Source organism: Evansella clarkii, from assembly GCF_002019695.1.
Lineage (GTDB): Bacteria > Bacillota > Bacilli > Bacillales > Salisediminibacteriaceae > Evansella > Evansella clarkii.
Window position 1 is genome coordinate 3,664,282 of record NZ_KV917376.1, and the last position, 57,671, is coordinate 3,721,952.

Below are 57,671 nucleotides of genomic sequence, written 5' to 3' on the forward strand. Positions count from 1 at the left end.
CAAAGTCCTACTTTTTTCCTCTTGTATACACAATCCCAAACTCTGCGTCTTCTGCATTGTTTGTCTTCCCCGGGATCTTTCCGTTCTGTTTCTTACCCGTCATATGCCCAGTGCTTTTATCCTCCACCTTGCCCCTCTTATCCTTCATCATACTTCCTCCTTTTTCTCTTATTCTTCCGTATCTTCTTCCCTGTTATGTACTCCCCTCTGATTATTCTCGGTTACATTGGAGACAATACTAACTGCTGAATTGCCAGGACATAAATTCTAAACGGAGGAACACAATGAACACGAACGGCCGATACAGGACAGAAAAGGATTCTCTCGGTGAGGTGAAAGTCCCTGCACAAACATATTATGGCGCTGAAACACAGCGAGCACTGGAAAATTTCCAGATCAGCGGCCAGTCGCTCCCCCGTTCATTTATAAGAGCCCAAGGTATTATTAAGGCATCCGCAGCTGCAGCAAATATGCGGACAGGAGAACTTCCACCTGACACAGGAAGCTTTATTTTACAGGCAGCTGAAGAAGTAATCGCTGGCAAATGGGACGACCACTTTAACGTGGATATATACCAGGCGGGAGCCGGCACCTCACAAAATATGAACGCGAATGAAGTTATCGGAAACAGGGCGACACAACTGGCAGGTGGCACTCTCGGATCAAAGCTCATCCACCCACACGATCATGTAAATATGTCCCAGTCTACAAACGATACCTTCCCATCTGCTCTGCATATAGCAGCAGCTGAAAGTATCATTCAGGATTTTCTGCCTGCCCTCTCCACTTTAAATCAGTCACTTCAAAGAAAATCTGAAGAATTAATGGGTGTTAAAAAAAGCGGGCGGACTCATCTCCATGATGCTGTGCCTATCAGGATGGGGCAGGAATTCGCAGGCTACGCCGGCACTATTGAGACTCTGTATAAACAGGCAGAAACTATTCTTCAATCTTTCTATGAAATTGGTCTGGGTGGAAATGCCATAGGAACACCAATTAATACCCATAAAGATTATCAGCACTATGTGCTGGAAGAAATATGCCGTCGTACAAATCTCCCCTTCCGCTCCCCGGCCAGCATGTTCACCTTCATGCAAAACCGGAATGCAGCGATTCAAATGATGGCTTTACTAAAGGAGCTTGCTATACATTTAATAAAAATAACGAGCGATTTAAGGCTGTTAAGTTCCGGCCCGCGAACCGGGTTTGCTGAAATTAACCTGCCAGCTGTTCAGCCAGGCTCAACAATTATGCCAGGAAAAATAAATCCGGCGATTCTTGAAATGGCGTATATGGTCTGCTGCCGGATCATTGGCAATGATACAGTGATGGCAGCCGCTGCAATGGCAGGCCAGCTGGAGATCAATGTAATGATGCCTGTAATCGCCTCTACACTCCTGGAATCGATTGAAATTATGTCAAATGCGATTAAAACATTGGTAACAAAATGTATAAACGGAATTACCGCAAATGAACAGACATGCCGGCAACTGATGGTAGACAGCCTGGCGCTCGTAACCGGCCTCAGCCCAAAGCACGGTTACGACACAGCCGCACAGATTGGCAATGAAGCGGATGAACAAAACAAATCCATTAAACAAATCCTCCAGGAAAAAGGAATGCTCACAGAGGAAAACCTGCGAGCAATAGACCCTGATACTATGGTGTAATGGACACAGGGACTGTAAACTGTCCCCTCCACCTGGGAACTCTCCTGGAGGACAACCCTGTTTCCCTTTGACCTCGTTCGTCAGGTCTGCTTATAGCAGCTATATTATCTCAGCACAAAAAAAGATAAGCCCCCAAAATGAGTTCGCGGCTCATAATAGGGTAACTTATCTTCATATCCAGCCTTAAATCCCTTGTAAGGCATCTAAACTTCTGTGGCTGTTAGTTTTCCAGTACTACTCTGCCGGTGTGTAATGGATTGGAGATCCAGGTCCTAAGTCGATGCCAAAGAACATCCATACAATTAGCATAATCGTCCAGGCGATGGTGAAGACGATCGTGTAAGGGAACATAACAGAAATAAGTGTCCCGATACCCATCTTCTTATCATATTTTTGAGCAAACGCGATAATAATTGCAAAATAGGTCATAAGCGGTGTAATTATATTTGTTGTTGAATCGGCAATCCGGTACGCCATCTGTGTCATTTCCGGAGAATAGCCAAGCTGCATCATAATCGGTACGAATACAGGTGCCATCATCGCCCATTTAGCTGAAGCGCTTCCAATGAACAAGTTGATGAAACCTGCCACAACGATGAACGAGAGAATGAGCGGGATACCTGTTAAATTGGCCGCTTCCAATGCCTCGGCGCCATATACACCAAGGACAAGACCCATGTTAGTTTCCCCGAAATAAGCAACGAACTGACCAGCTGTAAATGCGAGAACGATAAACATCCCCATCGCTGCCATTGTATCGGAAAGCTGATTTGCAACGTCTTTGTCACTCTTTATGTCTTTTGTAGCAATCCCATAGAACAAACCAGGGATAAAGAACAGAATCGCAATGATAGGAACGAGGGAACTCATAAACGGCGACTGGATAATTCCTCCGTCATCCGCACGCAAAGCTCCGTTTTCCGGTACCACCATTAGTGCGAATATAAGTATACCAACTAGTAAGGAAACACCTGCCCAGATAAGACCTTTCTTTTCTTTCGGATCAAGTCCTTTTATGTCTTCACGATAATCTCCTTTGTATTCCCCAAGACGCGGTTCAACAATTTTTTCAGTAACCCAAGCGCCCACAATCGTTAAGAGGAATACAGATACAATGATGAAATAATAATTCATCGCTATGTTCATGCCTTCTGCGTATACCGGATCAATAATCCCTGCAGCCTGAATTGTCAGTTCCCCTAGCAAAGGATCTGTAGCTGATAAAAACAAGTTTGCACTGAAACCAGCTGATACACCTGCAAACGCAGCTGCCAGCCCGGCTAACGGATGCCTTCCAAGAGCCGCAAAAATAACCGCTCCCAATGGAGGAAGAACAACATATCCTGCGTCTGATGCAACACTGGACATAATTCCTGCAAAAACAAGTCCCCCTGTAATAAGTACTTTAGGAACTGAAAGCACAAACCCTCGGAGACATGCACTGATCAGCCCAGTTCTTTCAGCAAGCCCGATACCGAGCATCGTTGCAAGAACAACCCCTAACGGAGCAAATCCAATAAAGTTATCAACCATGCTGGTGAACATGTACTGTATACCTTCTGCTGTCAGAAGATTTGTTACAGTGACCATCTCACCCTCTTCCCCAGGATGTTCCACACTAATTCCCGCCGCAGATACTAATGCGGAGGCAGCGATTACAACCAGAGTTAAAATGGCAAATAAAGTGACAGGGTGCGGCAGTTTGTTCCCCACAGTTTCAACCATATCAAGGAACTTCTGAAACAACCCTTTTCGTTTTTTCGCCAATGGTAAAACTCCCTTCATTTCAATGAAAATAAAAAAACTAATATCTTTTTAAGGAGATTAGTTTTTTGGCTTTCCATCTTAATTATTATTCAAAAATATTATAAAGGGTTTCTCGCAGAATTTGTAGGTTATTTGTAGAATTAAATGAATTATAAAGATTCTCAATGTTCGGTCTACCCTTCTATTAATGGTCACCTCCTGAATGTAAAAATCAACCATAGGGCCGTCCACTTGGTTCCTTTTTCTTTCATTTGTTACAATCAAAGATATACTTTTTAAATCCTTGACTATCAAAGCACCTGCTGCAGCTATGTATTCTTCTGATACAGTGAAATGTTTCTTTGATTATTAACATTTACTGGTTTTAAAACAACTCCTCAAAAATTCTTACAGAAAGAGAGGTTTCATATGTCCAACATCCTTTTGATTTTTTTATTACAGCTTATATTGGTGCCTGTCTTATCTCTTCGAATTATATTTGTCGTTAAAAACATGAGCATACCTGCTTCTATTTTTGGATTTCTGGAAGCGTTGATTTATGTGTTCGGTTTATCTATTGTTCTTAGCGGGGAGCAAAGTATCGCTGAGATGCTTGTATATGCGTTAGGCTTTGCTGCTGGTATTTATTTAGGGAATTATATTGAAAATAAAATGGCTTTAGGTTATACAAACCTTACTGTTAACTTGCTTAATAACAATACTGAACTAATTTCCACTCTTCGGAACGAAGGATTTGGAGTGACCGTCTTCGAAGGAATGGGAAAAGATAGTGTTCGTTATCAGCTTCAAATTTTAACCAAAAGAAACATGGAAGAAAAATTGATGAAGATGATTGAGGAATACGAGCCGCATGCCTTCATTATTTCTTATGAGCCTCGTAAATTTAAAGGAGGCTATCTGTTAAAGGCTATGAAAAAGACTAAAAGAAAAACAGCTGACTAGTGGCACAAGGACAGGTTCACTATCCCCCTTCATGGTCTCCTTATAGCATCCATATTATCTGAGCACAAAAAAAAGATAAGCCCCCAAAATGAGTCTGCGGCTCATTTTGGGGTAACTTATCTCCATACCGAAGTGGCAGTCCTCTGCTGATCACCTCGCTAACTGATTTCTATGTAAAGTTATTGCCTCCCAGATTTTCTGTTTGTGCTTCTTTGCTCCTTTGCCAACTAAGTATTCATCATCCAGTTCCTCGCCTCTGCTCATTGCCACCTTAACATCAACACCTTTGCCCGTTACATGATATGTTGAGCTGCCTGCCCAGTTAGTCTTTTTCACGTGAAGGTTCATAAATAACCACCCTTTCAGAGATTATTAATCAGCCACAGCCTTAATTGCCATAAATCTCTCGCCTAAAGCCTCTGTCATTCCTAAAAGAACAGTTATCTCTTCAAATGTGAGAGGACCCATTTTATAAGAAAACTTTCAAATCCTTCTAATGCTATTGCCTCCCTTCATTAAGATTCAGGCCGTTCCCTCTGATTACCTATAACCGAATAAATATTCTGAAAAACGTACTTTTTTTAAAAAAGTGGAATTCACAAATTAATCTTCTTTGGAACTATATATATGTCTTTTTTTCTTATGAAAGTAAAACTAATGTCATGCCCAGGTTCTCCTCCACCCATTTTTTCTTTATAAGTGTATGATCAGCCTCATTAAGAGAAAAATTGAAACAAGGTAAAGAGCCAGAATCAGTTGCATTAAAGTTAGCTTTATTTTCAGAAGGTGTTACTTCTCGCTCACATAGATTAACAGTAATATAGATATCCGCCCCTCTTTTTACGGCCTCTTCCTTCCACTTCAATTTGTTACAGCTGGGGCCTGCTGCAATTGCTGCTTTTTTAATTTTTTTCTTAGAGCTGCCTGTGGACTCGATAGCCTCTGCCAAAGCTTCCGGTCCCACCCACAGACCATCAGTAGCTATATTATCCAGTTCGCAGAAAAGGAGTGAAATGTTGTCTTTCTTATTGTTAAAAACACACCCTTCTGTCACTTTTCCATTTATTGTTACTGCCATAACAAGACTTACACTTAGAGGGCTAAGAGTTATAAAAGGAATATGACAGGAGTATACAGAGAGCTTTTTCTCCTTTATTTTTTTCACATAAGCGTCCATATCCGGTACAGGCCCATTCCGTTTTACACCGTTTGCAACTCCACCATTCTTTACTGGCAGTTTTTCTATGAACAGGACATCACCCTCATTACTCTCCTCTGTAAACTTTTTCAATGCATTATCACCTGGAAAATCTGTTAAATATACTTTCCTTTGTTTCGGTATCTCACTTTCATTCTCAAAGCAGAATAGCTCTGTGAATTGTGCTGCAAAGGCAGATTTCCCGTTAAATTTTAAAGCAGGATCTGCAATAAACCGGCCAAGAGATGAGACCTTTTTAATAGCTGTACCATCACCGGCATTTGCCTGTTTACTTACAACTTCTTTTACCTGTGCCATGCTTATCACTCTCCTTGTATTAGTCAATTTAATAATGTAAAAATAAAAAACACACCCATCCCTCTGCAAGGGACGAGTGTGTTATAACCCGTGGTTCCACCCAACTTCCCATAAGAAAATCTTCCTTATGGCTCTGATACTCTAACGCGGTATATACGGTATTGGATACTCTAGTTCCCCAATACAGCTCGGAGGCGGTAAATTATTTTCCTAAGTAAGGAAGCTCTCAGCAGCCGCTTCCCTCTCTGGATACCGTAAAAATAACTCATGTCCTCTTCATCGCTTTTATTTATACAAATAAAAAACGCACTCATCCCTGCTAAAGGGACGAGCGCGTTATACTCGTGGTTCCACCCAAATTCCCAATAAACACAATGGTTTATCGGCTCAAGGTTGTGTAACGTCGAATCAACGGCATTGGATACTTAATGTTCCCCAATGCAGCTTAGAGGGGGTAAATTATTTTCCTAAGCAAGGAAGTTCGCAGCATACCTTCCCTCTCTGAATACCGTAAAAATAATTTCTGACCTCATCATTGCTTTTGCTGAATTGTTTAATTATTCTATATATTACAACATTGTTTAACCAAGCGCAATGCTTAATCTGAAGAAATGATATCTTTTCTTGCTCTTGTTAGGTTAGACCTCATTTTCGCACTTGCTAATTCCATCAACCTTTCCGGTAGTTTTCTGGAAGCGTTGTTTTAGAACAACCGTTCGAGTACCTCAACAAAGATGATAATAACAGAGTGATTGTCAGGGAAGCTCATTGGGTGTTGGCACTCATCTTCATCTAAAAGGAGGTGATACCTATGGTTACACGCAGAATCATTAACACTAGAGATTCCGGCAAGTCATTTCGTAAGATGAAAGCAGTTCCAAGTGAACTTCTTCACAAATGTACTTGTTGCTTTTTCCACCTTTTCTAATCCTCCCTATAATAATTAGTACCAGGCTCTGAAATTATTAAGAATGTATCCCAATAGTATTTACCACTGAAATTTTCTACTTTTCTTATTATTTACCTTCTGTACCTCTCCAAAAAGTAGTTGACACAAGAAATAATTTTATGGTATTATTAATAAATTTGTTATAAAACCTTAACCGTGCTATACTTAATAAAGTTACCAAATACGGAGGTGGTTTCTTTGTTTGAAGTTGGCGATAACATTGTTTATCCAATGCACGGAGCAGGTATAATTGAAGCAATAGAAGAAAAGGAAATTTCAGGTGAAAAACAACAGTATTATGTCATCAGCATGTCAGTCAGTAATATGCAGCTCATGATTCCTGAGAGTAAAATTTTGAGGTCAAATATACGCCCGGTTACTGACATAACTGCATTAAAACGCCTCATAAATCACTTTGAACATGGTGTATCAGAATCAGACAGATCATTGTCGTGGAAACAAAGGTATAAAGTAAACACGGACAAAATAAAATCAGGTAAAATACAGGAAGGTGCTGAGGTAGTACGTGATTTGAAGCGTATGAAGAAAGAGAAAGCACTTAATTCGAGCGAAAAAAAAATGTTTGATAATGCATATGAATTGCTGATTAGTGAACTGAAATTAATTAAAGGGATAACTGAAAATCAAATAAAAATATTCTCTTAAGGTTTAAAAATAAAGTATTACATCTCCCGGAAATGACCTGAATTTTTCGGGAATATGTTAATTTTAATTGAATCACTCCACAGCCACTCAACTCCTTCAATTCAACTTTAGAGCATTTTACCTCCCTTGTTTTATTAACAATCTAATCCATAATTAATATTTTAATTTTATCGATCGTCAAATAACTTGATTTGTAATCCTGATTCACACTGGCACGGACAAGGAGCCGTAAGGATGAAAGAGAGGCAGGGCTTTCATTGTTTTAGGTATAAAATTCATCCCTGGTTTAGAAGAATAATATAGAGTCCCCCCAACCATTGCGTGATAAAGAAACCGATAATAGCAATCTCACTTGTTAAACTCTAAAAGAACTAACTGTACGATCTGCCTGCTCGAACGTTGAGCAGGTTTTTTTATTAATAATGAAAGAACTAAAAAAAGCAGGCCCATTTAAGGAGCCTGTTTGTATGAACAAGTTATGGTCACGCTACCATTCCCTGTACACTCTTCTTACAAATAATTTATAATAAAGTATCCAGTAACAAATCAGGAGGAGAAAAAGGTGAGTTTATCTATTCAAACATATTTGGAAGATTTCCCTTTTCTGGACGATGCAGGCGAAAGTAAATATATTAGCTTAAATGATGATTATGTTCATGAGGTATTCGCTCTAATGTATAAGATGAATGGTGGTCATCTTTACGGTGGAATTACTTTTACTTTAAATGGGCAAAACTTATTTAAAAAGATTGTTGATACAGATGATCTCTTTGCAACCTGGTCCTCCCTGCTGTCTTACTATGAAAAAGAAGGTTTTCAACCAGAGCAGCCACATGATCTGTTTTTTGGTCAAATTAATTTTATTGCCAAAAATGGAACTGATATTAAAAATCCACAAGTTCAATTTATCCATCATTACGAACGAACTACCACAGAATGGCTTCCACTTCAGGATGTAAAGGATGCTATTAGAAAAGGGTTTCTGGAGTATATGGAGATCGTAAAAGAAGATGTTATTAATAACCGTATTTATGAAGACGGCGATACATTTGATATGCATCCTTCTTTGCCTGACCTATTAGAAAGTTTTAAAGAATTTAAAAGCAGCTAGTAGATTTTACACTTCTTGTTTGTATATACAATCTTATAATCCGGAAAGGCAAGCCGATTCATAAAGAAGGAATAAAAATTAAAAGAGTTCATATATAACTAATTAGCCCGCTCAAAACTCCTTATTATAAAACCTTGTTTCTTCGCATAATCATTAATTGAGCTAAGTAGTTTACTTTTAGAAATGGCAAATGAATTATGGATTTCTCTTTTTTTATCAATTACGTATTCTTCAAAAACAATAAAGTTTAATAAATCCATTTTTTTAACAACAAATTGGTTACATTCATATTCCCCACATCTGATATTACCAGAATATATAAAACGAATAATTCCATCATAATATTCCTGTTCAGAGATCTCAGTCACCAGGAATTCTTGCAGTGTTTCCTGCATTTAAGCACATTCTCTGCAAAATATTTCTTAATTTATATGGTAAATTCAAACCCCGTTTTCTTTTTGTAAGGTGGTTTGTACTCTTTGAAGACTAATTTATAATTAGAAGTATCGTGAGGCAAAGCTGGTGATACAATCAAGGTATATGATTCGTGTCCGCCAGATCCTCCTTCTGACCCGGAAAATAAAAACGCTATGCAATGCCATATCTTACTACTTGTAATAAGAAAGATAGTATTTCACTCTCCTCCTCGCATTTTTACAAATCTTCGGTTGCTGAATACAGACTGCCAAAACTAGCTGTCGTACCCGTTTGCTAGAGCACACTAATTAAATGCTCATTTTCTTCATTAACTATATTTTTACAACATGAGATCCGCTAGTTAAAGTTAATATTAAACATAAAGAGCCAGACCTAGACCAACATAAAAAGTCCAAGGGTTATCTTCTTTTTTTCTATTAAATGTTCGTATTGTAATTAGTCCGAAAGTCAATGTGCATATTGGAATTACAACAAAAACAGGACCAAAAAGAAATGAAATAAGCCCCATTAACATTGTAGTTACCCCATAAGGATTTTGTTTTTTTGATAAATATCTTTCCTCTTCTTCCGTCAAATCGTCTAATTTATGTGAGGGTTTATTACTCAACCGCCCACCGCCTTTATTAATAGTTTGTGTACATTTTTTATAGTGCCTAAATCATAAAATCACTATGGTTTAAAAGTAACTATTTAGCAAAGGGAAAATGTTTTGCTTATTATTAAAAACTATGTTCTTCAATCAAATCAATATTTCGTTTGTTAGATGTATAGTTTTTTAATTGGTTTTGTATATTTCCATATAGTTCTATTTTCTCTAATTCCCCCAGTGGCATCCAACTAACACCGGTCTGGTTAGGGTCAGGTTTTACAGGTAATTTAGGAAATGAACCCTCCTTAATAGTGCAATCAAACATCATCACTATTGTGTGGGTCTCACCAAATTTGTTGTAATTAAGGTGAGGTACATATTCATAAACAAAGGCTATTGGACCTACTTCTATGTCAACACACGCTTCTTCCCTTGCTTCCCGTTTTACTGCTTCTATAAGTGATTCTTTTGGTTCCACCCCACCAGCAGGTAAATCATAAACAACCCCTCTAATAGGGTCATTATATTCAGTCAATAAAATTAAACTATCTTTTATAATGAGTGCACCTGCTCGTACCCTTATATGTTTTGACAACATTAGCACATCCTCTCGCAAACCAGAATACGAATATATTAAAACTGACGATATAATATCCAATTTACTGCATCAACTAAATCTTCAGCAATGTATTCTATCTCAATGTCTCTTATTTTATGATAGTGTTCGCTCAATGCTGCCTCACCTGCCCCGGTTTTTACAAGTATTTTTTTACAATCAACTTTAGAAGCAGCCAATATATCACTCCATCTGTCACCTATGACAACACAATTTCTCAATTCCAATTTGTGTTTGTTAGCCCCATTAAGCAACATACCTGTTTTAGGCTTTCTGCATCTGCAATCTTCATCATGATTATGCGGGCAGATGAAGATATCATCAAAACCAAATTCCGTTAATTCTTCAATAAAGTCTGCTACTGCAGCTTTTCCTTGTGAAATTCCAGGTTGATTAGTAAATGAAAATACTTTTATTCCATTTTCTTTTAATTTGCCTATTAGTTCATAAGAAAAAGGAAATAAATTAAAATCTCCAGGATAGTGTACTGTATCATCCCCACCTATAGTTCCGTCGCGATCTAAAAAGACTGCCTCAATTTTTAACATTAAAATAAGTCTCCTTTTAAGCTTAAAAGAGTTAATAAAATAGCTTCCTTTGCCATTGCTCTCCCTTAGTTAAGTACACTTTTAACAATCTACTTCCAAACTTTATCTAATTTATCTGAATAGAATTCAATTGCTTTTTTGTAACTGGAAATTTCAGGGTCTTTCGTCGTCTCTATTAAGCATTTTAATAATAACTCCATAGCTTTAGTATGTTCATTGAGATTATATAAAGTCATCGAATAAAACGTTTGCATTGCTCTATTATCAGGAAATAGTTCAATCCCTTTCTGAAGTGTGCTTTTTGACTTTTTATAATCTCCTAATGTTCTGTATGTACTACCCAATCCCAATAAGGCCCCTTCTAAATCCGCAGGAGGCAATCCAATCCTAATAGCATTTTCATAAAAGGATACTGCTTTAGCTTCTTCTCCTAAAATGTCCAGACTCCACGCACATTGGTAATTAATCAAGGCATTATTAGGAGAATCCTCTGCTAATCTCATTAGTAATTCGTTTGATTCTATGTGATGTCCCCTGTTCCGTAAATCGATTGCTTTCTCTAATTCCTTATTCATTACTTTCATCTCCGATACTATATCTGTTTACTCTCCTAAGCTCTTCTTTACTTAGAAGAAGAGATAGGTTGTTTTAAGGTCTCTACATTCTTTAAAATTAAATCATCAAAAATCCCGAGATCATTTTTCATTTTAATAAAACCTTCTTCGTCAAGAGGACCAAATACCTCTCCATTTTTAAACTCTATTATCCAATAATAAAAATCATCATTATTAGGAATTTGATAACCATTACTACTACTTGGGTCGTTCATTAAACCTAGTTGTTTTGCAAGAATATAGTTATCATCCCAGGCCACCTCGGTTACTTTTTTTGGAATTATATCACTTCCCCAATTCGATTCACTGATTTTCGGTGCAATCGTAACTTGGTGAGCAGATGTCCTCACAATAGAGTAATCTCCTGGCAGGTCATAACTATAATCAGCCAAACCAGCACAACCTGTTAACATCATGATGAAAAACACCAGCATTTTCGAATATAGCTTAGACAATTTCCCACCTCATTTTGTGCATAGCGCTTAAAATTGCGCGAGTTGTAAAGGAGTTATTTCATTTTCAGTAAACTAAGCAACTGTAATCCGTCTGAGGGACGCCCTCCTAACGGACCAAACCAACGAGGATAGGTCATAGGAATAGCCGTAAATAAAAAATTTACTAAATTAAAGATTATTATTCCATTTATTACATAACGCAAATTCCCTTGAGGCACGTCCTGCACTATTATCGAAGAAATACAAACAAGCAGTAGAGACATCAAAGGCCCACCGGCTAACGCAGATATCTTTTGTGCTTTATTCAGATTGTGGTCCCAGCTGCAATACCCAAAGTAAGACCAATGTATATGAAAATGCAGCCTTCCTAATCTGAAATTTTGTTTGTTTTTCTCACCCCAATAACCCAAATAGATTCTTGCGTGCGATCTGGAGGATGAAACAACGCCAATGCCATGTCCTATTTCATGCAATAAGATAGATAAAGGAATTATAAAGATGTAAAATAATAAGAAAGATAGTATTATTTCACTCTCCTCCTTCCATTATTCTTTTCTTTTTGTTGCTAAATAAGCGCATATCGCATCCTTTACTTGAATACGGATTGAAGCATTAAAGCAACTTCTTTCGGCTTAACATCAATAGCCGATAATTCATCTAAATCTACCCACATAGGCAGATATGTACCTCGAGCTCTATTCTCAGCTGCATACTCTTCGCTGCGTCCAGTTCCGTATTCTCCACCAATTATTTCAGATAAGAAAAAGTATTGGGTTCCGTTGAATTCAATCCTTGCAATGCAGTCATTTACTTTCACTTCTACTCCTAATTCTTCAAATGCTTCTCTTCTCGCTCCGTCTTCTGGTGTCTCTCCATCTTCTATCCCGCCACCAGGAAAGACATAATATACTTTTCCCTCTCTAATTCTTTTTATTAGTCCAACCTTTTTATTTACTATTATTACAACACTGAAGTTCTGTCCCGCATCCCCTTTCCCCCTTGATCAAATCCTTTTAAAGAATGCTCCTTGTTACTTCAATAAGACTAGCGTCAGTTTCTATTAATCCCTTTCGTTAGTTAAATTAACTCTTTTAATCTCTTCATTGCAGAATATACCGTGAGTCTGTGGAATGAAATCAGTTTATTTTTATAAATTACTGCATAGATTCCATAAGGGGTAGGTGAAAGTTTCAGCAATTCTTCTCTGTCCCTTAAGTCGATAATCTTTGCTTTTATATTTAATTTGTTTGCTCCCTCTATAACATTGTCAGTTGCTATCTCTACAAATGGACACTGCTGCGTTCGCAGGATTGTTAACTCGTTAAATCTTTTCAACCTTTCATCCCAATCTTTTGGAAAATACGGGTCTGGAAAATCACCAAATTTATGTACAAGTAATTGAAAGCCATATGGAGCTTGTTCAATTTCAATAAAGTCATTTTTTAGAAAAACATCTTTACTTGGTGTCCAGGAAGTTTCAGGATTTGTAATGACGATTACTCCATTTTTCTTTTGTTCCTTTGCATCCTGAATACAATTATCAATCAATTTTGAAGCAAACCCTTTTCCTGTAACATTTACCCATAAACAATGAATAACCAAATAATTGTCCCCATGCACAACTCTTGAAGAATATTCTATTGGCGTATATTCAACAAAGCCTGCTGGTTTATTATCATCCATTATTTTTATATATTTTAACCCATTATTAAAACTTTCTTTAAGCCATTTGTTTTTATTTGTATAACCTATTGATTTTGGTTTACTGCGAAGACAGTAACATCCGCCACTTTCCAGATTTTCTTCGTTTAACTCTACCATTTCAATTGTTTGCAATCTAATCTCCTCCTATTTGACTCTTATTAAGAAATTTCCTTGTTACTGTTTTTCTAATAGAGCGTTGTGGAGGTTGCCGTCTAAACTTTTAATATTAAAATAGCTTCACTTTCCTCTAACAACTCGCCTGTGTTTATGAAACCTAGTGACTCGTAGAAACGAATAGCCGAATAATTATCTGGCTCTGTAGAAAGACCAATATAATGACAGTCATCATTCTTTTTGAGCATATCTATCACTTGTTGCATTGCCGCTTTCCCGTATCCCTTTCTTTGAAATGAAAGATCAATCATAAACCTGGGAATCCAATATTTCCTCTCTTCAATCTCGTTTGGATCATTTTCAGTCATCACAAAACCTATAACTTCCTCATCCAAATGTATTGCGTAAGGTGTTAAATTGGGATCTACCTTAGACTCTGCAATGGAATAAACATTAGGAGCAATTCGATCAACTTGATCCTCCGCTAATTTTAGTTCCAGGCATTTATACAAGTTTTTCACCGTTAATTCCTGAATGGATATTTGAGCCATAAGCATTCTCCTTTAAATAACATGTAGTAGTATGATTCTATGAAATCCATCATTTAAATAACATCTCACCATATATTTCATACCAAACGTTCTCCATAATAGTTAATAATATTATAGCTGCCATAAAAGCTATTGTTGAGAGTATAACTTTGTTGCGTGATCGGATATTGAAACGTCTATATAACTTAACAAGCAGACTGATTAGCAGAAAATAGACAGGAAATACTATAAATGTTGCTATTAAATCAACAATAGAAAACGGTTTGCTAATGAAAGGATCAGAATAGATGTTTAAAAGAAGGAGTGCAATTAATAAGAGAAATTGATAAATAAAAAATTTAACAGGACTCATTAGGATTAGGACCCCTTCTCTGTGGTGTTAAGCTTCCCATTTTAAAAAAATTTAAGGACGTAGAGTAATAACTTCTTCAAATTCAGTCTCGCCATCGATCCAAAGCAAGATAAGCTCTAATATATCTTTTTCGCCTGGTTGTTCTCCGAATGCTGCAAACTCAATATCTCCTTCTACTCTTTCAGACCTTGGTTGTTTTTCTGCACCTGGCTCACCATCTCCAGTACTTTGGACACCATTTATTTTGAATTCTCTATAAGTTATTATTGGTTCTCCTTCAGCTTTCCACTGTAATGTTCCAAACCACCTTTCCTTTATCCCTTCTTGTTCATAAATTGCAATCCATTTCCCATCTTCACTCTCACCAACCCACGCATTTGGTTGTAAACTAGAATAAATGAACCAACTTAAACCAATAAGTAATACAATAACTAGACTAATAAGTTTCTTTTTCATATAAGGACTCCTTATTAAATATCCTCTTTATTAGAATGCTCATTAACTTATTGCACTATCGCTCCGTTAGTTCCCTATCAATATATTTTTTTCTCTTATTTCACCTAATTATCTTTTGTAATTATTTTCCTGATAAAAATATTATACCACTTAATCACATAAAATTCTGACGTTTTTATAAGTTAAGATTCTGCAGTTAATTTATACATGAAAAGAGACTTCCATAATAATGGAAGTCCTGAATATATCTATTCATTTTTAACTATTACTATCCAATCAAGTAAGAAGACTTGGATATTTTATTATTGGAATTTATATTCTTCAATGTCTCTGAAGATTGAATTAATTATAAATAGGTGAGAGGCACAGCTATTGTAACTCTCGTCCCATACACGAATAATATCTATTAATTATCTATTAAGGTTAACTCCCATTTTTCTTCGATAAGTTCTTTACTGGAAAGCATTTGAGTTTGAGTCTTCTTTAATTTAAATCCAACTCTTTCGTAGATTCTCCTTGCTGATTTAAGTTCACTATTAGTCCATAGAATAATGGTCTCAAATCCACTATCTTTGCTAAAGCTAATAGCTTTCTCTATTAACTTCTGTCCGTACCCAGTGCCTCGAACATTAGGTTCAACAAGAAATAAACCAAGTTGTGCAGTAGTGTCATTAACTTTTTTAATACTTACAGAACCACTTTGTTTTTCATTTAATTCTAAAATGAAGATGATTTCCTCTGGGTCTGATCGCTTAATAAACCCGTTAACACTTTCTTCTATGAAATCTCGAAAAGTTAAATCGTATCCAAATTCTTTTTTATATAGATTGTAGTGAGAATTTACTATGTAATCTTTATCGTCTGCTCTATATTCTCTTATCATTTAATCACCTTTATTATCTTATTTCTCCTTCCCATTAACCGACATAAAAACAGCATATCTAAAAAGGGATAATAGCTTCTGACACCTTCATCGATAAGTACCCGCGGCAAGACAACACCACTCTCTTTCGAAAAAACTCGTTATTTATAAACCTAACATTTATTGGTAAATGTTTAAAGGGAAAATAAATACTCATTATGCTGCTTTCTGGACTTTCATATAGACAGTTTAATATTATTTTCCAATACACGGGTACAAAAAAAGAGCTGCAGCTTTGCAACTCACAATTTTCTTAACGCTGCCATTTTAAGTGCAACCCATCATATTGTATTTTTAATCCATGTCAATCAATTTTTTTATTGCTTGGATTACCGCGTCTGGTTCTTCTCTTTGTATATAATGGTTACTATTTTCTACAATTTTAAATTCACCATTATATGATATTTCCAGAATCTCTCTCTGCATTTCATTCCATAATTCTTGTGATTCTTTCGTATAATGTGCTTTTTTACCAGCTGAAAGAACAATAAGTGGGACTTCTATTTTTTTTCTGGTTTCTTTTAACTGATTAAGGCTTTCCATAAATTCATCATAATTACATTCATAGACGAATTGCTTATTGTACGCTTGTTGGAAATCTTGTGACATCGTCGGGAGAAATCTTTCCCTGTAATCTTCAGGCGTAGAGTCAACCAATACAAGTCCTCTAACTTCATTCTCATTTTCAGTCGCAAAAATTCGCATATTAACTCCACCGAATGAATGACCTACTAATATGTAGGGAGGTTGAATCCCGGATTCAATCAGAAGTGTTTTTAATTCTTTTACCATCTCACGACTAGTTCTGGGGTTAGAACTAGGTGCACTTTTCCCTAGTCCAGCTCTGTCATAAATAAGAACATTAGTGAACATTGAAATGTCCTCGATCACTGAATCCCAAGTCTCGGAATTATCTCCATATCCAGCGTCCATTATAACTGTCGGCTTCCCGTAATTTTCACAGTAAAATTTCGCATATAGTTTAAAATCATTTATTTGAAGAAACATTTCCTTAGACATTTATTGTATTCCTCTCATAAAAATCATTAAAAATTAATTAACACTCCTTCTCCAGCCAGCTATTCAGCTAACTGGTATGGTCCTAGTAAACGTAAATCCATGAGTAATGCGAGTTTTTTAGTTAACTGCTTTAATTAAACAAGTTTTGGTTCAGAGATATGGATTTTTATGAGATCTCCCTGCCACAGGAATCTCATCTTTGACAACATAAAGACAGTAAAAGCTTATTTAACCTTCACTCTCAGTTTGTGCAGCAACCTCACTTATTTACCCTGGTGCTTTTCGAGCATTTCCTTTAAATAATCTTCAGATTTCCCTATTGGAATGCTGAGACTTTTCCAATCTTTATCTTTAATTTGCTTTCCAATATAAACAATTTGTCCCACATGATATGCGTAATGCGCCATTTGCCTTTCAATAGCTTCCAAGACTAAATGACTTTCTCCCCGAATGTTTATACTTTTTAATAAATCCTGCTCTGTTAGATCAGTCAGCGTATCAATTAGAACTTTCCAGCCTCTTTCCCAAACAGTGATTAACTCGGCTTTTGTGGTTATATCATCGATAAATTCTCCGTCTCGATTTCTATAATCTTTTTCACCATCAGAAGTTAGAAAGTCGCTCCACCTTGAAACCATATTTCCGCTTAAATGCTTAACTATTACAGCTACGCTATTTGATTCATTATTATAATTCCAATGTATTTCCTCTTCTGTTAGTTGGTTTAAAGTTTTATCTCCAAGGGTTTTTACACTATTAAATCTTTCTTTTACAATCCTCAAATACTCTTTTCCAATATCCATCTTAATCCCCATTTCTTTCACGCTCTGATAGAAACGTTTATTTCAAATACACTTGTAATACCACTTCATCCAGGCTTCAGACTCCTTTTTTTAAGAACCACCCAGAACTTTACCTTCTTCCGGATCCTTAAATTCGTAATTTCTAAGAGATTTTTGCTTGAATGCTATTAAAGACGCAGCAAAATATACTATGCCTGCCAGAAGATAGATTGTCTGAACGCTGAATATGTCCGCTGCAAAACCGACTACTAAAACCATTATGCCATTCCATGGCGTCAGAAACGCATTTCTTGCAGCCATTATTCCCGCCCGGCGGTCTTCAGGTATAGCGTCCTGCATAAGTGCTACCTGACAGATATCCCTTGCCTGATACATCGGTCCCATTAACACACAGAGAAGCACAGCGAATAGAGGCGTGGTGGTAAATGATAATAAAATGGTTAACAGACCCATAGAAATCCCGCTGAGTCCAATCATGACCCCAATTTTATGCTGCAGAATTTTCCCATTAAAAGTAACAATAATACTACCCAGAATAGCACCAACGAAATACCCTGCATTGATGAAACCCCACCACTCTTCACCAGCATTTAAAACAACAGTGGTAAATGCAAGAAGCAGCGCCGAAGTCCATATGGCATTTGATACGCCCTCAAACGTTTCCATAATTGTAATCCCTCTTACAACCGGAATACGCCATACTTCTTTCCAGGCCGGTGTTCTGTTTTTCATTTTCTTAACAGAAATATCTTCCTCTACAATATTTATTAAATAAACTAATGTGCCAGAAATAGTAAATGCAATAGCAATTACAACAATGATTACCGGAAACGGAACAAGAGCGGCCAAAACTCCACCCATTCCCCACCCTGCAACCATGAATAATTGCTGGATCATTACAAGTGTTCCGTTTGCTTTAATATATTGATCTCTCGGAATAAGTAAAGGTAAAATTGCAAATCTTGCTGGCTGGTACCAAGCCCCGACAAAAGAATATAATGAGAGTAACAGAAATAATAAGATTAGTCCTGCCGTATTTTCTATAGACAGGAACACGCCGATCGCAATAACTAATATACCCCGCAGCCATCCAACAAGCTGCATGATCCTTTTCATCTGGTAGTTATCAATTATTCTGGAGACTATCAGACTGCTGACAAACGATGATAATGACATAAAGGCAAAAACAGAAGCAGCGCCAGCTACCGATTCAGTCAGTCGGTAAACCTCCAGCATGACAACTACACTCAGTAAAATTTGAGCGAACGAATTCAATGTCTGGGAAGCCCAAAGTTTTAAAAAATTTGGCTGCTTCCATAATTGATAACTACCTGAAGCCAAACAGCATCCCTCTTTATTGATAAAAATATCATTATTTTATAATTATTCTAACAATTATTGGTAAATTTTTAAAGTGATATGAAAAAACAGCATATTTGTGGCTTCCTGGACCTTTAAATGCTCTCCCTTTTAGTATAAATTTACTCCCAGTACACTGATACAAAAAAAGAGCTGCAATATCGCAACTCATAATTTAAATAACCCCCTCCCCTATTACCTATACTATGATAGACTGCTCAAGTGTTCATGAATTAACTTCCATTCATTATTGTCCATCTTGATAAATATGTTTGTTGCCCTTCCAGTACCTGACACAAATTTACCGTTATGGTATCCCTCATAATGGTATAAGTAAATACATGTTGCAGAATTTTCGTCAGTTGAAACCCAACGAATGTCATCAGCTGTATAAACCTCATCTTTAATAAGTTCCCAGGTATTTTCAAAGTATTTCTGAATTTCACTTATATTGTTACAGGTTTTATTAGTAAACCAATAAATCGCTTTCTCATGAAGCAACTTCTTTACGTTATTAAAGTCATGTGTATTAGTAGCTTCTATATATTTTTCAAATGCTTCCTCATAATTCATTGTAAATACTCCTTCGCCCTTTAACTTTTATTATCATCCTGCTTAATTAACCACCCTGTAACTGCCAGGTTCCATAATTAGCTAAGCTGCTATATATTTTTTAAAAAGAAGTCTTTAGTATCTTGGTGACTAAGTATTTCGAGTACCTTTTCTTTTTCAATGAATTTAATATCACTTATTTCATTATCAATTGGGGTAAGCATCTCAGTGTTACCTAAGAATTCTACAAGGTACATGGTTGTTTCTTGTTTCTCATATGAGGTTTCTGTCTTAATTGCCGCAGGAAAACTAAAGCAGATTTTTTCTTCAAATTGTTTTATTATTCTATATTCATTGGATCCTGTTTCTTCTTGTAATTCACGTAATATTGAAGATTTTAAATCTTTGTCTCCTTCCTCCACACCACCTTTGATAAAATCCCATTCTCCTTTTATACTTTGTTTACCTTTTTTGGTGTTGATCATTGTTTTATGTACTATTAAAAATTTATTATTCTTTATAACAATTGCACCAACGGCTTTTCTAATCATCCTTACCCCTGCTCCTTTTGACTCACCAGTTCCACTACGTTTTATGAGTATAATCACTGTACCGAGAGGATATTCAACTCTCTATCTCCGTTATTTTAAAAATTAGTTTCATTAGTCAGAAATAATGAATACATTTTCTGCCACCTGACTCTGGTCATTAGTATTTAGATTTTCGACCAATTCAAAGGATAATACGGCCATACCCCTTTTCTTCTTTATACCAATTGACGATTCCTTGTCGTCACATATTTATTCAATCACCTGATAATATTATCGACATCCTCCGAGTTCTTACATCTACAAGATACTCGTTACACGAACTTAATATGAAAAAAGATTAACAGTTATTTTACTTCTAAATCTGCTTCTCCTTTATCATTATCGCACTCTCGATAAAATCTTGCTTTATTGGGTTTTAATATAGAAATTGAAAAAATAATAGATGATAGCAGCATGATTATGGCCAAAGTCACTATTGTAAGTCGCAGGGAAACAATGTCTGCTATTACTCCAATACCTAAAATAAATACTACCTGGACAGCACTTTGGATTAGCTGGTAAATGCTTGTAACTCTCCCCATTACAGCAAGAGGAACATTGTTTTGATAGAAAGTCATAATTCCTGCATTTAAAAAAACATTAAAGAACCCTAATATGATAAAACCAACAACTATGGAGGCAAATGACCAGGAAAACGCATAGATAACATAGCCAATTGTCATCATGATTAAACCGATAGTGATCATATATCTTAATGAAAGCCTATTTGAATAAAAAGACAATAATAAAGCTCCAACTACTGAACCAATGCCAGTTATACTAATTAATAAACTATAATCGAATTCGGATAAACCGATCACTTGTTGTGTAAATACGACTTCCTGAGCGTCCATCGCAAAAGAAAAAATCATTATCATAATAAAACCCAAATAAATAAAAGTTACATATTTATTGTTCCTCATGAACTTTTGTACGACCGTGAAGTCGCTTATAATCTGTGGAAGGTTTAATGTTGGAATAGTCTCTTTATCAATATCTTCTTTTTCAGGCAGAAACAATAACAATATGGCAGCAGTGAGGAAAGATATTGCATTAATCAATAGTGTAACTTCAACTGAAGTTGATAAGATTAACGCTCCGCCAATAGCTGGCCCGATGATAAAAGCACCAGAATCCACTAATGATCTAATAGAGTTGAAGCGTTTCCTTTTTTCAGCAGGCACGAGAATGGTGACATAAGTCATTGATGCTGGATTGTAAAAGGCTTTACCGACACTTAAAACCACAAGAATACCATAGATCACCAACATATTAGGTGCAAATGGAATAAAACAGATGAACAATGCACGGAGTATGAATGTTGCCCCCATGACTTTTCGTTTACTTCTATAATCAATGAAACTCCCCGTCCAAAACTTTGTGAAAATATTTGTTATTGGTCCAATAATCCAAAGTCCCGCAACTGCTGCCGCAGAACCAGTATGTTGATATACCAGGATATTTATAGCCACTAAGTGAATGAAATCTCCAATATTTGATATTCCAATCGTTGTCAGCAATATTGCATAATGTTTCCTTCTCATGAGATTTTTTATTATGCACAACCCCTTATAACACTAATAGAAAAAACGCAGTTTTACTTAATACATTCAATAATCACAGGTATTCTTCCTCCTTTTAGACTATCCTTCTCTTCTTCCATAAAAATTTTTGCTAATTTAAAGAGAAAATAGGGAGACTTCAACAATGAACATTACAAGAAAAAAGGAGAATAAAAGAAGAAATAAAATCCATATTAATAGTTTTTGATTCATAAAACTACATATTCTCACCAAAAGAGCCCTGATAGTTTATCACCCGGTTAGTCCAACTAATTATAATTTTTATGTTTTTAAAAGCAATTGCTTCATACTTTTAACTATCCCCATATGGAGATTTTCATGATTCATATGAAAAACAACCATGTCACCTAGTGTTCTCATACCTAAAAAAGACTCAGTAAGTGGTTCATCAAGGTGTCCTTTGCAAGCTTGTTCAATAATTTTGGGTTGTTCTTCAAGTAGTGTGATTATCTCATTCATTGATGGAGGTTGTTCTGACCAATTTTCTGGTTTACTCCCACTAGGAAATAGCAAGTGGTAATATAGAGGTAGTTGTCTCCCCTTGTTGACAGATGAAAACATTGTGTTATCCCATCCCACTAAGATATGACCAGCATTCCAGCGTATGCTATTATTATGTCCCTGTGGAATTCGGTCTGAAAGTTCTTCAGGAATTGTTCGTAGAAACTCCACAGTCCAATGACGCCACAACTTCATCTGTTCAAATAATTGTTCTTCTCTCATCATCCTGCTCCCCCTTGATTCCTTTTTATCTAATCAACAATATACCAATGTGAAAAAATATCACTACAAATACAACTTCTGATTGTAAATAACTCAAAGGATAAATTACCGAACTAGTTAAAATACCTAACCCAAAAGCACCTCTACTATAACCAACAACATTTCTATTCATTTAGTTTCCACCCTTAATATAGCGAATTAGGTTTCTCTATAATTTACTCTTTATGCATGTCCATTTTTTAGTATTCTCAGCGTTTGCTGAACACCAGCAGCGTTAGTTTCTTTTACTGCTATCGCTATCCCTATATCCCGATATTTAGCAGAGCGAGACGCTAATTTACCATTATAAGTTACCACCTGGGCTCAGTTCGTTAACCTCATAGTTAGTTAACTTAGCATTTTCAAGTACACAAAAATGATTATACTTCAATTCATTGTTTAAAATTATTGGTAAGGTATGAGGTAATATTTCTCCCACACCGAAATTTTTGTCTTCTAATAGCCAAGAGACTTTCTTCCAATCGAGAATTCCTTCATCTACTTTTCTAGGAGTTTCATATTTGAATTTTTCATCCACATTAACCAAAAATACATACATCCCTCCAGTAAAAGAGCTGTCTACTTCCCATGTAATTATCCCTTTATCAATGATTTCGCAACCGTTAATATCAATATTTGTTTCTTCCATTACTTCCCGAATTACACATTCTAATGGTGTTTCGTTTTCTTCCATTTTTCCACCGACACCATTCCATAATCCTAGTGTTGGTTTATAATCTCTGTTAAGCATTAGAATTTCATCGTCCCTGCGAATAAAGCATAGTGTTTGTTTATACACTTTTATACCTCTTTTCTTTCACTAATATCACCTTGAGTTTAACATGATTTTCCAGTAATTAATTAATAAAAAAAGCTGCATTTGCAGCTTCGCGGATCTTTAACTATTGCTATCCTGTTAGTTCGTTAATACTTAGCAGTTATAATCAGTATTACCAGAATGATCCCTGACATTTCCATACCAGTTTAATGCTTTTGTTTTTATTTCTTTAACAAGACCTTCCTTACCATTTATGTACGTTTCAATATCATAGGGAAATTGCTGCGCTCATCTCTCTTTTAACTCACCATAACTGTTCTTAATTTCTGGATGTCCTTGCAAGTAATCTCGAAAAGCCAGATGTCGTTTTATTTAATAACTTCCAACCTGATAAATATGAATGTGATGGGAGCGATTGTCTCCTCCTTTTTGAAAGTATCTTCGTCCAGGTATTCCGTTCTCACCTTTAGGTTCATATCCAAATTCCTGCATTTTCTTATTGTATTTGTCAACGTTTTTAATGTCTCTAACAACTGGCATTATATCTATTATTGGTTTAGCTTTTAGCCCTCGAACTGATGTACTGCCAATATGATGAATGTCTATAATTTCATTTTCATAAATTAGTTTAAGTTTTTCCGCTTCTTCTGAAAACATTGCAGACCATTCTTCACAATATGAGCACACTTCAACCTTTCTCAATGTTCACACTCCACTCTTCAACTTTTTTCGCCATTTGTGAACCTAGAGCAGCAACGGCGTCTTGTGCTTCATCGTTTCATTTCGAGTATAGACATGATATTTATCTCTATATGATATTAATATGCTTTACTTATAGCTTTTCCATATATGTTTCTATTTTTTCTAAGTCTTTAATATAATAATCAGTTTTTGTAGCTTCAATGTAGTGCGTGTAAAACTCTTTTGCCCCGTTTAAAGTTTCAAATAGAAATTCCTTCTTAGGCAAAAAATAACTATGCCCACTCAATTCAAATTCTACCATTTGATCGTCTGCTGGCTTTAAAGTATATTCAGTATTATTGTCTGCAAAGGGACCTGAAGCAAAATTATTTTTCATGAACTCAACAACGATATCTACTACAGGTCCCCAAAGGTCGTCTAGTCTAGTTAAGAAGTCTTCACCAAGAATCTCATTGCCATTATAAGTGATACTGATATAACCGTATAGAAGTTCCTTATATTTACTTATAATTTTCCTGATCTCTTCCCCATTTCCATTATTAATTTTATAATAAGCCCCTCCTTCTGGGCCGTTTTCTCTTAAAAAAGAGTCGACTTTAACCATGGCTATCCCTCCAAAGTTAGGTTTAGATATCTTTTAGATGCTGTTTTTTCCAAAAATTCCTCTATTTCGCAACTGTGTCTCTGCATTTACCAGGTAAATACCACCGTTCAAACCTTTAGTCTTATACCAAAGACTCTACGTGATATATAATGGTTCTATACAAAAAGAGGAGCGGAATGGTATATGGAGTTCAAGGATTGTACCTGCATAAACTGCAAGATAATCATACCAAGAAAACATATTTTTCGTGCTGTACTGTCAAAAGATACCTAACATGTAAAACTGTAAAATAGTTTACGATATTCACAGGTATTTAGGTGTCTTAACTTTTGTTTTAATATTCGGCACGGTAGCTCTAAGAGAGATTTACGATTGGTGGAACTTGTGGGCAGGGATCGCATACGCCCTCACGTTTCTCTCAGCCGATAAATTCATAAATCCTTTCTTTATAAAACTGACTCCAACAAAAATTAAGAAAAAAGTATAAATTATTCTATTTGCTGTTATAGGTAATACTGGTACACTATCCACGCTTGTTCAAAAAAAAGCACACTGTTACATGAATAAGCAAAAACTATTTTCACTCACCTGGACTATATATTTGGTTATGCCATTGTTGCAAAATATCCGCAATACTATTTCTCAACTCTGAATACGCTTCTTTATGCAACAGTCGGAAATATAATCCTCTCAAGAATGTAATAACATTTGATTTTTTCCAGAAAAAATTCAAACTATACCCTTCTTTTCGTTTTAAATCCTGAAGATTATCTGAGACTTCTATAATCCACTTCTCCAATTCATTATGTGTAATTCCTTTGCCAATAAGAGCTTCCAATACAAATATTAGTCTTTCTTCCTCATCATCCACAAAAGGTGCTTTCGTTGCAGTCTCTTTAAATAAACATAATTTAACTGCTTCGAGACATTTAATAGATAAGTCATTATTGAAATTGGGATGTCTGACTGCCTCTGCTAACAAATCGGCTCCGTGTGCAATACTATGTGCCCAGCCTTTTCCTTCCACATAGCCACGAACATCTTTTTCAAGTTTTAAATACTTAATACTTTCCTCGATTGTCTTTAAAACAATCTCCTCCGGAAGAAATTTTCTTTGCCTGTCTTTTTGCAGGATTAGTCCAATAACCAAAGCGGAAAAAGATCGAGTAAAGACTAAATCACTTTCCATTTCTTCAATGCCCAAAAACAAATTTTTTCGGCAGACTTCGATTATATGTTTCATTTGATAATCAGTTAAATATTCCTCTATAATCAATTTTCCAAAAGTATTAAAAATCAATGTATCTCTCAGCTCAGGGTCAGTTGAGCCTATATTATTCAGCATTCTTTCAATAAGATTATTTAAATCCTCATGTTTTAAAACTGTATCAAAGTCTATTGCTTTTAGTTCTAATTTTAGCATCAATACAATCACCACTCTTTTTATTGATTACAATCCTTATCCCATATATTTTAACATCATTTTCCAAAATCGATTATAAAAAAAGCTGCATATGCAGCTTCCTGGTCTTCAACTATTGCTTCCTGTTTATTTAATTTGAATACTAAACCTGGTTTTATATTTACCATTTTGAATTAAGGGTAATATAGCTCATTAATATGATGAAGAAGAATAGTGTTTCCAGATTATATATAAACGGATTTGGCTTTACTTTTGTAAACAAGCTTACTCGTTTTACTAAACTTGTATTCAGCATTATAAATCAATAATAAAAAAGCATTAGGCTGAATAAAAGCATGAGAATTGCCATTACCATTTCGCCATTAATCCAGAAAGTAACTCCCAGAATTGCTCATATACGTTTGAAAAACACTAAAGGATAAACTATGCAGGCTCTTTCATATTCTTTTCCCATTGCAGGTAAAGGATGTATCCAACTACGTTTAATGTTACGACTAATAATCCCCCTCCAAACTTTAAATTGTTTCTTTGATAAAGGGTAGTAAGCCCCCAAAAAGCAAATAAAATCCAGTAGACTACAATACCGATCAATATTACTACACTAGATAAAGGTGAATTAATAATAGTTTCTCTTACTACATGTGAATTCCCCTCGGTAACGGTTGTCGTTCCAATTTCCGTAAACGCAGTATTCTCTAATAACTCTTTATTTTCGTAGAGATACTTGGGGTCTTTATTGTCGGTATAGGACATAACTAAATCCCGATCGAATGAGCCGACCTCTAACTCATTTATATAATAGTACCTGTATGCAGTGGTGTATTGAGTTTCAGCCAGCATTGAATCAATTACTTCCTTTTGTTCATCCGTAATGGTTTCTTGATCTGCTATGATGGACATGACATCTGCGTGAATTTCTGCATCCGCCTCTTTTGCCGAATTGCCAGCTAATGCGATAACTTCACTCAAAACGAAGGCTATTATTAGAGCAGCAATACCAACAACCAAAACTATTTTTGAGAAGGATTTTTGAGTATTATAAAACTTTCCCGCGACAGAGCCTTTTACATTTTCCTCTCCGAACCTTTCTATAGCTATTTGCACTGCCTCTTTTTCTAATTTCCCTTCACTTTTTAATTCTTCTATATCTTTCATTAAATGATTTCTCGTCTCGTCTTTAAGTTCTTCAATCTCCTCTTTATCACCCATAGCTTGTTTATAGATAGAATTTATGTATTCATCAACTTTCTTCATACTAGTTTCTCCCTTCCAGAAAGACTCTATAAAAACCTCCATTCAACTTGCTTAACGTCATTTCTTTCCAACATCAGTGATTTTATAGTGTTTCTATCTACCGCCAGGTCCTTTTGTCTGCACGCCAATAAGACTCAACTTTATTTTAACATTATTTAACAATTAATTGGTGCAAAAAAAGAGCTGCAACAATGCAACTCGTGATTTTACTATCGCTCCCGTAGTATGAGTGAACCATTTTCACAGACATCTTTAGATATTAAATAGGTTTAGGAATAACAACCGCATTGCAAGCCTTCTCATAAAATTCAAGAGGGCCCGCTTCTCCAATGACAGCATATTCATATCCTATTTCTTTCATTTCATTTAAACACATATGAAGCAGGGTGTATCCTATACCCTGTACCCTTTTTGAATGTGTAGTTCCCATTGGACCGAATAACCCCTTTTTATTTCTAACAACATCAAAACAAGCAAAACCCAGGATTGTTTTATCGTCTAAAGCAATAAAAATAGGGATCCTATCTTTTAAAAATCCGTTATCAATAGAATCTAACCATCCATAACCAAATTCTTTTTTTATAAATTTTTTTAAAGAAATAGCATCATTTTGCTCAGCTTTTCTAAAAGTTATATTATTTGTTCGAATATCTGGTAACGAATAACTCCTTAATGAAACAATCATATCTCTCGGAGAAGCTACGATTTTCAGAATACGAGAACCATCAAGGCCATCAATTATCGACTTTGTTGAGTAGTCTTCGCTGCTAAAAATTGCCTCAACTATATGTCCTTCATTTAAATAAATCTGTTTATACCGTTTCATTAGATTACTTGCATTCTCCATCACCTGTTTAGTGGAAATGGCAATATTTCTTGTAAAAGGTTCATAACTTACCCCTTTGTCATTAGTAAGTTTTATATCTTTAGCTCGCTCATTTAATATATCCCAAAGATTAGGGAAGTTATTATTTAGCTCTGTACACACACTTGTCCTTTCCAACAAAATACCTAAAAGTAAATGAACAGGATGTACAACTTTATTTGTCTTTTCAGCTTCTTTATCTGCATTTTTAATTATTCTTAGAGTACGTTCCGTTAATTTCATGAACCTCCTCCCTTTTCAAAGTAATTTTATTGACTGACGGGAATCTTATAAAATAAGTTCTTTTTAGGATCGCCAAGTCGACTAAACTACCCTTTTGTAGAACAAGAGCAGTGAGGGCTTCTTAAACTTTCGCTTACCAGTTACTTTAAGTGAAAAATATCACAAGTTGCTGATATGCTAGTTATTCTCCAACTTCTAATACAATAAATCCAGATAACATTTACCGTGAAAATATTTAATTTCTAAACCCCGGACTTTTGCTGTAATAAACTCACGGCCGCACTTTACCATCCTTATGCAAGAAAGTACAGAATCTACGTATCGCTATCTTTTAGGGATTTGTTATAAACGACGGGAGTTTTACACTGCCAATCAATCCATGTTTCTTCCACAGTCACTAGTTCGGTTATAAAATGACTTACATTAATTCTGCTAGTTTTACCCGCATTGAATATTGGACTTCTTACAGGAGAATCGTAAACTTCATAAGGACTTTCTTCTTCATGGTTTACTAATGAATCAGGTCGTACAATAGCCCATTCTATTATTTCGTTCTTTTTACCAATTTCGGTTATCAGATGATCTGCAGCCTTGACGTTATCACGATGAGGCGGAAGTAAAAGCTTTAGGACGGAAAAAATGATTTTTTCTCCCATAGAATTTGTCTCACCCGATAAAGGATTTGTATACCCGGTTGTACCCATTAGTATGAGCTTTACTTTTTTGTTAGCATTGTTTTTGACTGTCTCACATATTCTCTTAATTGCATCAAACACTAAATAACGGGGATTACCAAACATTCCTTTTAGGGTAACATTATGACCAAGACACGAAATAATGATAGTGCAATCATTAATAAGGTTATTCATCTCAAAATCATCTAATTCGTTAATATTCCCTTTAATGATTTCCACTAATGGACTTTGATTTATGTGACTAGATAGAACTGCACTATTTCTAATTAAAATCCGAGTATTAATTTGCTTTTTGATTAATTGATCAACCACTAGTTTACCGGTAGCTCCGCTTGCTCCAAGAACTAATACTCTCATTTTCTACCTCCTTTTTCATTAGATATATTTCAGTGGGGATTAAACCCTTTGACTATCAGAAGTATAGCAAGTATAAGCTCACCAAAAGCTAGAGGTGCATTTAGTATAAAGTATACGGGGCTTACCAGTTCTATGAGATTCAACATTATCATCAATGTAGCAAAGAGAGTAAATGTAGAACCTATCATTCCCCATATCGACAACCATCTTGGGATAATTCTAATTTTATATAGGCAATAATAGAGTATTAGGCCACCTATACTCCATGGAAAGATCATTCCTATATGATTCAGAATGTCTCTGCCTTGTCTTAGCAATTCACCAGATACATGAAAATACGATAAGTTAACCTCACTGGTAATTACATAACTCTGACTCAGCCATAATAAAAGAAGAAGTGGGACAATACCAGCAAAGAGAAATCCCGAACCAATTATCCTTAAACTTAAGTATCCTGTCGCTAGATTTTCATTGTATCTTTTAATTATCGGATAGAATAACACTGCGATACTAACATATACTACTGACATTGCCCCTTGAAAAAAAGTTGCAATCAGTACTTGCATATTGATTTCTGACAATTTCGTTAGATAATCTGGATACTCTAACGCTGGAACAGAACTAAGAATTCCAAATACAAAAGTCAATCCTAACATTAATCCTAAAATTCTAGCTGTTCTTCTGTCTGAATTAATGATTATTCACTCCTTCTTTAAATGAAAAAAATTGTCCCTTAAATTATATTTCTCATGGTTTCTCAGTATTCTGATTCTTTAGCTTAATTACTTCTATAAAAATAGCATTTCCCCTACTTGAAGAAATGCTTACCCGTTTGTTTAATAAGGAAAATAATGATTAAAAAACAATTTCAAGCGATTTCAATATATCATCCTGTACCTGTTTAGCATCATCTTTTATATAATCCTTTTCCCAGGTAGCTATTTGGAAGTTGTTCAGCTACAGAAACACTGTCTGCCTGACTTCCGCAACCGGTAATAACAAATGAACTCAAAATAAAATGATATGAAAAGACCAGTTTTCATAATGTTAACTCCATCTCCTTTTTGATAATAAAATTTTACACTTAAAAACCTAATTTTTGTTCAGACTGCTTAACCTTAAACGACTGCCAAACGTTTTAATCTTATTTAAGAATCCTCAATTATCTTAACATCTTTTTCCAATTACAGGTGTGAAAAAAGAGTTGTAACAATGCAACTCGCTAATTCCACTAATACTTCCGTAAGTTCAATATCTAATTTCTGCTTTGTTCAAAAATGTCTATATTTAATGTCTTCAACACTTCAATAGCTTCTGTTACTGGTAATTTAGACAAATTAAATTCTTCTGATAATACTGCTCTAATTTCCTCTGGTGATGATAAAGTTTTAACGTTTGTTTCACCATTTGAATAACGTACACCGAACTTATTATTTACTAAAGAAACACTTCTATTTTTACGGGTCTGATATAACTGGCACCTTAAAATAGTCATAAATGGTGCGTTAGGTTTATTAGATTTTTCTATTACATCATTAAAATCACTAACTTTAGCTTCTCTTCGAGAATTAAAGTGCCATGTTTTTCCACTTTGTTTACCATTAGTGTAGCGAACATATTTATACCTATTTCTTTGTGGTTCTTCTGGTAATATATACACTTCATCTTTTCCAAAAGGAGAGATATTTTCAAAATTATTCTCAAAACGTACTGGCTTAAAAAAGGGAGCAGCAGCACCACAATCAACATAAAAACGTTCATTTTCAATTTTAACTATAATGCCCATATGTTCATCTCCAAGCATTACATGGTAACAGTCAAACCCTATCTCCCTTAATAAAATCATCAGGTTAGAATTTAAGGTATAGCAAGTCCCTCCATAATTGTACCGGCTAAAATTCTTAGTAAATATTTCAAATGAGGGTAAAGCAAAATTACTATAATTATTATCTCTAAAATATAATAATTTGCTGATATTCTCGAAGGGAAAAGTATTTAGTTGGGCATTACAAATTTGTTCTAAATAATTATATGATGGCTTCTCTAAACCTAAATTAAGGCAATCCAAATATTTAGTTGTATTATCAGTTATATTGAACAATCCATTCTACCTCCCAAAAATCTTTTTGTAAATTCTTATTCTAGCTAAACTATTCTCCCTCCCCGTTTGTGGAACAATGAAAGCGTCAGTTTCTTGTGTTATCGCACCTAACAATTGAATAAGGAAATATTTATTATTATATAAGTTCAAATGATTTAAGTGTTTTATATCTATCTACTGCAAGTAATCCTTTCCAGTATCTTTTAGCGACTGCAAATTCTTCTGGATAACTTCCCCAATTCCATGAAATGTCCCAAGTGCCTTCATCAGATAATTTCTCTACATAAAAAACCAAGTTATGTTCAACTAAATCACCAAATTTTTCACATAGAGGATGATTAGGACTATCAATAAAGTCTAGTGGGAGTGGATTGTATCCCGTTGACCATGCATAAACATCCCTTTCAACACAACGCTCTGCGAGTGACATAATTATATCTGAAACTTCACTCAACAAATATGGAAACTTACTAGTAAATGTTGTTTTGTGCAAGTTTAATACTTTAAGTAACCGTTGATAATTATTTATTTCATGTTTATCCATTTCATCAACATTGAATAAATGATTGAGTGCTTCTTCAATCGCTGACCAGCCTATCTGAGCAGTTTCACTGTGTTTAGGAGACCAATGCACAAGTAATGCAGCTAACTCTGCACTCGGGTTAAACATCCAATTCTCCTGCACCCCTTCTTGCCAATGCCACCACGATGCGTGCGGATATTGATTGTTTTCAGGCAATACAGAGAACCACATTCCTGATTCTTTTTGATAAGTATTTGCCAAATACGTAATCATTGACTTAACTACTTTTTCATCGCTCATAGCCCCTATTTCCATTAAAATTTGTCCAGCTGCCCATGTAGCCATTGGCGATGAATACGGCGACCAAAAATCAGGTTCAATACCAAGCCCGAAGCCTCCATCTTCGTTTTGAAAAGCTGATAAATATTTAATTACCTTGTCACGAGAACCGCCTTCAAAAAGATATTCCCATCTTGCTGCCTCTAACGGTCGAGCATTTCGTTTTATCCACGAACTTGACTTTTTAAACATCTCAGTCGAAATTTTCATTTTGAAAGTTGACCTCCAATCTCTTCAATTCTTTCTATACTGTTTTTCAACTAAAATCCTCTTTCGATAAAATACTTTCATTCACAAATTAATTATTACTAAACTCACCAACCATTAACATGTCTTCACTAATAATTAATTTAATAATGTCTGCATTTTTTTCAAATACATGTAATTGCCCAATACTTTTATTATCAAGTTGGTTCCATCCCCATCTCTCAATCTCTGCAAAATATTTTTCTGGAATAAATTCGTTTTCAACACTTCCGATACCTACGAAACGATAATAAATATAATTCTTTTTGATTTGTTCTTCATGGGTTTCAAAGTATATTCCTGTTACCCGTTCAGCTTTTTCAGGTATTGGAAAATCATTATTCAGATCTGACCCTTTAAAAGAATTAATTTCGATATCATTAGATTCATTCCCATTGCAAGCTAGTAAGGATAATATTAAACAGAAGAACAAGTTAACTCTTTTATTAGTCACTATTTTCCACCCTGCCTCAAATATATTACGTTAGCGGGATAAGAATTACCCGGAATATTGCAGAATCATCTGGTATATTGCTATGCAAAGTCCTAAAATACTCGCTTTCATTTTAGATGGATGGTTCCGTGAACTGCGGTACAAGTGTAAAAAAACAACGATAAATCCCAAAGGTACCCATAACTCAAAAAGGCCTGTTTTTGTATTTGCAGAAAATATTGGAACAATTGCAGTACTGATCAGAAAGTAGAAAAATACTGTAAAACGGCGTGTCTCCAGTTGTTTACTCCACCTGACTAAAAAGAAAATAATTACTATTGCAATAATTGTAATGTGTAAGGGTGGAAGTGATATTCCAAAAATCCCGAAATCGAAGTGCATGTTATACAGACCTCCTTGTTATGAAATCACGTCTTTTCCGTACATATCAATCCAGATCATCAGTGTGACCCATAAGTTGAATATAATTTTGTTCAAGAAAAGATGCTTTAATAGCTGCCGTTTCTAAACAATACTCCTCGTTAGCCCCACTGGAAACGTTAGTCTGTTCCACTAATGCACCCTTTTTTCTTCATTTTCTTTGAGATATTTATCATATGCTTCTTTAACTTTATCAACCCCTCCTTCTGGTACAATTTGTTTATGAATTTCAATTAATAAAACAAATGACCTGAATATAATTCCTACAAGCACTGCGCCAAATATATAAATTCCGACCGGTCCTAAAAACACTAAAAATCCGGTCAATCCTGCAAATAAAATTGATAATAATAACTTCACACCATCACCCCCTGTTTACAAAATTCCGTTTAGAAGACTATAAAAATATTATTCGATAGTTAAACAAGTATAGTTTCTCCTTGTTGAAGGATCCCCCCTTCAGTTTAACATTATTTCCCAGTACTTAGCTGTAAAAAAAGAGCTGCAACATCGCAACCCGAAATTTTTCTAACGCTTCTATCTGTTGCACAGAACCAGTCAAAGCTTAATTTTGCTATCCCACTCAATTTTTTTAAAAAACTACGAAGATTTCTTTTAAGGTACAGGGAGAAACTTAGTAAAATATACTGCAACAAAAAATAATGCTAAGTTAATCCACCATAAATACCCTCCTCCTCATATTAATAAATTTGATAAGTGATCTATAATCAAAAATTATGTTTTTGTATTCTACCTGTTTGTTGAATAAAAATATCATCATTATATAGTGCTAACCCTCTCGTTTGTTTAGGACAAACGGTTTTACTCTTCGGATTCGCCAATTATTTGAAAGCCGCCCTGGAAAGTAATAATATCTACTTTATTGCCATTTTTCTCAAATGTTTTTAGCCCACCCATTTGGTCAACTTCTTTCCAGCCTTTAAGTTTGATTTGTTGAAGATATAGCCTGTTTATACCTGAAAAGCTATAAGAAATACTCTGGTCAGAGTGAATTTCTTCTACTTTTGCATTTAAAGGGACAGGAAAGTTATTCACATCTGACGGCTTTATTGAAGCGAAGCCGGCACCTATAACTAATAATAACAGCCCAATCATCATTAGAATCAATGTCTTCTTTTTCATTTAATAAGCCTCCTTCTGCGTTTCGAATGAAGAGCATTGATAGCTTACTGAGCTATCGTTTCCATTAGCACAATAAACTTTGAACACGATCCGCTATGTAATTCTTTAAGAATAAAAGTTCATTTTTTTCAAACTTATTATTACCTTTTTCATTCGAATAACAGTCAACTACTTTACTAATAGTAATTCTCAATTCTTGTGGGAAAGTTTTTAAACCCCAGTTACCAGCTTCTTGCTTTGATGGGATGACTCCATGCTTTAAATACCAATACACCCTGATCAAATTTAACGAACAATAAATTGGGTGTGCTTCAATATTTTCTATACAATCCTGAAAATCACCCATTATCGAAGAAATATAATCTGACCGTGGAACTGAAGGGAAAATTTCATCAATTGGTACACCTTCTACACATATACCTCTGTGATTAATAATGGTTATATGAGCTGCTAAATCTGTATCATGGTTGATATCTCCATTTATATACTTAGATGCACCCCTTATCAAATCATCTTCATACCGTTCTCTCCAGAACTCGCTGTAATGAAAGTCAAACGGGCAAGGGTACTGCCAGCTTTTTAACTGATCTCTAGTTAGGAAACTTATTTCAACTGGAAATGGAGAATTAGAACAATTTAAAAGGAACTGCGCTAACTTCCTCTTCGTCTCGACTGTTACAGAATTCTTCGTGACAACCAAAACATCAATATCACTGCTTTTTGGGTTAAATCCCCCCATTGCTAAAGAACCGTGTAAATAGAAACCTAAGAAGTCGTTATTTATGATTTCCGTAATCCCTTTTTTCATATTTAAGGTAAAATCTTTTAAATCAGAAGGACACGTTCTCCAATGATACCCCATTTTATAACTCCTCCTAATCTATTGAGTCTCCTTCAGTTTAACATTTTTTCCAGTTTTTGATTGTAAAACAAAAGAGCTGCAGCATTGCAACTCACGAGTTCGCTATCTTACCCTGTATTTCAATTGTCTCTTACTTTATAGCTATATGAATTTCAATTTCTCCATTAGGATAGTATTTTTCAAAATCAAAGGAGTAAGCTCTATTTAATATACCTGCTTCTTCTTGCTCCCATATACTGTTCCAGGTATTGAAGATTCCTTGTTCGGTTGTATCCACTTTAAAAATACGATATGGGTCGTTTGATGGTATTTCTATAAAAGATTCCCCGTTAGAATCTTCAACAGAGATACTTAATGTATAATCACCTTTATAGTCGCTTTGATACTCATGATATACACCGTAAATACTTTCATGTTTAGGTAAACGCTCAGAAGCCTCTTTCCACATCCCAGTGATTTTTTGCATGACATGTTCATCATTAAAATTATTGGTTCTTATACTTTTTACAATTGATAACTTCATTACTTTCACCCCCTCAATATAGCTTCATCTTATATTTCAATATTGCTATTTAGATTTCCTTCTGCGTGTGGCAAACTTCTAGTTAAATCATCGCTTATATATAACCCAACAATTATCCAGGAAAATTATATTTTCATATGAATTAGTGAATTATACCTTATGAGGTGATTGTATGGACAAGGAAGAGTTAAAGCTTATTTCTGCTGAGGTAGGAACTTTGTGGGCTGAGTACGTCAATGGGACAGCTGTTCATATTGTAAGCAAATACATGCTGTCCATAATAGAAGATGAAAAGGTAAGAACTATTGTTGAAGAAGCGGTAAATATATGGAAAACAAAAGCAGCAGATAGCTGTGTTTCTTGAGAAGGACGGATTTCCCGAACCCATAGGCTTTACTGATGCAGACCTAAATAAAGAGACAGTAAGATTGTTTTCTGACGTATTCTGCTTGCACTATTTACATGTGATGACACTCCATGGCTTGCTGGGGCACATCACATCGCTCAGTGCCTCTGTCAGAAAAGATTTAAGAAGCTTTTATGACTCATGCGATAATGAAGCCAAGAAAATGTACCATCAAACTATTGAACTATTGTTAGAAAAAGACCACTTTCAAAGAGACCCATATTTTTATCCTGAATCCGCTCCTGAATTTGTTACAGGCCAGCAGTTTTTAGATGGTTTCTTCGGCGAAAACCCCCGTTAGCCGCAACTGAAATTATCAGCCTTTCATTTAATTTGAAAAAGGAGATCCTGGAAAAAACTCTTTCTATTGGTTTTAGCCAAGTTGCTCAATCTGAAGAAGTAAGAAAGTTTCTGGAAACATCACATAAAACAGCTGATAATCAAATCCAGACGCTTAGTAATATACTAAAAAAAGACAATTTGCCTGTCACAATGTCCTGGGAATCGGAAATCTCAACCTCTCAGGAGTCTCCTTTTTCAGATAAATTAATGCTGTATCACATGGGTTTCCTGCTGCAAACCGCACAAGCCTACCATGGAACTGGACTTGCCACTGCAATTCGGACCGACCTTGCGGTAACTTATAAGAAGATTATATTGAAAAACATCATGGTAACAAAAGAATGGTTCAATTTAATGACGGAATTCAAGTGGCTGGAAGAGCCGCCGCTTGCTCCAAACAGAAAAAAACTGGCTCAGGATAAATAATTAACGAATCAGCACCTTCTTTTAATGGAAGGTGTTTTATTCTGACCAAAAAAAAGATAAGCCCCCAAAATGAGTTCGCGGCTCAAAATGGGGTAACTAATCTTCTGATCCCTGCGCCATTCCCCTATAAAGGGATCTAAGCTGTTGCGGCAGTTAGTATAGCAGTCCTCTATCCAATGCCTTAAATAAATTTAAAGTTTCAAATATTTTAGTCGCTGTTTCATCTGCTCGACATTTACTTTATGTTTAAATTCCGGTACCATTGCGCGGCAGGTTCCACTTCTTCCGCCTTGTATTTTATAATTCGATCGACAACCCTGTACATAAGTGGCTGGCTTTACCCTCCGTATAAAAGAAGGGAATAATACGGCTTGAAGCGTTAATATAAAATCCACGGAAAGCCAGTCAGTCTATCCAACTTCATCAAGAAGAACGCCTGATAATTGTCGCAGGTGAAATTCTGAAATAATTTAATTAATTATACCATGCTGTATAACTTCAACTGTGACTGTTGGGTTAAACTCTATTTTTGAATAGTCTTTTTCCCAGTCTAAATACTTCCATCTTTCTGGATATAGTGCAATTAATTCTCTTCCTATGCCAAAACCATCACAATTGGCATCTTGCATCTTTTTAATTACCGTGTGAGCTTTTTCAGTCAATAGCTCTGATAATTTATTATTTAATTTAAGAACTTCTTCTCTTGTTGTTAGTTGATCATGTGGATAATCATTGACTTCTGCCTTAATAACTAAAGAAATATCTACCTTTACTTGATTATCTTCAGATACCTGAATTTTTCTATTTACTTTAGAGTGCTCGAGGTTAAATGTAATAAAATTTTTTATCTCCTGTTTTTCGTGGTCAGAAACTTTCAGGGTTAAGCTTCCATCTCTAGATTTCTTATTATCCATTAGTAAAAACAATGTAGACTCAGATGTATCAAGGGTTCCTGTAAACTCTTGATTATTAAACATAGCTACACCCTGTACTTTTAGTTCATCATTTTTAGCTGTTAAATATGGAACCATAAAATCTTGACCTGGGTCAAACATAATTGGACAGATAGTTTGGAGGTTAAGATTTGGTACGATTGTAGATTCTTCTGCACTTAACAACAAATCTAAAATATACTCTGATGGTTTTTGACTATGTATTATTGGTACCCTCATTGCATCTTTTGCTGTACCTTCAACTACTACTAATTTAGCACTTATTGAACTTCTTGGATCTCTGTAGTAGAGGTCCAATATTGGATAAATGGGTTGTGCAGCTAACTCACTCCCAAGAATCATCACTCTAAGCTTAGATGGATCAATAACTTCTCCCACTTTTCTATCTAAGGCATTCCTAACTTGATTAGGAGTCGATCCGGATTCAGAAAAAAATTGTGCTTTATCTTCAACTTTTTCCTTTGAAATTTTAGGTGAACTAATGGTACCTAATAATTTCCCATCCTCTGTATAATCAAACCCTGCTGCCATTAATAATGTGGTCTCCTTCAGTAAACGTTGATCCCAGCAACCGCATAAGAAAAAAAGAACTATTACAATGAGAAAACACTTTACTGAAAATGCTTGTCCTTTCATCACTAATCTCTCCGCTCTTTCCAAATTATTGAATATAGAAATAGTATTATTGGAATTATTCCAATGAAGATCATACTAACTATTCCTAAGATATTACTCAGTTTTGTAATAAGTAAATTATTCATTGGAATAAATGAAAGCAACAATATTACTACTCCAGTTATTGGAACAAACCTTCTGTGCTCTTTGGATTTAAAGCATTTAGCCAGAGTAAATGATGCTAAATATAAATAACTCATAAAAGAAGTCATGACAGCAATACACCATAATGGTATAAAAATGATATCAATTCTATCTATAACTGTGGATGTAAATGCTTTGAGCATATAAACAGTTGGGTAAGGAACCAGCATAAGTTCATCAGGACTAAAAAACGTGTAGCTTGTAATGACTACAAATAAATAAAGTAATACAATAAACAAGTGAGCTAAGCTTACCGTTTTTAATGTGGTATTTGCTTTCTTGTCAGCAGCTTGCTGAATAAATGGATGTACAACAAGTAATATTTCAAAGCCAAGGAAAGCAATCGTGGATTCAAATGATCCCATAAAAATGTTCTTGATACCTGCTTGTCCAATAGGGAAAAGATATAATAAATGAACATTTGTGTAAGCCATAACAGTGGTAATGATAAAAAAAATAAATATTATTGATGTCAACACAAAAAACCTTGCAATCGTAATTAAACTTTCCCTGACAAGATATACACATACAAAAATAAGGCTGAAATTGATGACCAATCTTGGAGTAAATGGGAATAACCATATATTCATAAAATTCGTGAAAATAACTAACATAATTATGCAGGTATAAGTAAAATAGAGGAAATATCCTACTTTTACTACATATGCAATTAGATTACCTAAATACTTTTGACCAATATCGTATATATTAAGGCCTTTATTTAACTTAAACATATAGATATATATTATTAATAGTATCTGTACAAATATCCCAGCGATAATAATTGATATCCAGCCATCAGTACTCGCTTTTTGTAAAACACTATATGGTAATGATAATATCCCTACTCCTATTTGAGCTTGAATCATTAGAAAGAGCAATTGTCTTTGTGTTAAATACGACTTTTTGTTATTCATTTCCTTTTCCACTCTCTAGAATCACCCTGTCTGGTTGTCTTTCTTGCTCCACTATCTTTTGGTCTTTTTTTCATCATCCATAGTGGTGCCCGGAAAAAGCTGTCTTTTAAATCCTGCAATCTTAATGGAGATATTGGGCTTAGATATGGTGTTCCAAACGATTCCAGCTTGCACAAATGAATCAGGACTAATGTAAAATAAATGACCATACCGTAAAAGCCTAAAGTAGCAGCAAAAAACATTGCAGGAAATCTTAAAAGTCTAATTGTATTACTCATATCGTAAGAAGGAACTACAAAAGATGATACTGCTGTAAGGGCTACCACAATTATCATGACATTCGACACTAACCCAGCACGCACAATGGCATCACCAATTACTAATCCTCCAACAATACCTATTGTTTGACCTATAGGAGTGGGAAGACGAATACCTGCCTCTCTTATTATTTCAATTGTTAACTCAACCAAAAGAGCTTCTATTAGAGGCGGGTACGGAATTTCTTCAACTGAACTTTTTATTGCTAAGACTAATTCTGTTGGGATTATTTCAGAATGAAATGAAATGATAGATATATATATAGAAGGTAGTGTTACTGCAATTAAGAGGCTGATCATACGCAAAACCCTAAAAAACGATCCCGTAATCCACCGGCTATTGTATTCATCAGGAGATTGGAAAAATGCAAAAAAATTAATCGGTAAAATTATTGCATCAGGTGCACCATCTGATAATAAAGCTATTCTTCCTTCCATAATGTTGGCAACTGCCCTATCTACTCTTTCTGTATTTAGCATTTGTGGAAATAAACTATATGCATTGTCCTCAATAAATTCTTCTGTAAAGCCTGGATTAATAATTAAATCAGTATCAATTGAAGTGATTCTTCTCTCCACTTCTTTAAGGATATGCTCATTTACAATTTTATTATGAAAAACAATAGCGATTTTGGTTTGGGCTTCGCTACCAAGCGTGTAGTAACGAACGACTAAATTTTTATTTTTTATTCTATTTCGAATAAGGTTAATGTTAGTATTGAGGTTCTCAATAAAGCCTTCATGATCTCCCCGAACCACTTTCTCATTCATTGGCTCTTCAATACTGCGATCATGTGTTTTTTTTATTTCAAATTCATATAAATTTTCGTCTTCTTCGATAAATAATAAACACTTTCCTTCTAACAACGCATTGAAACTCTCATTAATCGAATCTAAACTACGCAGAGCATACATTAAATTCTTTGATTGCCGTGATTCTATCTCAATTAATGACATATCAGATAATTTTTCGTATAGCTTATCATTGTCAATCAATGTTTCTATATATATTAGGAGAGCTTTCCTATTACCTAAGAACAAACTTTGCTTCTTTAAATCTTGTGTGTCAGAAAATTTCTTTAAATAATAGCTAAAAAAATCATTTAGGCTCTCAGTAGGTGGATATTCTTCTCCTGACTCTTGCTTTTCTATTTGCTGTTCTTCATTCCTAGTCGTTTTATTTCTTTTAAATATATTTAAGATTCTCATGTGAATTCCACCTCAGGATGAACTAAAGACCTTAATTTTTATACCTCTCTAATATTTGTTCACCAGTTAGTTTTTATACGTCAGTTAATTCCAAACAAAAACATGAACTTACTGACCTTCCCTCTGTTGAATAATACTTGAAAAATTAATTGGTTTGCCAGAACACCACACTTAAAACGACAGTCTATAAAGGCTCAAGAGCTTAGCTTTTTAGTCTTCCCCAATCCCCCATTAGCTGTTCACATTTAGAGGCTATACTACTTCATAATTTTGTTATTTACTCTTGACTCTGGAGTAACTCCATACTTTAAGATACGGATATTGAAAATATAGTTACAGGAGAGAGTCAAATGAATATTGCATCAGGAATCAAGAAAGAACATACGATGAAATCTTTGCTGGCTTATGCCGCTCCCACTATCAGCGTCATGATTTTTATATCCATTTATACGATGATTGACGGAATCTTTGTAGCACGTTATGTGAATTCTACGGCGTTGGCAGCTGTTAATATTTTTATGCCTGTTTACGGTTTAATTTTTGCCATTGCGTTAATACTTGGTACCGGCGGCAGTGCGCTTATTGCTAAAAAAATGGGTGAAAATAAATACGAGGAAGCCAGAAGCAACTTTACGTTTATTGTAATTTGTGGTGCTGCCTTAGGTCTTTTCATTATGACAACAGGATTATTATTTATTCAGCCTGTACTGGAACTATTTGGTGCTGGAACAAATCCTCAATTATTTGATTACACGCTTACTTATGCGAAGATCATCTTGTGGATTAGTCCCTTTCTTATTGTCCAGGTAATGTTTGAAACGCTGTTTGTGACCGCTGGTAAGCCTAAATTAAGTTTAATCATCACAATTATAGGTGGAAGTACCAACATCATTCTGGACTATTTGTTCATTGTGGTCATGAACATGGGGATTGAGGGGGCTGCTCTGGCAACTGCTATTGGAATGGTTATTCCAGCAGTCCTTGGTATCCTATACTTTTTCGTTGCCAGGAAAAATATTCTTTACTTTACTAAATTTAAGGTGGAATGGGACATCCTTTTAAGAAGCTGTATAAACGGGTCTTCTGAAATGGTTACAAACCTTTCCTCTTCTGTCGTGACAATGGCACTAAACGTGTTAATGCTGAAATTCATCGGAGTAGATGGAGTAGCAGCTGTTACAATTATGCTTTATGTTATGTTTGTTTTAACCCCATTTTTTATGGGCTACTCCGTTGGTATAGCTCCTATTATCAGCTATAATTATGGAAGTCAAAATACGGGACAATTAAAGACCATCTTTAAAAACAGCATGATTTTTATAAGCGCCAGTTCGATGATTGTGTTTATATTCTCCCTTCTGCTTGGACCATATATCATTCAATTTATGAGTGGAGAAGGCAGTGAAGTATATGAAATAGCTAAAAATGGATTTTGGATTTTCTCTATTAGTTTTTTATTTATGGGATTTAACATCTTTACTTCCATGTTGTTTACGGCTCTTTCTAACGGGAAGATTTCAGCAATCATCTCCTTACTGCGAACGCTGGTATTTGTTTTAATTGCTTTATTGACACTTCCATTCATATTTGGTGTCAACGGAATATGGATAGCTATTCCACTGGCCGAATTCTTATCAATCATTGTTTGTGCCTTCTTTATATTCCGAAAGAGAAAAGTATATCAGTATATATAGAAGTGAGGTGTTTTATGGAGATAAATCCACAACTCCATCTGACTACAGGCCAATTTGCAAAACTTCTTAATGTAAAAAAAGATACTCTGATTTATTACGATAAAGTGGGGGTCTTTTCCCCTGATATTATTGCTTCTAATGGCTATCGGTATTATTCCATTTATCAGGCAGATGTTTTTAGTGTCATTCTTATTCTTAAAGAATTAGATATGTCTTTAAAAGAGATCAAACAATTTCTGGATAACAGATCACCGGAAAAGCTTATACTTATACTGGAGAAGAAAGAAAAAGTTCTTGCTGAGAAAATCTCAGAACTGGAATCAAAAAAAAAAGTGGTTGCACATAAAATAAATGATACAAAACAAGCGTTAGAAGCAAACTTGCAGGAAATCGTGTTTGAAACTATAAATCAGGATCAATTCTTTGTCGTTAGTGACACCAAACACCTCACTAACGAAATTAACTTTTATGACTTATTGCAGCAGCATTACAGATATTTGGACGAACACGACATTATACCGTACCCGTCTGAAGGCTGGATGAGGCGTGTTGGCAATGTTCTCACTGGAGAAACAGAAAAGTATGATTATCTTTATACCAAAGTGGATGATTCAACTTATGCGAACCATATTAAGGAGAAGGGGACTTATTTAGTGGCCTATCACGATGAAGGTTATATGAGTATTGAAAAAACTTACAAGCGCATAACAGACTATGCAGAAGCTCATAATTTCAGTTTGACTGGCTATTTTTACGAAGATATCCTGCTGGATGAGTTATCAGTGAAAGGAATGGAAAAATACATGGTGAAAATATCAGTGAAAATAAAAAATTGATTAACTCTTTTCTCATCAGACTCATTCTATTAACCACGGCGTCATCCTGGAAAAATCTTGTGGAACAAAATTCAGCTATTATTAAACGTTGCATACAGTTTATAACTACTCCATGCCTTTTTGGATGCCGAGTTTCCGGCGGGAAGAGATTCGAGAGAACTTTCTGCCGGAATGCAATTTATATGGAATCAACTCACTGAATAATTACTATTGCAAGTCGGGAGTGCTGTGAGGAGGAGGAACCAATTATATGTATTAGTTGGAGTAAATATATAAATGATGTCTAAAAGCGCAATATCACTTCCAGACACCACTTGTTAATTACCGGTACTGATATTATTCCTGATCCTTTTTTCTGCCTTTAAAACGATCTTCATTATCATTTTCAACGACATGTTTAAGGATTGACAACTTATTATCCCAAAACTGTTCATAATAAGAGAGCCATTGCTTTACTTCTGTTAAAGGTTCCGGGTGCAGCTGATATATTTTTTCTCTGCCTGCTTTTTTTCCGCTGACTAAATTAGCTTCAGAAAGTATATGAAGGTGTTTTGCTATGGCTGTACGACTTATTGGAAAATGTGCAGTTATTTCAGAGATTGCTAATTCGTTACTGGCCAGCAAACGGAGAACCTCTCTTCTGGTTGGATCAGCAATAGCCTGAAAAACATCATGCTTTGCTGCTGACATTTATCCTTCAACAACCTTTCGAAGTCCTTCACTAACAATCCCAACCCAGCCATTAGCCATTCTTTCACGAATAACAGAACTTTTCTCGTTGGCTTTTGGAAGAACAGTATCTGGAGATTTCCAGCCGGAATGTATAAGTGTAAACTCCGTTTTTTCACCCAGGTCTTTCAGCAGAAAAGAAACGACCCAGCCATCTGTATCCCATGAAAACGAGATTTTGTTCGGTTCATCCACTTCTAAAACTTTACATGGAGATGGGCCAAATGGTGATTGTACATGAAATTCATGACCTTCTTCAGGTACAAAGTCATTTGGCATAAACCATGAGGCGATTCCTTCAGAAGTTGATACCGCATCCCATACTTTTTGGATTGGTGCTTCAAATACAACTGTTTGCTTAATATCTTGGAGAGTTTCCATTTTCATTACTCCTTTTTGTAAATAAATATAAAACCATTTGGTTTCATTTCAACCCCATAATATAACACCATTCGGTTTCATGTCAACAAAACGTGTTTTATTTATGAAGCATTTAATTGCACACAAATACCTTAACTACATAAATTAATGTAATTGTGGTACTAACTTTAATTTGAGAAGTAGATAAAACTCTCCCTGTTTGTAAAATTTTTAATTATAATCTGGCTAATTAGCCAAGCATGGTAAATAAACTTGTGTCTTTTCTGGATTAAATCAGCAATAATTTAGTACTTGTCTAATTTTAAAAAAACATTTCATTTAAATGTAATCTAGACAAATAAGCAAACAAAATTGCCTTATAAACATATAATGTAAAAAATTTGATCATAAATAATGAGGTGTTTTAAAGGTGATACCAACACAGCAAAACTCAATGAATGAAGCAAGAGAAGAACAGTGGAGTCCCCTGCTGATTATTATTGCTATCGTTTTGTCCATTTCCTTTATTTTTGGAATTGGTAAAAGAGAATCACTTATTGGAAAACCAGGGATGGTCCATCTAGATTGGCCTTAATTAAACCAATGAGCAGGTGTTATTATGTCTATTGGAAATAAAAAAGAAATATTAGAAGCTCTTGACCAATATGGTCCCGTAACCCCCCAGCAAATAGCAGTAATTATTGGATTAATTACACGAGTACTAAGGGTAAGAGCTGTAGTATTAGATGTAGAACAGAACATAGAAATTATTTTAGAAGGAAAGTTAGTAAAGAACAGAAATTTACAGAATTTAGTTAACCAATTGAATGATGAAAATATCCAGGATTGGATAGTTGCCCTTCAGGAATTCAGAGGTAATTCCAGATAATATGCAAGAAATACGGTTTAAGTAATATATAAATTGGGAGTTCACCTCACACTCCCTTCTTTAGGGAGTTACAAAGGAGGAAAATATGGTTAGAATAGTCAGAATGCAAGAAAACGAACATATTGTTCCTGCGTCACAATGGGGGTTTGTTATAGGTGTTGTCGTTATAGTCCTCGTTATTGGGTATATTACAGGGATGTATGATTTCGAACAGGATGAATTCATAACCAGTTAATTATTGAGGAATCTACCTTTTTTAAATATAAATAGCCCCCTTTATTTAAGTCCAGGTAAGTTTAATTTTAAGGGTACGTTTAGAACTTCTTCTATGTATACCCTTAAAATTATTTTTAATCAGACTCATGTTTGTTAAAAACTTAAATACAGGATGTGCTATTTCAATCCCCTCTCAAAAGGATCATGGTATAAAAAGAAAACTTTATATCATACTAAGCCTTATCAACGTCCTCGAGGGGTAATTAAACATGTTAAGATTCTTTTCAAAACCAAAAAACAGTTCCCTCCAAAAAACATATAAAGAAAAAGAAAATAATACAACTTTTGCTGATCCAGCTTCTTTGTTTAAATTTCTCATGTCAAGTGATGACTTTACTGAACAAACATTTGAGGACTTTACATTGTATTACTTCGAGTCCCTTATCGATAAGGCACTGTTACAAAATAAATTAGACCACGCCTTCGTTACTATACTAAAAGATACAGAAACTATAAAAGATACAACAAAATTAAATAAAAAATTACTCGAAGGCTATTGTGCAGTGCTGATAAAAAATACAAACCAGATAAAATTAATTGATGTTGGAGATATGCCTTCGAGAAGTATCTCACCACCTGAAGCGGAAGCAACTATTATCGGCCCTCAAGTTTCTTTTAATGAAGATGTATCACAATCAATAAACCTTATTAGGAATACTCTAAGAACAAATGATTTAGTAATTCGTCAATTTCCAATTGGAGAAGTTGCCCCAAAGAAAGTTTCTCTGATCTTTCTAAAATCACAAGCCAAACCAGAACAAGTTAAGAAAATAGAGAAAAAATTAAATTCGCTTAAAATTAAATATCTGAGCGATACTTTAAGCTTCGATGAACTGATTCCAGAGCACCCATTATCGTTATTTCCTCAATTCCTGCAAACAGAGAGGCTGGACAGGACATGTGCAAATTTAATCGAGGGCAAGATTGCATTACTGGCTGAAGGAAGTCCAGTTGCTTCATTATTGCCTCACCATTTCGGTGAAAGCTTACAGTCACCAGAAGATTATTACACCAATTGGATAAGTGGCAGCTTTATAAGGCTTTTAAGATTTACTGCATTCTTTATTGCCCTTTTGTTAACGGCTGTATATGTAGCTGTGATGTCTTATCATTACCTAATCATTCCTCCTGATTTAATCATCATCATCGCTGAGTCAAGAGCTCAAGTGCCTTTTTCACCACTGGTGGAAGCCTTATTAATGGAGTTTGCAGTGGAATTTTTACGAGAAGCAGGAAGCAGACTTCCTACAAGAATTGGCCAGACTGTGGGCATTGTTGGAGGAATAATTATTGGACAGGCTGCAGTTATGGCTGGCATCACGAGCAACATATTAATTATTGTAGTTTCTATTTCTATGTTATCGACATTAGTAATCCCTTCATACCAATTATCAAATGCAGTCAGAATACTAAGATTTATACTTATTTTAACAGCTGGGTTTATGGGAGGACTGGGAGTCGCTGCTGGAATGTTTATTATTCTTGTATATATGTCGCGATTAGAATCTCTTGGTGAGCCTTATTTTACCTCTGTAAGTCCGATTAATATAGAAGAATTCAGGGATAGCCTTGTTCGATTACCATTATTAATACAGAAAACAAATAATTCAAAGTAAGGTTGAAATATAATGAAACTCTCTACATACCAGTGTGTCGCTCTTATCGTTATGGTTCAATTTGGTATTGGGATTCTTTCATTACCGTCATTATTAATGAAAGAAGCAGATTCGCTCGGGTGGATTTCAATTTTAATTGCAGGATTGTTTGTTCAACTTTTAGCTGTGGTTTATCATTTTTCTTTAAATAATAATAATCAAAGTGATTTCTTTCATTTCCTGGAGAATTTATCAGGTAAATTCTTTTCAAAACTTTATACATTAATTTTAATTCTTTATTTTTTAAGTTCTTCATGTATCATAATGAATAATTATATATATGTGCTTAATATATGGGCCTATCCACTTACACCACATATTGTACTAATTATTATTATTTGGATATGCATGGTCTATTTTGCCAGCAGTAAAGTACATACACTTTCCAGAGTATGTGTGATGTTCTTTTATCTGATGCTGCTTCTTCTATTGCTTTTATTATGGCACTTTCAAGATTTCAATCTGAATTATTTAAAACCTCCCCAAAATACATCGTTCGTTTCTTTACTAAACGGGACATTAGAAACCTCCCTTTCCTTAATCGGTTTTGAATTGATTATACTATTTAGCTTTTATTTAAAACAAAAAAGCAGCGTATTAAAAGTATTAACGATTAGTAATTGGGTGACTACTTTTATTTATGTAATCATTGTTCTTATAGCCTTTGCCTTATTTTCATCAGAGAAGTTAGAACACCTCATATGGCCAACATTGTCTGCTTATAAATTGATCGAGTTTCGTTTTATTCAACGATTAGAATTTATTATTGTATTTGTTTGGCTTCCTTTAATAGTTATTACCACTGGCAGTTACTTATGGGGCGTAATTAAAGGTGTTAACTATCTCTTCCCTAATAAAAACAAAGCAATAAATTATTTTATTGTCCTGGCCGTCCCTATATTGGCTTGGCTGCCCCAAAATCATCCTCAAGCCATAAAAATTGCTGACTATGTTGGGTACATCGGAATATCCCTTGCTATAATAACATCTTTTCTACTTCTGCTTTTAAAACGTTTTGGAGGAAGCACTAAATGAACAAAATACTAGTTGTCATTTTGTTATCTTCAGTACTGTTAACTTCTTGTTGGGACGAAAGAATTTTAGAGGATTTAGCGTTAATAACTGTGATTACAGCCGATTTAAGCGATGAAGGAAATATTATTCTCGGTGCTTCTTACCCTGAATTTTCTAAGGGATCCAATGAGGCGGAAGCAATAATTGCGAATAAAGCCTGGACTACTGCAGAAGGGATTTATAAACTTTCCCGGCTAACCGATAAATTAGTAATTGGAGGGCAGGCACAGGTATTACTAATTGGACAAGAATTAGCAAGGCAGGGCATTAGCAATATTTTGGATACTTTACAGAGGAATGTAGAGATATCAAGTAACTTATATATTTGTATTACGGAAGGTAAAGCAAACGACTTCTTAACTAAAGCGTTTGATGACAAACCTATTGATGGATTCTATATCTCACAATTAGTAAGAAAACAAGAACGAATTAATGAACTTCCTGCTACCTCACTGTCCAAATTTACAAATGATTTTTTTAGCATTCGAACAGACCCTATTTTGCCCTACCTAATTTTGAAAGACAAAGAATTTGAAGCTGCGAGAACGGGGATATTTGTGGATGATAAGTTTGTTGATTCTATAAGTACTGATGAAACCCAATTATTAATTATGTTAAGAAATGACGGAACAAGTTCTCAGTTTACATTGAACGTTAATCCGGATAAAAATGAATATGCCACTATTTCATTTGTAGACTCATTTACAACTGTTAATGTATTCAGAGAAGGCGAAAGATTAAAATTTGATGTTAATTTAAAAATGACCGCCGATTTAATTGAATATGAGGCAAGGAAAATTATTCATAACGAACAAACATTTAATGAAATTGGGAAAAAATTTGAGAATCATCTTCAAAAGGTAGCAAATGAAGTAATAGCAAGACTACAAAGGGAGTACGGTTCAGACCCAATTGGCTTAGGTGAATACGCTCGGCCGTTCTATAACTCAGATATGGAATTAAATAAATGGCGAGAAGATTTTAAAGCTAGTGAAATAAATATCTCAGTAGACTTAAAAATCGAACGTGATGGTGATTTCGAATAATCTTTCTTTGAATTATGGATTGCTGCCGGAAATTATACGGAAATATAAAGAGAAAAGCCCGGAGATCAAGGGCTTTTCTCTTTATAAATTGAATTAACTTAATTTCTCTCATGGTAAAGTTTTATTTCATATAATCCTTAACCAGCTTATAGCTTCTTTCTTCTGTTAGATTCGCCAGCACAGCCACATATTCTAATTGTTCCTGTGTACCGCCTTTATATTTATGTGATGCTTCAGCAGCACTGTTATCTCTAAATTTAATCCACTCCCGCTGTTCTTCTCTCAGCTGGTCCATCTCTTTCTGGGACAGTTGTTCGTTTAAAACACCATAAATATCATTCAATAATTCATCCCAAATATCCCATCTATCGTTCTCCACTTTTTTTAATGCGTATGTAGATGAGTCTGTTGCCGCCAATTCTTCGGTTGCTATTTTAGCAGCACTTAATTTTTTGAGATACTCTTCCTTCCGGCTCGACTCGGATAATTCTTCTTCAGCATTTACAATGTTTGAATTATTCTCTTCCTCTTCTGCAGATACATTGTTTGTATTAACCTCTTCTTCTTTTCCGTTATTATCTTCTGTTTCCAAGGTTTCTGCATTATTGTTTAAGTTTGCGTCGTTTTGCAGTGAATTAATATTAGTAGAATTTTCATTTTTGTTTGTTGAGTTGTTATTTTGTGAGTGATTGTCCAATGCAGCAGTTGACTCTGCAGAGGCACAAGCAGTCAATAAAAGCGTAAGTGCTGCAGTAAAAATTAAGAATGTATTTTTCTTATTGTTTTTCATAATGTCTTCATCCCCTGCTTCTGCTTAATATGAAATTTTTATGTAAATTCATTAATCATAATAACGACAGGTTCTTACACCTGCCGCTCTGCGTAATAGCTCTCCAGAATAGTTTCGACCAGGACGTCCATGTTAAAGCTGAAATAAAACCATATACAATACCAGAAAGCCTGCAGTTGCTGCACCTGAGACTATTGTCATATTACGATGTTTCTTTTTCATTCCTATAACTAGCGAAATAAGTGAAGCGACTATAAGCAGTGTGATGAATATTTTCATTCCAGTACCCCCAAATAGTGATTTAAGGTTAGTCTACCATAATAAATGGTCGATTCGTCAAATATCGCTGATTACTCAAAACTTTTTAAGAAAAGAAGGAATAAGGATAGGGTATCGAAAAAGTAATATGGAAATTCAATTTTTAGCCCGTTAAGAATCATTAAATAGCTCACAGGGGCTGCCTTTCATCTTGGAGATGATGCCTGTGTCTCCATTAAAACGGCGAAAAGTATTATGATCTTAATGGATTTCGGGTTACTCATACTAGCCGTATTATCTTCCATAAAACAAGATAAGCCCACAAAATGAGCTCGTGGCTCAATATTTTAAATTAGCAACGTTCATGGTCATAACTCTTGCCTTCCTCTTTTACCTTCCACAAACTGTACAGATGGGTAACAAAGACCTTACCTATTGCATAAACCGGAATAACTAATACCATTCCTATAATCCCTATAAAACGCCCTGCCACTAACACCAAAGCCATGACAGTTACCGGATGAAGTGACATCTTCTTACCAATAATCTGAGGCTGAACGAAAATACTTTCTATCTGTTGAATAACTACAACTATGATTAATACAAACAATGCCATCAAGGGAGAATGAAGTAAAGCCACAGTTACTGAGGGGATTGCCCCAATCCAGGGTCCAAGATATGGAATGACATTTGTAATCATTCCAAAAATCGCGAGAACAAGTGCGTACTCTAAGCCAATACTCGTAAAACCTATATAATACAGAACTCCGATAAACGAACAAACAATTAAGACCCCTTGTATATAACTGCTCAACGTCTTATCCATGTTCGTAAGGATAGGTTTAATCTCAACCTGGTTTTCTTCCGTAAAAAAATTCAGGAAATGCTTTGGTAGTCTTTCTCCTTCTTTTAACAAATAAAAAAGGATGAAAGGAACGATAAACAGTAATAATAAAGCATTAAATACTGTACCGAGGATCCCGACACTTCTCGTAAAGATATCTCCAACCAGACCTCCAATCACAAGTCCAATTTGTTCAACATAATCTTCAATAGTAAATATTTCTGTCAGGCCGAACCTTACGATTAGTTCATTTTGCTGTAAGTTTGTAATTAACAACTGGAGCTCAGTCATAATTAAAGGCATGCTATTGATTAAATTAGTAAACTGCTTCTGTAATTCTGGTCCAATGAAAGAAATAATGCCTATACCCAATACGATTACACCCGCATATAATAACAAGATTGCCAAAGCCCTTGGCATTTTTTTACTTAGTAACGCTACTAGTGGTCTAAATAAATAATAAAGAATACCAGCTAAAATTGTTGGCAGAAATAACGTTTGAACAAATACAGCTACAGGTCTGAACACCCAGCTAACAAGACTGCCTATGTAAATAATCACGAAAAGCATGAGGATGATTGAACCAATTTTCAAGATTTTCATATACATCTGCACAACCTCCTTTTGGTAACGATATCTTTTCTGAAACTTATTATGAATATTCCTGCAATCTTTGAAGAAAACTTTTTGTTCTGAGGATACGTAAAACAACAGAAAGAGTATGTATATAAATGTACATACTCTTTGTCTGCTGTTTGCTTTTATCTCTTACCAATCAATACGATTGTCATAAATGGTGTTCGCCATTTTTTTTAGTTCAACTATTTGGTCAAGTGCTTTAGAGGCTGCCTTTCTTACAGGATCAATAAGCGGCTTACGGTCATTTTCAAAATAATAAAAGGCGTCTCTATATCCGTGCTCTCTTAACATTTTAGCTAAATACATCCCATCCTCTAAAGCCCATGATGCCCCAATCCCCAGCATTGGGTTGGTGGCATGAAGGGCATCTCCAACAAAAGTGACGCGTCCATGATACCAATGAGGTAATTCTTCCAATTCAAATATATTTCTGGAGGTAATATTTTCTGTGTTATTCAGAAGTTCACTAAATGGATTATCCCACCCGCTAATTTTTTCGGATAACCAATCCTTGATAAATTCATTGTCAGCTAACTCTAGTTCTGTTGCAGGAATCTTCCTCTCTTCTTTACCAATAAATTGCCACAATATATCTGAATTTGAAGCAGGTGAACATTTACTGACAAAAGTACCTAAATAATTATCAAAATCAATGTAGACATTCGCTTTAGTATTAATAGATTGCTTCACATTTGCAGAAGATACCAGGCCGTGAATTCCATAGTAACCAGTATAAACAGGTTTAACTTGAGGGAATATTATCTCCCTTGTTCTTGAATGAATGCCATCTGCCCCGACTAGTATTTCTCCCTTTACTGTAGAATCATCAGAGAAGAAAGCTGTAATACTGTCAGAGTTTTCTTCTATATTAACCAGTTTTTTATTGTAATGTACTGGTATTTTATATTCCTCAGCCTTTTCTAAAAGCAGTTCCATTAAATTTTGCCTGCTGATCGTTATGAAGGTTTTACTAAAGAAATCATTACCTACAGCAGTAGCGCTGGCCAGTTCTTTATTGTTACTGGTATATGTGGTCTCAGATTCCAGAGGAAAACTATATTCTGCAATTTTACTAATACCAAGTGTTTCAAGAACTTTCAGGCCGTTTGGTGTAAGTACAAACCCTGCTCCGCTCTCTCTTTCAAAGGAAGCTCCTTCAAATACTTCACTCTCTATTCCAGCCTTTTTTAAAAATAAAGCCGTAGCAAGACCCCCTGCACCAGCTCCTATGATAATTACTTTTTCCTTCATTTGTAGCACTCCTTTTTTATAGACTTCAGTAAAAATACAATGAATGAGCTTACGTAAAATATGTTATCATTTATTCGGACGATCGGTCAATTAATTTTATAGTTGTACTTGATAAAAAATAAAATTTGTATAAAATTATTTTTATACATTTATTTAGCGATACACTTTTTATATATAATTTACTGAGCAAGCAGGAGGATTTATGAGCAGACCAATTGGAATTAATAGTGAAGATACCAAGAAGTTAATTGAGGATAAAGCAACCAGACTGTTTGAACTAAAAGGCTACGCAGCTACGTCCATGGCGGATATAAAAACTGAAACTCAATTAAGCAAAGGAACAATTTATTACCACTTTAAAAATAAGGAAGAGCTTTATTTATTTTGTATAAAAGAAGCATTAAACAGATTTATTAACGAGTGGGAAAAACTCATGGTAAAAGAAGAAACTGCTACTGATAAATTATATTTATGGGCGCATTTATGCAGTTTGGAGTTCCACAATCCATTAATCAATACAGTTTCAGAATATATAATCTCAACAAAGAAAGAAAAATCTTTTGCCACAGAATTTTTCAGACCTGAAATGGATGTCCTATCCGGGATTATTAAAGAGGGTATTCATAAAGGAGAGTTTAATCCGGACTTAAATGTTGAAGAAGTAAGTGTCATTCTATTAGCACTAATTTCCGGATTATTTGATACTGCGCTATTAGCGTTCACCACCCAGGAAGATAAAGAGCTTCTTTATAAAAAAGCCATAGATACTGTCATCAATGGGATAGGAATCAACTGATAAATTGTTTTTGCTGTTCACCTATAGTTGAATTTCCTTCCTTAGGTAATGGTCATGCCAATCATAATTTGTCAGCGCTTATTATACTAGCGGGGGTTTTAGTTAAAAACCAATTAAAAAAGCGATCCTGCACGTTCGAAAGGAATCGCTTTTTTTTATGTTCTAAATTACATTTTTAAAATATAGGATATGTCTGCCGCTACTATCAATAAAAATTACTATTCAAAGGCACCCTGCCTTTTAAGAGTGCACCACCCTCAGGGTTATTATCTGCAATTAGATCTCCCCCATGAAGTCTAATAATTCGTTGTGAAATGGTTAACCCCAGCCCTGCTCCTCCAGTTGATCGATTTCTTGATGCTTCACCACGATATAGGGGTTCAAATAATCGTGGAAGGTCCTCCGCAGAGAATCCCTCTCCTGTATCTTGTATCGTAAAGTTCACTTGGTTGTCATCTCTATTGCAGGTAATAAGAATTTTACCATTTCTGGGTGTATGTCGTACCGCATTTTCTATTAAGTTATTCATGGCTCGTTCTAATAGATGTGAATCACCCTTGATATTGCAATCACATGTCAAATTATCTGCAATGATAGTGATATCTTTTTGCTTAGCCTGCGGACTCAGGCTTTCAATTGAGTTTTTGAGAACAAGGCTAAAGTCAATAATATTTTCGTTTAATTCCATTTCCAGATACTCAGTCTTTGCAAACGTAAAAAGTTCCTCTGCCAGTCGGTCTAACTGCGCTGATTTCTCTTTACAAACTGCCAAATATTTTGCTTTTTTTTCAGGCGAATCAGCAATGCCATTCTCTAACCCGTCTAAATAACCCCGCAAGGCAAATAATGGTGTTCGTAAATCATGTGCAACAGCAGCCATAACAAATCTCCGTTCATCTTCCAATTCAATCTGTTTCTGAAAAGATTCTTTAAGGCTTTCTGCCATTACATTAAACCCGTCATGTACTTCAGCAATTTCTGATATCCTGGAATAAGGTATCTGAATATCCAAATCTCCTTCTGAAATCTGCCGGGCACATTGACTCATTTTCTCCAGAGGAATAAGAATATATCTTCGTATTGCAAAGGCCACAATAATAAAGGCCAATATTAGACCAGTAATTCCCGTGATTATTTGAGTCATTCTTGAATCTGCCGGAACTCCAAGATTAAATGACTTTGTTTCAATAAAATGCCCACCTACATAAAAAATCCATGGAAATAAAAGGATAATAAATAAACTAAGAATGGTGAATATGCGAATACGAATGGTTTTCATTTCACTCTCCTTTAAATCGATAACCTATACCCCATACGTTGACTATAAATTGCGGTTTATTCGGATCAAGCTCAATTTTTTCCCGAAGTCGGCTTAGATGGACACGAATAGTATGTTTGTCACCAATTCCTTCCCAAAACTTCTCAAGTAATTGATCGTATGAAAAAACCAGATTTGGATGTTCTGCAAAAAATCGAAGCAAATCATACTCTTTAGGTGTGAGTGAAATGGGCCGTCCTTCTATAAATACTTCCCTTGTGGACAAATTCAATGAAAGGCGACCATAATTAAAGACCTTCTTCTTTAATTCCTGCTGGGAGCCGGATCGTCTTAAAACAGCTTTCACTCTGGCGACAATCTCACCTGGAGATGCTGTTTTGACTATATAATCGTCTCCTCCTAGTGCTAAGCCGCGAATCTTGTCTACATCATCACTTATAGCGCTCAAAAACAGGATTGGAACGTTGCTTTCCATACGTATCTGCCGGCATAATTCAAATCCATTTTGTCCCGGCATCATTATATCAAGGATAATGCAGTCAATTGTATTATCCTTTAGGGCGGCAAGTGCCTGAATAGTATCGAAAGCTGTTATTACATAAAACCCCTCATTCTCAAGGAAATCCCTCATTAGTTCAATAATACTTTTGTCATCGTCAACAACCAGAATCGTAGTTTCTTCCTTCATGAAAACCCGACCTTTCCCCAAATTAAACACTACATATTCATTGATTACAATTAAAATTCGATTTAAGTTTATCATTTTTTCACTAAAGATAAAGATTTAGGATCAATTGTTATTATTTTGTGATTGTTTTATACCATTGTTTGAGATTTTTATAGGTTATTCTTTAACCGTGGAACGTTCAGTATGTATGAAATGTTCCACTACAAACTTTTAGTCATTAAGGAGGTATTTAATAGTGGGTGTTGAAAATGAAACTTTCTCATTCTTTCCATTCGGTGCTTTGTTTTGCCTTACACTATTTTGTTTAGCAGCGGTTAGGATTTACTCAATTCGCTATCGTTACAGGGATATTAATCACCTAAAGAAATTAAGGGAAAACGGGGAACTCAACGAAACGGAATAGAAAAGGCTGAAAAATCTTCTATCCAGTTAAAGATACATTATATTTTAAATTCTTATATGGAGGTACTATTTATGCATATCCAAATTGTGTTGTTTGACGGATTTGATTTATTAGACGCTATTGCACCCTATGAAGTATTTACTGCTGCTGCAATGTATACAGATGAGTACATAACAGTTGAGCTCGTGTCTGCTGAAGGGAAACGAATGGTGACAAGCGGAGTAAATCATTTACAAATTCAAGCAAGTGCTAAGCTTGACTTAATCCAAAAAGGTATCATTCTTGTTCCTGGAGCATCCGGATCTGTTCATGATAATGGATCTGAATCAGTACCTGTAAAATTACAACAAGCAACTGAAACAAGTTTAAGTAATCTATTAACTGAAGCCATTAATAAACCCGATATATTGCTGTCTACAGTTTGCGGTGGATCCCTTATTTTAGCCATGAGTGGCTTATTAGAAGGTCGTTATGCCGTTACCCATCACATGGGCATGGGGCTTTTGAGTGCTGCTAATGCAATACCAGTGAATGCGCGAATTGTAGATGATGGTAATATTGTTACCGGTGGTGGCGTTACTTCGGGACTCGATG

At 35.1% G+C, this 57,671-nt stretch carries 62 protein-coding genes, 2 pseudogenes and 2 other annotated features (1 of these 66 running past the window's edge); of the genes and pseudogenes, 15 read left to right on the forward strand and 49 right to left on the reverse strand.

Annotated features, from left to right (window positions below; translation table 11 throughout):
- Positions 1 to 7: 7 nt before the first annotated feature.
- The gene (locus BK582_RS27160; protein ID WP_218190738.1) at positions 8 to 151 is read right to left on the reverse strand and encodes a hypothetical protein; all 144 of its coding nucleotides are present in this window, start codon (positions 149 to 151) and stop codon (positions 8 to 10) included.
- Between the two features lie 133 nt (positions 152 to 284).
- On the opposite strand from BK582_RS27160, the gene BK582_RS17130 reads away from it, so the two are divergent.
- Entirely contained in the window at positions 285 to 1,670 is a 1,386-nt protein-coding gene (locus BK582_RS17130) for a class II fumarate hydratase (protein WP_078596208.1), read from the forward strand.
- Positions 1,671 to 1,904: 234 nt separating this feature from the next.
- Here the strand turns inward: BK582_RS17130 and BK582_RS17135 are convergent, their stop codons facing one another.
- Positions 1,905 to 3,437, reverse strand: a complete 1,533-nt coding sequence (locus BK582_RS17135; RefSeq protein ID WP_078596209.1) for an AbgT family transporter — start codon at positions 3,435 to 3,437, stop codon at positions 1,905 to 1,907.
- Between the two features lie 408 nt (positions 3,438 to 3,845).
- Here BK582_RS17135 and BK582_RS17140 point away from each other — a divergent pair, with 408 nt between their 5' ends.
- Positions 3,846 to 4,379, forward strand: coding sequence for a DUF2179 domain-containing protein (locus BK582_RS17140; protein WP_078596210.1), 534 nt, complete (start codon positions 3,846 to 3,848; stop codon positions 4,377 to 4,379).
- 150 nt (positions 4,380 to 4,529) lie between these two features.
- Here BK582_RS17140 and BK582_RS17145 read toward each other — a convergent pair whose 3' ends face one another.
- Complete coding sequence (locus BK582_RS17145) at positions 4,530 to 4,727, reverse strand: hypothetical protein (protein ID WP_078596211.1); 198 nt, start codon at positions 4,725 to 4,727, stop codon at positions 4,530 to 4,532.
- 292 nt (positions 4,728 to 5,019) lie between these two features.
- Positions 5,020 to 5,895, reverse strand: a complete 876-nt coding sequence (locus BK582_RS17150) for a hypothetical protein (protein ID WP_078596212.1) — start codon at positions 5,893 to 5,895, stop codon at positions 5,020 to 5,022.
- Between the two features lie 65 nt (positions 5,896 to 5,960).
- Positions 5,961 to 6,184 (reverse strand) — a binding site (T-box leader).
- A 31-nt stretch (positions 6,185 to 6,215) separates the two neighbouring features.
- Positions 6,216 to 6,440, reverse strand: a binding site (T-box leader).
- A gap of 602 nt (positions 6,441 to 7,042) precedes the next feature.
- On the opposite strand from BK582_RS17150, the gene BK582_RS17155 reads away from it, so the two are divergent.
- Positions 7,043 to 7,510, forward strand: a complete 468-nt coding sequence (locus BK582_RS17155) for a CarD family transcriptional regulator (protein WP_078596213.1) — start codon at positions 7,043 to 7,045, stop codon at positions 7,508 to 7,510.
- A 562-nt stretch (positions 7,511 to 8,072) separates the two neighbouring features.
- Positions 8,073 to 8,621, forward strand: coding sequence for a hypothetical protein (locus BK582_RS17160; RefSeq protein WP_078596214.1), 549 nt, complete (start codon positions 8,073 to 8,075; stop codon positions 8,619 to 8,621).
- Positions 8,622 to 8,719: 98 nt separating this feature from the next.
- Here the strand turns inward: BK582_RS17160 and BK582_RS17165 are convergent, their stop codons facing one another.
- From BK582_RS17165 to BK582_RS17340, 34 genes and pseudogenes are all read right to left on the reverse strand, one after another.
- Positions 8,720 to 9,016, reverse strand: coding sequence for a hypothetical protein (locus BK582_RS17165; RefSeq protein WP_078596215.1), 297 nt, complete (start codon positions 9,014 to 9,016; stop codon positions 8,720 to 8,722).
- A gap of 395 nt (positions 9,017 to 9,411) precedes the next feature.
- Positions 9,412 to 9,666, reverse strand: coding sequence for a hypothetical protein (locus BK582_RS17170; protein ID WP_078596216.1), 255 nt, complete (start codon positions 9,664 to 9,666; stop codon positions 9,412 to 9,414).
- A gap of 112 nt (positions 9,667 to 9,778) precedes the next feature.
- Positions 9,779 to 10,243 carry an NUDIX domain-containing protein gene (locus tag BK582_RS17175; RefSeq protein WP_078598090.1) on the reverse strand — a complete coding sequence of 155 codons (465 nt, stop codon included), beginning with the start codon at positions 10,241 to 10,243 and terminating at the stop codon, positions 9,779 to 9,781.
- Between the two features lie 38 nt (positions 10,244 to 10,281).
- Positions 10,282 to 10,812: an HAD-IIIA family hydrolase gene (locus BK582_RS17180; RefSeq protein WP_078596217.1), complete on the reverse strand. Its 531-nt coding sequence runs from the start codon at positions 10,810 to 10,812 to the stop codon at positions 10,282 to 10,284.
- A gap of 89 nt (positions 10,813 to 10,901) precedes the next feature.
- Positions 10,902 to 11,387 (reverse strand): tetratricopeptide repeat protein, encoded by a 486-nt coding sequence (locus tag BK582_RS17185; protein WP_078596218.1) that lies wholly within the window; start codon positions 11,385 to 11,387, stop codon positions 10,902 to 10,904.
- A gap of 47 nt (positions 11,388 to 11,434) precedes the next feature.
- Positions 11,435 to 11,881, reverse strand: a complete 447-nt coding sequence (locus BK582_RS17190; protein WP_078596219.1) for a DUF3997 domain-containing protein — start codon at positions 11,879 to 11,881, stop codon at positions 11,435 to 11,437.
- 589 nt (positions 11,882 to 12,470) lie between these two features.
- A complete protein-coding gene (locus BK582_RS17200; RefSeq protein ID WP_078596221.1) occupies positions 12,471 to 12,842 on the reverse strand; it encodes an NUDIX hydrolase in 372 nt (123 codons plus the stop codon).
- Between the two features lie 116 nt (positions 12,843 to 12,958).
- Complete coding sequence (locus BK582_RS17205; RefSeq protein ID WP_078596222.1) at positions 12,959 to 13,717, reverse strand: GNAT family N-acetyltransferase; 759 nt, start codon at positions 13,715 to 13,717, stop codon at positions 12,959 to 12,961.
- A gap of 80 nt (positions 13,718 to 13,797) precedes the next feature.
- Positions 13,798 to 14,250, reverse strand: coding sequence for a GNAT family N-acetyltransferase (locus BK582_RS17210; RefSeq protein WP_169911089.1), 453 nt, complete (start codon positions 14,248 to 14,250; stop codon positions 13,798 to 13,800).
- Positions 14,251 to 14,653: 403 nt separating this feature from the next.
- On the reverse strand, positions 14,654 to 15,058 hold the full coding sequence (locus BK582_RS17220; protein ID WP_078596225.1) for a hypothetical protein: 405 nt from the start codon (positions 15,056 to 15,058) through the stop codon (positions 14,654 to 14,656).
- Between the two features lie 406 nt (positions 15,059 to 15,464).
- Positions 15,465 to 15,941 (reverse strand): GNAT family N-acetyltransferase, encoded by a 477-nt coding sequence (locus BK582_RS17225; RefSeq protein WP_078596226.1) that lies wholly within the window; start codon positions 15,939 to 15,941, stop codon positions 15,465 to 15,467.
- A 333-nt stretch (positions 15,942 to 16,274) separates the two neighbouring features.
- Positions 16,275 to 17,000 (reverse strand): alpha/beta fold hydrolase, encoded by a 726-nt coding sequence (locus BK582_RS17230; RefSeq protein ID WP_078596227.1) that lies wholly within the window; start codon positions 16,998 to 17,000, stop codon positions 16,275 to 16,277.
- 263 nt (positions 17,001 to 17,263) lie between these two features.
- Positions 17,264 to 17,803 (reverse strand): DUF1572 domain-containing protein, encoded by a 540-nt coding sequence (locus BK582_RS17235; RefSeq protein WP_078596228.1) that lies wholly within the window; start codon positions 17,801 to 17,803, stop codon positions 17,264 to 17,266.
- A gap of 90 nt (positions 17,804 to 17,893) precedes the next feature.
- Positions 17,894 to 19,144, reverse strand: a complete 1,251-nt coding sequence (locus BK582_RS17240; RefSeq protein ID WP_169911091.1) for an MFS transporter — start codon at positions 19,142 to 19,144, stop codon at positions 17,894 to 17,896.
- Between the two features lie 222 nt (positions 19,145 to 19,366).
- On the reverse strand, positions 19,367 to 19,735 hold the full coding sequence (locus BK582_RS17245) for a YybH family protein (protein WP_078596230.1): 369 nt from the start codon (positions 19,733 to 19,735) through the stop codon (positions 19,367 to 19,369).
- Positions 19,736 to 19,824: 89 nt separating this feature from the next.
- Entirely contained in the window at positions 19,825 to 20,265 is a 441-nt protein-coding gene (locus tag BK582_RS17250; RefSeq protein ID WP_078596231.1) for an NUDIX domain-containing protein, read from the reverse strand.
- A 344-nt stretch (positions 20,266 to 20,609) separates the two neighbouring features.
- A complete protein-coding gene (locus BK582_RS17255; protein ID WP_078596232.1) occupies positions 20,610 to 21,848 on the reverse strand; it encodes an MFS transporter in 1,239 nt (412 codons plus the stop codon).
- A 300-nt stretch (positions 21,849 to 22,148) separates the two neighbouring features.
- Entirely contained in the window at positions 22,149 to 22,613 is a 465-nt protein-coding gene (locus BK582_RS17260) for a DinB family protein (protein WP_244895416.1), read from the reverse strand.
- Positions 22,614 to 22,953: 340 nt separating this feature from the next.
- Positions 22,954 to 23,448 (reverse strand): NUDIX hydrolase, encoded by a 495-nt coding sequence (locus BK582_RS17265; RefSeq protein WP_078596233.1) that lies wholly within the window; start codon positions 23,446 to 23,448, stop codon positions 22,954 to 22,956.
- A gap of 132 nt (positions 23,449 to 23,580) precedes the next feature.
- Positions 23,581 to 24,129: pseudogene (locus BK582_RS17270) on the reverse strand (GrpB family protein).
- A gap of 130 nt (positions 24,130 to 24,259) precedes the next feature.
- The gene (locus tag BK582_RS17275) at positions 24,260 to 24,733 is read right to left on the reverse strand and encodes a hypothetical protein (RefSeq protein WP_078596234.1); all 474 of its coding nucleotides are present in this window, start codon (positions 24,731 to 24,733) and stop codon (positions 24,260 to 24,262) included.
- A gap of 580 nt (positions 24,734 to 25,313) precedes the next feature.
- On the reverse strand, positions 25,314 to 26,156 hold the full coding sequence (locus BK582_RS17280) for a DUF2785 domain-containing protein (protein ID WP_078596235.1): 843 nt from the start codon (positions 26,154 to 26,156) through the stop codon (positions 25,314 to 25,316).
- A 423-nt stretch (positions 26,157 to 26,579) separates the two neighbouring features.
- Complete coding sequence (locus BK582_RS17285) at positions 26,580 to 27,410, reverse strand: permease prefix domain 1-containing protein (RefSeq protein ID WP_078596236.1); 831 nt, start codon at positions 27,408 to 27,410, stop codon at positions 26,580 to 26,582.
- A 259-nt stretch (positions 27,411 to 27,669) separates the two neighbouring features.
- Positions 27,670 to 28,518 (reverse strand): GNAT family N-acetyltransferase, encoded by an 849-nt coding sequence (locus BK582_RS17290; RefSeq protein ID WP_078596237.1) that lies wholly within the window; start codon positions 28,516 to 28,518, stop codon positions 27,670 to 27,672.
- Between the two features lie 314 nt (positions 28,519 to 28,832).
- The gene (locus tag BK582_RS17295; protein ID WP_078596238.1) at positions 28,833 to 29,570 is read right to left on the reverse strand and encodes an SDR family oxidoreductase; all 738 of its coding nucleotides are present in this window, start codon (positions 29,568 to 29,570) and stop codon (positions 28,833 to 28,835) included.
- 29 nt (positions 29,571 to 29,599) lie between these two features.
- A complete protein-coding gene (locus tag BK582_RS17300; RefSeq protein ID WP_078596239.1) occupies positions 29,600 to 30,226 on the reverse strand; it encodes a DUF4386 domain-containing protein in 627 nt (208 codons plus the stop codon).
- Positions 30,227 to 30,825: 599 nt separating this feature from the next.
- Positions 30,826 to 31,671: an arylamine N-acetyltransferase gene (locus BK582_RS17305; protein WP_078596240.1), complete on the reverse strand. Its 846-nt coding sequence runs from the start codon at positions 31,669 to 31,671 to the stop codon at positions 30,826 to 30,828.
- A 136-nt stretch (positions 31,672 to 31,807) separates the two neighbouring features.
- The gene (locus BK582_RS17310; protein ID WP_078596241.1) at positions 31,808 to 32,743 is read right to left on the reverse strand and encodes a prenyltransferase/squalene oxidase repeat-containing protein; all 936 of its coding nucleotides are present in this window, start codon (positions 32,741 to 32,743) and stop codon (positions 31,808 to 31,810) included.
- 88 nt (positions 32,744 to 32,831) lie between these two features.
- Positions 32,832 to 33,233: a hypothetical protein gene (locus BK582_RS17315; protein WP_078596242.1), complete on the reverse strand. Its 402-nt coding sequence runs from the start codon at positions 33,231 to 33,233 to the stop codon at positions 32,832 to 32,834.
- Between the two features lie 427 nt (positions 33,234 to 33,660).
- The gene (locus BK582_RS28120; protein ID WP_276328213.1) at positions 33,661 to 33,786 is read right to left on the reverse strand and encodes a hypothetical protein; all 126 of its coding nucleotides are present in this window, start codon (positions 33,784 to 33,786) and stop codon (positions 33,661 to 33,663) included.
- Positions 33,786 to 34,013 (reverse strand): ATP-dependent Lon protease, encoded by a 228-nt coding sequence (locus BK582_RS17325; protein ID WP_078596244.1) that lies wholly within the window; start codon positions 34,011 to 34,013, stop codon positions 33,786 to 33,788. The genes BK582_RS28120 and BK582_RS17325 overlap by 1 nt, the downstream gene beginning before the upstream one ends.
- Before the next feature lie 462 nt (positions 34,014 to 34,475).
- Positions 34,476 to 34,796: a hypothetical protein gene (locus tag BK582_RS17330; protein ID WP_078596245.1), complete on the reverse strand. Its 321-nt coding sequence runs from the start codon at positions 34,794 to 34,796 to the stop codon at positions 34,476 to 34,478.
- A 64-nt stretch (positions 34,797 to 34,860) separates the two neighbouring features.
- Positions 34,861 to 35,658 carry an aminoglycoside adenylyltransferase domain-containing protein gene (locus BK582_RS17335; RefSeq protein WP_078596246.1) on the reverse strand — a complete coding sequence of 266 codons (798 nt, stop codon included), beginning with the start codon at positions 35,656 to 35,658 and terminating at the stop codon, positions 34,861 to 34,863.
- A 130-nt stretch (positions 35,659 to 35,788) separates the two neighbouring features.
- On the reverse strand, positions 35,789 to 36,181 hold the full coding sequence (locus BK582_RS17340; protein ID WP_078596247.1) for a GyrI-like domain-containing protein: 393 nt from the start codon (positions 36,179 to 36,181) through the stop codon (positions 35,789 to 35,791).
- Between the two features lie 172 nt (positions 36,182 to 36,353).
- Between BK582_RS17340 and BK582_RS17345 the strand changes: the two are divergent.
- Positions 36,354 to 37,355, forward strand: a pseudogene (locus BK582_RS17345) (DUF3231 family protein).
- Positions 37,356 to 37,825: 470 nt separating this feature from the next.
- Here BK582_RS17345 and BK582_RS17350 read toward each other — a convergent pair.
- From BK582_RS17350 to BK582_RS17360, 3 genes are read right to left on the reverse strand one after another with little or no spacing between them, the layout of a single operon-like run.
- Positions 37,826 to 38,944 (reverse strand): Ger(x)C family spore germination protein, encoded by a 1,119-nt coding sequence (locus tag BK582_RS17350; protein WP_078596248.1) that lies wholly within the window; start codon positions 38,942 to 38,944, stop codon positions 37,826 to 37,828.
- A 2-nt stretch (positions 38,945 to 38,946) separates the two neighbouring features.
- Positions 38,947 to 40,056: a GerAB/ArcD/ProY family transporter gene (locus BK582_RS17355; RefSeq protein WP_078596249.1), complete on the reverse strand. Its 1,110-nt coding sequence runs from the start codon at positions 40,054 to 40,056 to the stop codon at positions 38,947 to 38,949.
- The gene (locus BK582_RS17360; RefSeq protein ID WP_078596250.1) at positions 40,041 to 41,570 is read right to left on the reverse strand and encodes a spore germination protein; all 1,530 of its coding nucleotides are present in this window, start codon (positions 41,568 to 41,570) and stop codon (positions 40,041 to 40,043) included. Before BK582_RS17360 ends, BK582_RS17355 begins: the two co-directional genes overlap by 16 nt.
- Positions 41,571 to 41,920: 350 nt before the next feature.
- Here BK582_RS17360 and BK582_RS17365 point away from each other — a divergent pair, with 350 nt between their 5' ends.
- Complete coding sequence (locus BK582_RS17365; protein ID WP_078596251.1) at positions 41,921 to 43,264, forward strand: MATE family efflux transporter; 1,344 nt, start codon at positions 41,921 to 41,923, stop codon at positions 43,262 to 43,264.
- A 14-nt stretch (positions 43,265 to 43,278) separates the two neighbouring features.
- Positions 43,279 to 44,100, forward strand: coding sequence for a MerR family transcriptional regulator (locus tag BK582_RS17370; protein WP_078596252.1), 822 nt, complete (start codon positions 43,279 to 43,281; stop codon positions 44,098 to 44,100).
- A 336-nt stretch (positions 44,101 to 44,436) separates the two neighbouring features.
- On the opposite strand, the gene BK582_RS17375 is transcribed toward BK582_RS17370, so the two are convergent.
- Both BK582_RS17375 and BK582_RS17380 read right to left on the reverse strand, forming a co-directional pair.
- Positions 44,437 to 44,790, reverse strand: coding sequence for an ArsR/SmtB family transcription factor (locus tag BK582_RS17375; protein ID WP_078596253.1), 354 nt, complete (start codon positions 44,788 to 44,790; stop codon positions 44,437 to 44,439).
- Positions 44,791 to 45,216 (reverse strand): SRPBCC family protein, encoded by a 426-nt coding sequence (locus tag BK582_RS17380; protein WP_078596254.1) that lies wholly within the window; start codon positions 45,214 to 45,216, stop codon positions 44,791 to 44,793.
- Positions 45,217 to 45,643: 427 nt separating this feature from the next.
- Here BK582_RS17380 and BK582_RS27165 point away from each other — a divergent pair, with 427 nt between their 5' ends.
- The 6 genes from BK582_RS27165 to BK582_RS17400 all read left to right on the forward strand — a co-directional run bounded on the left by BK582_RS27165 (position 45,644) and on the right by BK582_RS17400 (position 50,129).
- Entirely contained in the window at positions 45,644 to 45,784 is a 141-nt protein-coding gene (locus tag BK582_RS27165; RefSeq protein ID WP_218190739.1) for a hypothetical protein, read from the forward strand.
- 24 nt (positions 45,785 to 45,808) lie between these two features.
- Positions 45,809 to 46,078 carry a hypothetical protein gene (locus tag BK582_RS17385; RefSeq protein ID WP_078596255.1) on the forward strand — a complete coding sequence of 90 codons (270 nt, stop codon included), beginning with the start codon at positions 45,809 to 45,811 and terminating at the stop codon, positions 46,076 to 46,078.
- Between the two features lie 85 nt (positions 46,079 to 46,163).
- Positions 46,164 to 46,313, forward strand: coding sequence for a hypothetical protein (locus BK582_RS27170; protein WP_169911095.1), 150 nt, complete (start codon positions 46,164 to 46,166; stop codon positions 46,311 to 46,313).
- Positions 46,314 to 46,563: 250 nt separating this feature from the next.
- The gene (locus BK582_RS17390) at positions 46,564 to 47,970 is read left to right on the forward strand and encodes a spore germination protein (RefSeq protein ID WP_078596256.1); all 1,407 of its coding nucleotides are present in this window, start codon (positions 46,564 to 46,566) and stop codon (positions 47,968 to 47,970) included.
- A gap of 12 nt (positions 47,971 to 47,982) precedes the next feature.
- Positions 47,983 to 49,044 (forward strand): GerAB/ArcD/ProY family transporter, encoded by a 1,062-nt coding sequence (locus tag BK582_RS17395; RefSeq protein WP_078596257.1) that lies wholly within the window; start codon positions 47,983 to 47,985, stop codon positions 49,042 to 49,044.
- On the forward strand, positions 49,041 to 50,129 hold the full coding sequence (locus BK582_RS17400; protein ID WP_078596258.1) for a Ger(x)C family spore germination protein: 1,089 nt from the start codon (positions 49,041 to 49,043) through the stop codon (positions 50,127 to 50,129). Before BK582_RS17395 ends, BK582_RS17400 begins: the two co-directional genes overlap by 4 nt.
- 121 nt (positions 50,130 to 50,250) lie before the next feature.
- On the opposite strand, the gene BK582_RS17405 is transcribed toward BK582_RS17400, so the two are convergent.
- From BK582_RS17405 to BK582_RS17415, 4 genes are all read right to left on the reverse strand, one after another.
- Positions 50,251 to 50,919: a lysozyme inhibitor LprI family protein gene (locus BK582_RS17405; protein WP_078596259.1), complete on the reverse strand. Its 669-nt coding sequence runs from the start codon at positions 50,917 to 50,919 to the stop codon at positions 50,251 to 50,253.
- Between the two features lie 132 nt (positions 50,920 to 51,051).
- Positions 51,052 to 51,198, reverse strand: a complete 147-nt coding sequence (locus BK582_RS27175) for a hypothetical protein (protein WP_167553178.1) — start codon at positions 51,196 to 51,198, stop codon at positions 51,052 to 51,054.
- A 331-nt stretch (positions 51,199 to 51,529) separates the two neighbouring features.
- A complete protein-coding gene (locus tag BK582_RS17410) occupies positions 51,530 to 52,630 on the reverse strand; it encodes an AI-2E family transporter (protein ID WP_078596260.1) in 1,101 nt (366 codons plus the stop codon).
- Positions 52,631 to 52,789: 159 nt separating this feature from the next.
- Positions 52,790 to 53,911 carry an FAD-dependent monooxygenase gene (locus tag BK582_RS17415; protein ID WP_078596261.1) on the reverse strand — a complete coding sequence of 374 codons (1,122 nt, stop codon included), beginning with the start codon at positions 53,909 to 53,911 and terminating at the stop codon, positions 52,790 to 52,792.
- A gap of 202 nt (positions 53,912 to 54,113) precedes the next feature.
- Between BK582_RS17415 and BK582_RS17420 the strand changes: the two genes are divergently transcribed.
- Positions 54,114 to 54,707: a TetR/AcrR family transcriptional regulator gene (locus BK582_RS17420; protein ID WP_078596262.1), complete on the forward strand. Its 594-nt coding sequence runs from the start codon at positions 54,114 to 54,116 to the stop codon at positions 54,705 to 54,707.
- A 205-nt stretch (positions 54,708 to 54,912) separates the two neighbouring features.
- Here the strand turns inward: BK582_RS17420 and BK582_RS17425 are convergent, their stop codons facing one another.
- Both BK582_RS17425 and BK582_RS17430 read right to left on the reverse strand, forming a co-directional pair.
- Positions 54,913 to 55,986 carry a sensor histidine kinase gene (locus BK582_RS17425; protein ID WP_078596263.1) on the reverse strand — a complete coding sequence of 358 codons (1,074 nt, stop codon included), beginning with the start codon at positions 55,984 to 55,986 and terminating at the stop codon, positions 54,913 to 54,915.
- 1 nt (position 55,987) lies between these two features.
- Complete coding sequence (locus BK582_RS17430) at positions 55,988 to 56,674, reverse strand: response regulator transcription factor (RefSeq protein ID WP_078596264.1); 687 nt, start codon at positions 56,672 to 56,674, stop codon at positions 55,988 to 55,990.
- A 474-nt stretch (positions 56,675 to 57,148) separates the two neighbouring features.
- On the opposite strand from BK582_RS17430, the gene BK582_RS17435 reads away from it, so the two are divergent.
- Positions 57,149 to 57,671, forward strand: the 5' portion of a protein-coding gene (locus tag BK582_RS17435) for a DJ-1/PfpI family protein (protein ID WP_078596265.1). The gene runs 479 nt beyond the window's last position; 523 of the gene's 1,002 nt are visible here — the first part of the coding sequence; the start codon lies at positions 57,149 to 57,151; its stop codon lies off the right edge, out of view.

Excerpts from the sequence above, each read along its gene's own strand:
- BK582_RS27160 (WP_218190738.1), bottom strand. The coding sequence starts at position 151 with ATGATGAAGGATAAGAGGGGCAAGGTGGAGGATAAAAGCACTGGGCAT.
- BK582_RS17130 (WP_078596208.1), top strand. The coding sequence starts at position 285 with ATGAACACGAACGGCCGATACAGGACAGAAAAGGATTCTCTCGGTGAG.
- BK582_RS17140 (WP_078596210.1), top strand. The coding sequence starts at position 3,846 with ATGTCCAACATCCTTTTGATTTTTTTATTACAGCTTATATTGGTGCCT.
- BK582_RS17145 (WP_078596211.1), bottom strand. The coding sequence starts at position 4,727 with ATGAACCTTCACGTGAAAAAGACTAACTGGGCAGGCAGCTCAACATAT.
- BK582_RS17150 (WP_078596212.1), bottom strand. The coding sequence starts at position 5,895 with ATGGCACAGGTAAAAGAAGTTGTAAGTAAACAGGCAAATGCCGGTGAT.
- BK582_RS17165 (WP_078596215.1), bottom strand. The coding sequence starts at position 9,016 with ATGCAGGAAACACTGCAAGAATTCCTGGTGACTGAGATCTCTGAACAG.
- BK582_RS17180 (WP_078596217.1), bottom strand. The coding sequence starts at position 10,812 with ATGTTAAAAATTGAGGCAGTCTTTTTAGATCGCGACGGAACTATAGGT.
- BK582_RS17185 (WP_078596218.1), bottom strand. The coding sequence starts at position 11,387 with ATGAATAAGGAATTAGAGAAAGCAATCGATTTACGGAACAGGGGACAT.
- BK582_RS17210 (WP_169911089.1), bottom strand. The coding sequence starts at position 14,250 with ATGGCTCAAATATCCATTCAGGAATTAACGGTGAAAAACTTGTATAAA.
- BK582_RS17220 (WP_078596225.1), bottom strand. The coding sequence starts at position 15,058 with ATGAAAAAGAAACTTATTAGTCTAGTTATTGTATTACTTATTGGTTTA.
- BK582_RS17225 (WP_078596226.1), bottom strand. The coding sequence starts at position 15,941 with ATGATAAGAGAATATAGAGCAGACGATAAAGATTACATAGTAAATTCT.
- BK582_RS17230 (WP_078596227.1), bottom strand. The coding sequence starts at position 17,000 with ATGTCTAAGGAAATGTTTCTTCAAATAAATGATTTTAAACTATATGCG.
- BK582_RS17235 (WP_078596228.1), bottom strand. The coding sequence starts at position 17,803 with ATGGATATTGGAAAAGAGTATTTGAGGATTGTAAAAGAAAGATTTAAT.
- BK582_RS17245 (WP_078596230.1), bottom strand. The coding sequence starts at position 19,735 with ATGAATTATGAGGAAGCATTTGAAAAATATATAGAAGCTACTAATACA.
- BK582_RS17250 (WP_078596231.1), bottom strand. The coding sequence starts at position 20,265 with ATGATTAGAAAAGCCGTTGGTGCAATTGTTATAAAGAATAATAAATTT.
- BK582_RS17255 (WP_078596232.1), bottom strand. The coding sequence starts at position 21,848 with ATGAGAAGGAAACATTATGCAATATTGCTGACAACGATTGGAATATCA.
- BK582_RS17260 (WP_244895416.1), bottom strand. The coding sequence starts at position 22,613 with ATGATGAGAGAAGAACAATTATTTGAACAGATGAAGTTGTGGCGTCAT.
- BK582_RS17275 (WP_078596234.1), bottom strand. The coding sequence starts at position 24,733 with ATGGTTAAAGTCGACTCTTTTTTAAGAGAAAACGGCCCAGAAGGAGGG.
- BK582_RS17280 (WP_078596235.1), bottom strand. The coding sequence starts at position 26,156 with ATGCTAAAATTAGAACTAAAAGCAATAGACTTTGATACAGTTTTAAAA.
- BK582_RS17285 (WP_078596236.1), bottom strand. The coding sequence starts at position 27,410 with ATGAAGAAAGTTGATGAATACATAAATTCTATCTATAAACAAGCTATG.
- BK582_RS17290 (WP_078596237.1), bottom strand. The coding sequence starts at position 28,518 with ATGAAATTAACGGAACGTACTCTAAGAATAATTAAAAATGCAGATAAA.
- BK582_RS17295 (WP_078596238.1), bottom strand. The coding sequence starts at position 29,570 with ATGAGAGTATTAGTTCTTGGAGCAAGCGGAGCTACCGGTAAACTAGTG.
- BK582_RS17300 (WP_078596239.1), bottom strand. The coding sequence starts at position 30,226 with ATGTTAGGATTGACTTTTGTATTTGGAATTCTTAGTTCTGTTCCAGCG.
- BK582_RS17310 (WP_078596241.1), bottom strand. The coding sequence starts at position 32,743 with ATGAAAATTTCGACTGAGATGTTTAAAAAGTCAAGTTCGTGGATAAAA.
- BK582_RS17330 (WP_078596245.1), bottom strand. The coding sequence starts at position 34,796 with ATGAAAAAGAAGACATTGATTCTAATGATGATTGGGCTGTTATTATTA.
- BK582_RS17335 (WP_078596246.1), bottom strand. The coding sequence starts at position 35,658 with ATGGGGTATCATTGGAGAACGTGTCCTTCTGATTTAAAAGATTTTACC.
- BK582_RS17340 (WP_078596247.1), bottom strand. The coding sequence starts at position 36,181 with ATGAAGTTATCAATTGTAAAAAGTATAAGAACCAATAATTTTAATGAT.
- BK582_RS17350 (WP_078596248.1), bottom strand. The coding sequence starts at position 38,944 with ATGAAAGGACAAGCATTTTCAGTAAAGTGTTTTCTCATTGTAATAGTT.
- BK582_RS17360 (WP_078596250.1), bottom strand. The coding sequence starts at position 41,570 with ATGAGAATCTTAAATATATTTAAAAGAAATAAAACGACTAGGAATGAA.
- BK582_RS17365 (WP_078596251.1), top strand. The coding sequence starts at position 41,921 with ATGAATATTGCATCAGGAATCAAGAAAGAACATACGATGAAATCTTTG.
- BK582_RS17370 (WP_078596252.1), top strand. The coding sequence starts at position 43,279 with ATGGAGATAAATCCACAACTCCATCTGACTACAGGCCAATTTGCAAAA.
- BK582_RS17375 (WP_078596253.1), bottom strand. The coding sequence starts at position 44,790 with ATGTCAGCAGCAAAGCATGATGTTTTTCAGGCTATTGCTGATCCAACC.
- BK582_RS17380 (WP_078596254.1), bottom strand. The coding sequence starts at position 45,216 with ATGAAAATGGAAACTCTCCAAGATATTAAGCAAACAGTTGTATTTGAA.
- BK582_RS27165 (WP_218190739.1), top strand. The coding sequence starts at position 45,644 with ATGAATGAAGCAAGAGAAGAACAGTGGAGTCCCCTGCTGATTATTATT.
- BK582_RS17385 (WP_078596255.1), top strand. The coding sequence starts at position 45,809 with ATGTCTATTGGAAATAAAAAAGAAATATTAGAAGCTCTTGACCAATAT.
- BK582_RS27170 (WP_169911095.1), top strand. The coding sequence starts at position 46,164 with ATGGTTAGAATAGTCAGAATGCAAGAAAACGAACATATTGTTCCTGCG.
- BK582_RS17390 (WP_078596256.1), top strand. The coding sequence starts at position 46,564 with ATGTTAAGATTCTTTTCAAAACCAAAAAACAGTTCCCTCCAAAAAACA.
- BK582_RS17395 (WP_078596257.1), top strand. The coding sequence starts at position 47,983 with ATGAAACTCTCTACATACCAGTGTGTCGCTCTTATCGTTATGGTTCAA.
- BK582_RS17400 (WP_078596258.1), top strand. The coding sequence starts at position 49,041 with ATGAACAAAATACTAGTTGTCATTTTGTTATCTTCAGTACTGTTAACT.
- BK582_RS17405 (WP_078596259.1), bottom strand. The coding sequence starts at position 50,919 with ATGAAAAACAATAAGAAAAATACATTCTTAATTTTTACTGCAGCACTT.
- BK582_RS27175 (WP_167553178.1), bottom strand. The coding sequence starts at position 51,198 with ATGAAAATATTCATCACACTGCTTATAGTCGCTTCACTTATTTCGCTA.
- BK582_RS17410 (WP_078596260.1), bottom strand. The coding sequence starts at position 52,630 with ATGTATATGAAAATCTTGAAAATTGGTTCAATCATCCTCATGCTTTTC.
- BK582_RS17415 (WP_078596261.1), bottom strand. The coding sequence starts at position 53,911 with ATGAAGGAAAAAGTAATTATCATAGGAGCTGGTGCAGGGGGTCTTGCT.
- BK582_RS17420 (WP_078596262.1), top strand. The coding sequence starts at position 54,114 with ATGAGCAGACCAATTGGAATTAATAGTGAAGATACCAAGAAGTTAATT.
- BK582_RS17425 (WP_078596263.1), bottom strand. The coding sequence starts at position 55,986 with ATGAAAACCATTCGTATTCGCATATTCACCATTCTTAGTTTATTTATT.
- BK582_RS17430 (WP_078596264.1), bottom strand. The coding sequence starts at position 56,674 with ATGAAGGAAGAAACTACGATTCTGGTTGTTGACGATGACAAAAGTATT.